This is a genomic window from Stutzerimonas stutzeri (assembly GCF_024448695.1).
In the GTDB taxonomy this organism is placed as follows: Bacteria; Pseudomonadota; Gammaproteobacteria; order Pseudomonadales; family Pseudomonadaceae; genus Stutzerimonas; species Stutzerimonas stutzeri_T.
On the sequence record NZ_JAMOHY010000001.1, the window covers coordinates 1 to 55,488 of the forward strand.

Consider the following 55,488-nt stretch of genomic DNA (forward strand, 5'->3'; position numbering starts at 1 on the left):
GAAATCGGCACTTCCGCCGTGCACCTCAATACGCAGCCGTAAACACCGAGGCAGGACCCGGCGTAGGGTGGAAGACTGCGAAGCATCTTCCACGCGCCCCTATCGAGCCAAACCGAGTGCGTGAAAGGCTTCGACCATCCCAACTGCAGAACATCTGCCAGTCCGGCGCTCAGTAACGAAAAACGCCAGCATCACGCTGGCGTTTTCGTTCAGCCTGCAAAAACCGATCAGCTGCGTGCGCGCTCGGCGTCACGCAGCGCCTTGACCTGATCGTGATTGCGCTGCACACCCTGGAACTGGCGCTGGATCACCACGCGGATCTCCGCTGGCAGGTCCTTGTCGAGCGCCTTGCGGTAGCTCTTCAGTGCAACGTCCTCACCGCGCTCGCACTCGTTGAGGATGGCTTCGTCATCCTTTCCGGTAATCATCGATTTCAGATCGACCCAGCGCCGATGCAGATCGCCAGCCATGCTGCCGCTGGTTTCCGGGTCGCCGCCCAGCGAGCGCACCAGTTGCTGCAGTTCAGCCGCCGCGGTCGCGCAGTCTTGTGCGCGCTGGACCATGGTGGTTTTCAGCTGCGGGTTCTTGAGATCTTCGGCACATTCGCGAAAACCTTTCTCACCGTCCTTGCTGGTTTCGATGAGATCGTTGAGTACGGAAATCGTGTCTTGGGTATCCATGAATGGAGTCCTCTCAGGGCTTGATGAAAAGGCCGGATGAACACGGCCAACCTGATAAGTCGACTACGCCGCTTCGGCAAAGGTTCAGGCGACCTGCCCGATGGGGCGTCTGCCTAGAGAGGAAACGCCAGGATAAAACGGGTGCCGGCGGCATCGCTTTCGACCCGGACTTCGCCACCATGCAGCTGCATGATCGAACGCACGATAGCCAGCCCCAGCCCACCGGAATCACCCGGCTGCGCGCGTGAAGGATCGCAGCGATAGAAGCGGTCGAACAGCCGGGGCAAGTGTTCGACCGCTATTGCTTCGCCCTGATTGGTCACGCAAACCATGACCCGGTTACCGATGCATTCACTGCTGACACTGACCGCTGTACCCGCCTCGCCATAGCGCAGGGCATTGGCAATCAGGTTGGCCAGCGCCCGGCGCAGCAGATCGGGATCGGCCTGCACGTTGCCGCTGGCGTTGTTCTGCAGCCGCATGTCGCGCTCTTCGGCAAGCCCCTCGAAATAGTCACCGAGTTGCTCCACTGCCTCGGCCAGGTCAATCGTTTGCAGCTTGACCGCTGCGCCCGCCTGCTCGTTCCGGGCGAGAAAGAGCATGTTATTGATCATCCGCGCCAACCGTTCGTATTCCTCCTGATTGGAGGCCAGCAGGCTCTGGTAGTCCTCCAGTGAACGAACCCGACGCAAGGTCTGCTGGGTCTGCCCCATTAAATTGCCAAGCGGAGTCCGCATTTCATGGGCAAGGTCTTCGGAGAAACGCGACAACTGGGCAAAACCGGCTTCCAGGCGTTCCAGCATCTGGTTCAGTGCATCGCTCAACGCCTGCAGCTCACTCAGCTCGGCAGCTTCGTCGATACGCAGATGCAGATGCTGGACGTCGATGGCCAGCGCACGCCGGGTTAACTGACGCACCGGCCTCAGACCGCGCTGGCTCACCAGCCAGCCCAGCAGAAACGCCAGCAGCGCACCGGCGCCCAGCGCCAGCCAGAGTTTCAGGCGGTAGGCGCCCAGCATCTGCTCGCGCTCGCTCAGCAGCTTGCCAGCGATCAGGGTCAGGCCCTCCCGCGTGCCCTCGATACTCACCCAGGCAAGACGCGCTTGATCGGCAAGATCATCGAGTTGTGGTTGTTCGCCAGCCGGCAACCGGGGGATCGCCAGCTGAACCGGGTTGATCTCGATCAGCGGCTGTCCGTTTGCCCCCAGCACCCACAGGAGGTTGTCACGATTGCCGAGCATATTGGCGTACAGCTGTGGCCGCTCACGCAGCGCATCGATGCTGGCGCTGTCATCAAGCAGCGCGCGCATGCGTTCCAGTCGTCCGAGCAGTGCCTGGTCGTCACGCCAGGCGATTTCGCGCTCAAGCGAGTGATACAGGTAAAAGCCGAGGGCGCCCAGCAACAGGGTGACGACCAGCGCAAACATCAGCGCCAGCCGCAGGCTCAACGAACGCGGCAAGAGGCTCATTCCGGCACTTCCAGCAGGTAACCCATGCCACGCACGGTGTGGATCAGCTTGGGCTGGTAGGGGTCGTCCACCTTTGCGCGCAAACGGCGAATGGCGACATCGACGACGTTGGTGTCGCTGTCGAAGTTCATCTGCCAGACCTGGGAAGCGATCTGCGCACGCGACAGCACCTCCCCCTCGCGACTGAGCAGCAGGTGCAACAGGGCGAACTCCTTGTTGGTGAGGGTCAGACGCTCGCCCCGCCGGGTAACGCGACGGCGCAACAGGTCCAGTTCCAGGTCGGCGACCTTGAAATGCTCGACCTCACGCGGCGGGCCGCGCCGTAGCAGGGTGCGCACCCGCGCCAGCAGCTCGGCATAGGAGAACGGCTTGACCAGATAGTCGTCAGCACCCAGTTCGAGCCCCTTGACCCGGTCTTCCACGGCATCACGGGCGGTCAGGAACAACACCGGCGTCTGCGTTTTGCGCCGCACGATCTGCAGCAACTGCCAACCGTCGATGCCCGGCAGCATGACGTCGAGGATGATCAGGTCGAACTCGCTTTCCTGGATCAGGTGCTGGCCATCGAGCCCATTGAGTGCGACTTCCACCAGATAGCCCGACTCGCTGAGCCCCTTGCGCAGGTAATCCGCCGTTTTGAATTCATCTTCCACCACCAGTATGCGCATCGGCTTCCCCCGGTCAGGTGCATAGCCTATGGCCTGTCACCGCGTTTATTCCATTACAAACACGTAATGCGCAAGCAATGGGTTTGACGGGGCCGCACCCGCAGGATGGCGCCACCTGCTCCACAGAGCCCCTTGAGGAAAAATAATGCGCATTGTCCCCTTCTCGCTGATCGGCCTGGCACTTATCAGCAGCCAGGTCATGGCAACCACGCCGCAGCCCATCAGCCAGCAGAACGTCTCGCTGCAACTGGCCAACGCGCTGCTGGATGCAACACTCGCAGCCTGCCATGCCGAAGGCCGCACCGCAGTGGCCGCAGTGGTCGATCGTGGCGGCAATCTGGTTGCGCTGCAGCGCGACGATAACGTCGGCCCGCACAACACCCTCGCCGCGCAGCGCAAGGCCTACACCGCACTGTCGAGCAAGACCGCGACCCGCCAGTTTTCCGAGAACGCACGGGGCAACCCCGAAGCGGCCAACCTCAACACCCTGCCGGAACTGCTGCTGCTCGGCGGCGGCGTGCCGCTGAAGCTGGGTGATGAGGTCATCGGTGCAATCGGCGTGGCCGGCGCCGGCGGCGCGCAGACCGACGAAGCCTGCGCCATCGCAGCTATTGAACAACTGCTTCCTACAACCCACTGAAACCCACGGAGAAACCCATGAAAACTTTACGCAACCTGAGCGCAGGCGTGCTGCTGAGCGCCCTCTCCGGCCTGACCCTGGCCGCCGGCAACCCGTTGAGCGTGCATGTGCTGAATCTGGAAAACGGCCTGCCGTCGCCGGATGTCCAGGTCACCCTGGAGAAGCAGAACGGCAACCAATGGACCGCGCTGAATGAAGGCGTGACCAACGAGCAGGGCCGCATCACCGCGCTGTATCCGAAGGGCAAGGACCTGGAGGCGGGTGTTTATCGCGTCACCTTCAAGACCGGTGACTGGTTTGCCGCCAATCAGGGCGAAACCTTCTTCCCTGAAGTGCCGGTAATCTTCCAGGCTGACGGCGAAGTGGAGCACTACCACATCCCGCTGTTGCTCAGCCCCTACGGCTTTTCGACCTACCGCGGCAACTAAGCCACCTCAGCGCACCTCCCAATAACCGGGTGCGTTGTAGACCGCTTTCAGGTAGTCGATAAAGAAGCGCACCTTGGCCGGCAGATAGCGCTGCTGCGGATAGACCGCCTGAATGTCGTAGGCCGGCAGCGCAAACTCATCCAGCACCGTCACCAGCTCGCCGCGCTTGAGCTCGGCCTGGATTTCCCAGGTCGAGCGCCAGCCGATCCCCAGCCCCTGCTTGACCCAGTCGAATAGCAACTCGCCATCGTTGCAGTCGAGGTTGCCCGCCACCCGCACCGCCACCTGCTTGCCATCGCGCAGAAACGTCCAGCCGCGCTGTTGGCCGCCCTGCAGGTTGAAGGCGAGGCAATTGTGCCGCGTCAGATCTTCCAGCACGCGGGGCACGCCCTGACGCTCAAAGTAATCCGGCGCACCGCACACGACCCGGCGATTGGGAAACAGTTTGACCGCCACATAGTTGGGGTCGGTCACCTCGCCGATGCGGATACCCATGTCATAACCGTGGCGCACCAGATCAACCACGCTGTCGGTGAAGTTGAACGACAGCTGCAGATCGGGGAAGCGCGCCTGGAAGGCAGGCGCGTGCGGGCCGATATGCCGGCGACCGAATGCTGCGGGTGCCGAGATGACCAGATGCCCGCGCACCGAAGTGCGGTCCTGGCTGATGCTGGCGTCTGCCTCGTCGAAATCCTTGAGCAACCCGCGCGCACGCTCCAGGTACTGCTCGCCCAGGTCGGTCAGCGCCAAGCCCCGCGTAGAGCGGTGCATCAGCTTGACGCCCAGATGACGCTCCAGCGCATCGAGCCGGCGCCCCATCACGACCGGTGTTACGCCTTCCTTCAATGCGGCAGCCGCGAAGCTGCCGGCTTCGGCAACCAGTACGAAGCTGTGTACGGCTGTATAACGGCCCATTCGATACTCCTGATATCGACAGAACTGAAGTTTCGGCCAATTCCACCTTTTGTTCCAGCCCTGCATGCTTGGGCCACGTATAAAAACTATCGAGTTAAATGTAGGAGGAATGATCCATGGCCCGAATGAGAGCAATCGATGCTGCCGTCGCGGTATTGCGCAAGGAAGGCATCGACACCGCCTTCGGCATCCCCGGTGCCGCGATCAACCCACTGTATTCCGCGCTGCGTGAAGACGGCGGCATCCGCCACATCCTCGCCCGCCACGTCGAAGGTGCCTCGCACATGGCCGAGGGTTACACCCGCACCAAGGCCGGCAACATCGGCGTGTGTATCGGCACCTCCGGCCCCGCCGGCACCGACATGATCACCGGCCTCTACTCGGCCTGGGCCGACTCCATCCCGATTCTTTGCATCACCGGCCAGGCGCCGCGTGCACGGCTGTACAAGGAAGACTTCCAGGCCGTGGATATCGAATCCATCGCCAAGCCGGTCACCAAGTGGGCCGTCACCGTGCGCGAGCCGGCACTGGTGCCGCGCGTGTTCCAGCAGGCCTTCCACGTGATGCGCTCCGGTCGTCCCGGCCCGGTATTGATCGACCTGCCGTTCGACGTGCAGATGGCCGAGATCGAATTCGATGTAGAAACCTACGAGCCGCTCTCCGTCTACAAGCCCACGGCCAGCCGTAAGCAGATCGAGAAAGCCATCGACATGCTCTGCGCTGCCGAACGCCCACTGATCGTCGCCGGTGGCGGTATCTATAACGCCGGCGCAGAAGCGCTGCTGGTGGAATTTGCCGAGACCGTCGGCGTGCCGGTGATCCCGACGCTGATGGGCTGGGGTTCGATTCCCGATGACCATCCGCTGATGGCCGGCATGTGCGGCTTGCAGACCAGCCATCGCTACGGCAACGCCAACATGCTGGCTTCGGACTTCGTGCTCGGCATCGGCAACCGCTGGGCCAACCGTCACACCGGCTCGGTCGAGGTCTATACCAAGGACCGCAAATTCGTACACGTGGATATCGAGCCGACCCAGATTGGCCGGGTGTTCTCGCCGGACTTCGGCATCACCTCCGACGCCGGCGCCGCGCTGAAGCTGTTCGTCGAAGTCGCCAGGGAACGCAAGGCCGCCGGCAAACTGCCGGATCGCAACGCCTGGGCCGCCGACTGCCAGGAGCGCAAGCGCACGATGCTGCGCAAGACCCACTTCGACAGCGTGCCGATGAAGCCGCAGCGCGTGTACCAGTGCATGAACAATGCCTTCGGTCGCGATGCCTGCTACGTCAGCACCATCGGTCTGTCGCAGATCGCTGCCGCGCAGTTCCTGCACGTGTACAAGCCGCGCCACTGGATCAACTGCGGCCAGGCCGGCCCGCTCGGCTGGACCATTCCGGCAGCGCTGGGCGTGGTCGCGGCGGACCCGACCCGCAAAGTCGTGGCGCTTTCGGGCGACTACGATTTCCAGTTCATGATCGAGGAGCTGGCGGTGGGTGCGCAGTTCAAGCTGCCCTACATCCACATCCTGGTGAACAACGCCTACCTGGGCCTGATTCGGCAGTCGCAGCGCGGTTTCGAGATGGATTACTGCGTGCAGCTGGGCTTCGAGAACATCAATGCCGACCAGAGCGGCATGGAAGGTTACGGCGTCGACCACGTCGCGGTCGTCGAAGGCCTGGGCTGCAAGGCGATCCGCGTGTTCAAGCAGGAAGACCTGCGCCCGGCCATCGAACAGGCCCAGGCCTGGATGGCCGAGCATCAGGTGCCGGTGGTAATCGAAGTGATCCTGGAGCGTGTGACCAACATCGCCATGGGCACCGAGATCGACGCCATCAACGAGTTCGAAGCGCTGGCCGAAGGCCGGGAAGATGCACCGACGGCGGTCGCGCTGCTGGATTGAGGCAACCGTAACCAAACGCGTGGAAGACGCTTCGCGGTCTTCCACCCTACGTAGGGTGGATATCGCGAAGCATATCCACCGCAACGCTACACCGCAGCACCGCAGCACCGCAGCACCCGCAGGGTGGATGTCGCGCAGCACATCCACCGAAATGATCCCTACAGATCACAAGGAGTAACCCATGCCACGTTTTGCCGCCAACCTCTCCATGCTCTTCACCGAGCTGGACTTCATGGACCGTTTCGCCGCCGCAGCCAAGGCCGGCTTCAGCGGTGTCGAGTACCTGTTCCCCTACGACTTCTCCGCCGAAGAGATCAAAGCCCAGCTGGACGCCAACAACCTGACCCAGGTGCTGTTCAATCTGCCGGCCGGTGACTGGGCCGGTGGCGACCGTGGCATCGCCTGCGATCCGGAGCGCGTCGAGGAATTCCGTGCCGGGGTCGACAAGGCCATCGAATACGCCAAGGTGCTGGGCAATACCCAGGTCAACTGCCTGGCCGGCATCGCCCCCAAGGGCGCTGACATTGGCAAGCTGGAGATGACCCTTATCGAGAACCTGCGCTACGCGGCGAAGAAGCTCGAAGAGGCCGGCATCCGCCTGGTGATGGAAATGATCAACACCCGCGACATCCCGCGTTTCTTCCTCAACAACACCTCGCAAGCGCTGGAGATTCGCGACAAGGTCGGCAGCACCAACCTGTATCTGCAATACGACATCTATCACATGCAGATCATGGAAGGTGACCTGGCCCGCACCATGGAAAACAACCTGGCGGTGATCAACCACATACAGCTGGCCGACAACCCAGGCCGCAACGAGCCGGGCACCGGCGAGATCAACTACCGTTTCCTGCTCGAGCACCTGGACCACATCGGCTATCAGGGCTGGATCGGCTGCGAATACAAGCCAGCCACCACTACCGAAGCCGGCCTTGGCTGGATGAAGGCGCATAACGCGATCTGAACCGACGCGAACCAGACGAATTAAGAGGAGAAAAGAACATGGCTAAAATCGGATTTATTGGCACCGGCATCATGGGCCTGCCCATGGCTCAGAACCTGCAGAAAGCCGGTCACGACATCTTCCTGTCCGAGCACCACGACAAGGCGCCGGCCGTACTGGTAGAGGCCGGCGCAGTCGCCCTGGCTACGCCCAAGGACGTGGCTCAGGAAGCCGAATTCATCATCGTCATGGTGCCGGATACCCCTCAGGTCGAAGACGTGCTGTTCCGCGAGAACGGCATCGCTGAAGGCGTCGGCGCGAACAAGATCGTGATCGACATGAGCTCGATCTCGCCTTCCGCCACCAAGCAGTTCGCCGAGAAGATCAACGCCACTGGCGCGCAGTACCTCGATGCCCCGGTTTCCGGCGGTGAAGTCGGCGCCAAGGCCGGCAGCCTGTCGATCATGGTCGGCGGCAGCGAAGAGAGCTTCGCCCGCGCCCTGCCGTTGTTCGAGGTAATGGGCAAGAACATCACCCGCGTCGGCGGCAATGGTGACGGCCAGACCGCCAAGGTCGCCAACCAGATCATCGTCGCACTGAACATTCAGGCAGTGGCCGAAGCCCTGCTGTTCGCCGCGAAGAACGGCGCCGATCCAGCCAAGGTGCGTGAAGCGTTGATGGGCGGCTTTGCCGGTTCGAAGATCCTCGAAGTGCACGGTGAGCGCATGATCAAGGGCACCTTCGATCCGGGCTTCCGCATCAACCTGCACCAGAAGGACCTCAACCTGGCCCTGACCGGTGCCCGCGAGCTGGGCCTGAACCTGCCCAACACCGCCAATGCGCAGCAGGTGTTCAGCACCTGCGCGTCGATTGGCGGCAGCGGCTGGGACCATTCGGCACTGATCAAGGGTCTGGAACACATGTCCAACTTCTCGATCCGCAAGAAGTAAAAGCTTCGAGCCAGCTGGCTGAACCTAGCCTGCGGTAGCCACCTTCACGGGACAGACAGACAGATCGGGTGGTGGCTCACCGCAACGCCAGGCGCCAGCAACGCTCAAAGGGTTGACCGCGAGACAGGCAGAACTGGAATCATCACGTCCCCCACGACTTGGGTTCTGCATATCTGGCGGTTCAACCGCCGTCTTCGGGCGGCGCCCCTTTCGACCCGTCCGGCAGAAGGAGTCACGGCCCGATTGCCGGGCAGGTCGATTCCAGACCTTAGCGCTTGCGCCAGCGAGAATTAAGGTCTGGAATCGGCGCCATTCCTCATACAAGGAGCCTCACATGATCCGCGACCCCGAATCCCTGTTGCGCGAACTGTTCACCGCCGCCATCGATGCCGCCCATCCGCGCCAGGTGCTGGTCGATCATCTACCCGCTGACCGCAGTGGCCGTGCCATCGTCATTGGTGCGGGCAAGGCAGCGGCAGCCATGGCCGAGGCCATCGAAGCAGCATGGGAAGGCGAGATTTCCGGGCTGGTGGTCACGCGCTACGGTCACGGTGCCGACTGCCGCAAGATCGAAGTGGTGGAAGCTGCGCACCCGGTGCCGGACGATGCCGGCGAGCGTGTCGCCCGCCGCGTACTGGAAATGGTGAGCAACCTCGACGAAAGCGACCGGGTGATCTTTCTCTTGTCCGGCGGCGGCTCCTCGCTGCTGGCCTTGCCCGCCGAAGGCATCAGCCTCGCCGACAAGCAGGCGATCAACAAGGCGTTGCTGCGCTCCGGTGCCCACATCGGCGAGATGAACTGCGTACGCAAACACCTCTCCGCGATCAAGGGCGGTCGTCTGGCCAAGGCCTGCTGGCCTGCCAGCGTCTACACCTATGCCATCTCGGACGTGCCCGGCGATGAAGCGACGGTGATCGCCTCCGGCCCGACCGTAGCGGACCCTACCACCAGCGCCCAGGCCCTGGAAATTCTCGCTCGCTACAACATCGATATCCCGACCAACGTACGCCAGTGGTTGGAAGACCCGCGCTCGGAAACCGTGAAGGCGGACGATCCCTGCCTGTCACGCAGCCATTTCCAACTGATTGCCAAGCCCCAGCAGTCGCTGGAAGCGGCGGCAGTCAAGGCCCGCGCCGCCGGCATACCGGCGCTGATCCTCGGCGATCTGGAAGGCGAAGCGCGGGAAGTGGCCAAGGTGCTTGCCGGCATCACCCGTCAGGTGGCGCTGCATGGCCAGCCATTACCGGCGCCCTGCGTGCTCATTTCCGGCGGCGAAACCACGGTGACGGTGCGCGGCAATGGTCGCGGTGGGCGCAACGCCGAATTCCTGCTGAGCCTGACCGAAAATCTCAAGGGCCTGCCCGGCGTCTATGCCCTGGCCGGAGACACCGACGGCATTGACGGTTCGGAAGACAATGCCGGCGCGCTGATGACCCCGGACAGCTACGCCCGCGCCGAATCACTGGGCCTGAGCGCCGCCGACGAACTGGCCAACAACAATGGCTACGGCTATTTCCAGGCGCTCGATGCGCTGCTGATGACCGGCCCGACACGCACCAACGTCAACGACTTCCGCGCGATTCTGATAGTGCCGCCAACTGCCTGACACACGACCTAACGACCGATAATTTGCCAACAGAGGCTGCCATGACACCCGACAAGAAGGTCAAGATTCTCGCCACTCTGGGACCCGCCACCCGCAGCATCGACGACGTGCGCGCGCTGGTGGAGGCCGGGGTGAACCTGTTTCGCCTCAACTTCAGCCACGGCGAGCACGCCGATCACGCCGAGCGCTTTGCCTGGATTCGCGAAGTCGAGCGCCAGCTCAACCAGCCCATCGGCATCCTCATGGATCTGCAGGGGCCGAAGCTGCGCGTTGGGCGTTTCGCCGAAGGCAAGGTGCAGCTGGTGCGCGGACAGACCCTGCGCCTGGATCTGGACCCGACACCGGGTGACAGTACGCGGGTCAACCTGCCGCACCCGGAAATCATCGACGCACTGCAACCGGGCATGAGCCTGCTGGTGGATGACGGACGCCTGCACCTGACAGTGATCGACAAGCAGGCCGACGCCATCGAAACGCGCGTAGTGGCTGGCGGCGAATTGTCCGACCGCAAAGGCGTCAACGTGCCCGAGGCCGTACTGGAACTGAGTCCGCTGACCGAGAAGGACCGCCGCGACCTGAGCTTCGGCCTGGAGCTGGGCGTGGACTGGGTAGCGCTGTCATTCGTGCAGCGCCCGCAGGACATCCACGAAGCACGCGAGCTGATCGGCGACCGCGCCTTCCTGATGGCCAAGATCGAGAAACCTTCCGCCGTGCAGCATTTGCGCGAAATTGCCCGTTTGTGCGACGCGATCATGGTCGCTCGCGGTGACCTGGGCGTTGAGGTGCCAGCGGAAAACGTACCGCGCATTCAAAAGAACATCGTCCGCACCTGCCGTCAGCTGGGGCGTCCTGTGGTAGTGGCGACACAGATGCTCGAATCCATGCGTTTCTCCCCTGCCCCGACCCGCGCCGAAGTCACCGACGTGGCCAACGCCGTGGCCGAAGGTGCGGACGCGGTGATGCTTTCGGCGGAAACCGCATCGGGTGACTACCCGCTCGAAGCGGTGAGCATGATGAGCAAGATCATCCGCCAGGTCGAAAGCGGCCCGGATTTTCAGGCCCAGCTCGACGTGAACCGTCCGAGCGCCGAGGCGACCCTGTCCGATGCGATCAGCTGCGCGATCCGCCGGATCAGCGGGATCTTGCCGGTGGCCGTACTGGTCAACTACACCGAATCCGGACGTTCCAGCCTGCGTGCTTCCCGCGAGCGACCGAGCACGCCGATTCTCAGCCTGACGCCGAGCATCGCCACGGCACGCAAGCTGACGGTGGCCTGGGGCGTCTACTCGGTACTCGATGCACCGATGCGCGACATGGAGCAGGTCTGCGCCAACGCGCTGGAGCTGGCCCGCGCGCAGGGAATGGCCGGCACTGGCGACACCGTCATAGTGACCGCCGGCGTACCGCTGGGCCAGCCGGGAAGCACCAATTCGCTACGCATCGAAACGCTGAACTGAGACCCCATCGGGCGCTCCGGCGAGCATCCATGACGGCGAGCTTCGGCTCGCCGTTCCTCGTTTACCCGACCCATCTCGCGTTCTGAAACGCAGCCACTCCACCTCTTGCTACAGCCGTACATGCCCACTCTTGAGCCATCACGTCATACCCTTGCCGTTCTGAACGGCTTCAGCCAGGTATTCCTGCAGGCACACCCTGGCTGTGGGCTGCTCGTCCTGCTTGCCATTGCCCTGCATGACCCCGCTCTGCTGATTGGGGCCACGGTTGGCGCGCTGGTTGGCACCTTCAGCGCTGTCGCGCTGGGTTATCGCACCCCCGATATCGACATCGGGCTGTACGGCTACAATGGGATTTTGCTGGGCTTGCTGCTGGTGCTGCTGCTGGAGCTGTCGGCGCTCACGCTTGGGCTGATCGCCCTCAGCTCGCTGATGGCCAATCTGCTGCAGGTGCATCTGCTGACCGCCATGCGCGAACGCAACTGGCTGCCAGGCTTTACCTTGCCCTTCGTCCTCTTCGGCTGGCTCGCTTTGATGCTGGCCGGGGCGCTCGACCTGATCACACAGGCACGGCTGGATGCACCGCTGACGCCGGATGCTCCGGGGCTGCTCCTGGCAGTCGCATCCGGTATCGGGCAAATAATATTCCTCGGCCAACCACTGACTGGGCTGATAGTACTGTTGGCCGTAGGGCTGGCTGACCGCAGGGCCGCTGTCTGGATGCTGTGCGGCTCGGTCGTCGGAATGGTCATAAGCATGACAATAGGCGCTCCGGAACAGCAGGTACTGGCCGGATTGGCCGGCTACAACCCGGCACTCGCTGCACTGGCCGTCAGCCAGGTGCAGCGCTCGCTGGCGGCCCCTCTGTTGGCGATCATCGCTGCAGCGCTGCTCAGGTTGGTATTCGACCAGCTGGGCCTGCCGCCACTGACCATGCCTTTCATCATGGCCTGCTGGCTGGTAGCGCTGGGTGCGCGCTGGCGATCCAGCAGAACTGAACACGCCTAACCCTGAGTGGCACGGGGATCCTGATCGTGCGGATAGCAACGCTCTTCCTCGACCTCTCCCTTCTCGTTGTGAATCATCACCGAGGCAGTGCGCAGCTTCATGTAATCCCGGGTCTCGTTGAGGATTTCCTCCCTGGTCAGGGTCTCGATCAGGGCGCGCCTATCGCCCTGCTCACGCAATACCCAGCGATCAACTTCGTGTGTGATCTGGTAGTTCCCCATAATTGCCCTCCAATGCCGAATCAAGAGTAGGTCCTGGAGTGACCGACAGCTCCGCAGCTCGCTGCATCCTGTTATAAACGGACGCAACAGTGACGGTAAATATCACCCCAAAAGGTTATTAGGACCCTGAAAGTCAGGGTCCTATTTACCTGACAACTTTCCACGCCCTTGATTTCAGTCAATTACAGGCTGGAACGATTATTGAAGGGAATGGAGCAGCCTGTCCGCAGGCTCGCCTGCTGCGAGCCACACCAGAGACGGCCCTATAACGAACGGAGTGATCCATGCTTTGCGCTGAACAACGTGCCCTGATCAAAGCCACCGTACCCCTGCTGGAAAGCGGTGGCGAAGCCCTGACAACTCACTTCTATCGCCTGATGCTGGCCGAACATCCTGAGGTTCGCCCGCTTTTCAACCAGGCCCACCAAGCCAGTGGCGACCAGCCACGCGCGCTGGCCAATGGCGTGCTGATGTACGCCAAGCATATTGACCAGCTGGAGCAGCTTGGCGGGCTGGTATCGAAAATCGTCAACAAGCATGTCGCCCTGCAAGTACTGCCGGAGCATTACCCGATTGTCGGCTCCTGCCTGCTGCGCGCCATCCGCGAAGTGCTCGGCAGCAAAATCGCCACCGACGAAGTGATCGCCGCCTGGGCTATGGCCTATCAGCAACTGGCCGATATTCTCATCGGCACCGAAGAGCAGATCTACAGCAGTGCCGCAGATGCGCCGGGCGGCTGGCGTGGCGCACGAACGTTCCGCATCGCCCGCAAGGTGGTCGAGAGCGACGAGATCACCTCCTTCTACCTGCAACCCGAAGACGGCGGCCCGCTGCTGGCCCACAAGCCGGGCCAGTACATCGGTCTGCGCCTGCATATTGGTGGCGAGGAAGTGCGCCGCAACTACTCCCTGTCCGCCGCCAGCAATGGCTGCGAATACCGCATCAGCGTGAAGCGCGAGGATGGCGGCTTGGCGTCCAATACGCTGCATGCCATGCCCGAGGGCGAAAACCTGGAGCTGTTTGCACCCGCCGGTGATTTCATTCTGGAGCCAAGCGACAAGCCGCTGGTGCTCATCAGCGGTGGCGTCGGCATCACCCCGACTCTGGCCATGCTTGAAGAAGCACTGCAGACCTCACGCCCGGTGCACTTCATCCACTGCGCGCGCAATGCCGGCGCACATGCATTCCGCGAGCTGGTAGATGGGCTGGCCGAGCGTCATGTACAGCTCAAGCGTTTCTACTGCTACGACGAGCACGAAGGTGAACATGCCCAGCCGGACGCCGTGGGTCTGATGACAGCCGAACGCCTGGACAGCTGGCTGCCGGACAACAGGGACCTGGATGCTTATTTCCTCGGCCCCAAAGCCTTTATGGTGGCAATCCGGCGCCAGCTGCAGGGTCTAGGTGTTCCAGAGCATCAGCTGCGTCACGAGTTCTTTGGACCGGCCTCGGCACTGCAATAAATCGACGCGAGCCTGTGCTGAGCAGGCTCGCATCCATACAAACAAAATGCATTAAACAAACAACCACTACTTATAACGAAGTACCGTTTCGTTGCGCCTTCATTTCGCCATAGTCTTACTGTTTTCATTGAAAACCATTCGTCTGCCACCTGCCTTTAAAGGGAAACTCCTTGCACCCACCCGACTCTGAATCCCTGAAGGCTGATGACGTTATTCAGCCCGCACGATTCTCTATTCCCTTTCAGGAGAAATGAAGATGACCAACAAGAATCCCGGCAACTTTGCTAACGACCGCGAAAAAGCCTCCGAAGCAGGCAAGAAAGGTGGGCAGAACAGCGGCGGCAATTTCGCCAATGATCGCGAAAAGGCTTCCGAAGCCGGTCGCAAGGGCGGTCAAAACAGCCACGGCGGTGGTCGCAGCAGCAATAGCTGAAGCGAAAAAAAGAGGGCAAGGATAAATTTCCTTGCCCTCTTTTTATTTGTCATGGTTTTCAACTACATACTAGGTGACGACCAAACCTTTAATAGTCTTCTGCATTCTTACGCTGACTATCAGGCATGCCCCTAACTCCTTACGCCCTACGAAACCTTAAATGGCAATGCGCAAAAAGAATGGTCGAACCCACTAACAGCTCATTTCAATTTCGTCTGAAACTTTCAAAATGTTCCAACTGCATCTCACTGAGTCCAACCAGCACTGAGCAATCCTCTATTCTTTCGTGCTTTTTCGCACCTGGATCTGATTCACTGATCGCTCCGCTACAAAGCCGGTTTCGACCGCTCGCCTTGGCCTGGTACATGCGTTTGTCGGCCTGCTCAAGGAGCTGCTGTCCGCTTTCGGGTCTATCTGCACAACGTTCTGCCAGACCAATGCTGGCTGTAAGCGGCAAACCATCCGGGCGCAATCCGAAGCCTTTTTGAACCATCCGACCAAGCGCCAGGCGCGCCTGCTCAATATCGGTGTCAGGCATGATCACCACGAACTCTTCGCCGCCCCAGCGCACCAGACTGTCAGTACTGCGCAGGTTGGTCAGAAGATGTCGGGTGCAATCACGCAGCACCTGATCACCGGCATCGTGACCGAAGGTATCGTTGATCGACTTGAAGTGATCGAGATCGACGAAAGCCACAGCCAGGCCGCTGTCGTGACGTCGCGCGGTATCCCACTGCAGCTGCATGATTTCCTGGCCGCTGCCACGCGAGAAAACCCCTGTCAGCGGGTCGCGAATGGCCTGGCGCACCAGCGCAATCATGAACGCTAACTGGCTCAGACTTGCCAGGGCCGTAACGCCGGCAATAAGGATCAGCAGCCAGAAGGCACCAGCGAACGAAGGCCAGTTCAAGGTCGACCAGCTCAGATAGCCCGCCAGGGCCTGGGCCAGCAAAAGAATGAAGGCCAGCACCAGATTTTCGACCAGGGTCAGCGGGAATATCGCCAGACCAGCCATCAGCACGAAAGGCAGAAATGCATAGCCCGTAGCCACCACGGCAGAAAACTGGGTCAGCTGATACCCGCCCAGCAGGGTATGCGACGCGATATAGAACACCGTGGGGATCGCAAACAGAATGGCAATCGCCCGGTAGGCATCGAAGAGGTTACCGCTGGGTCGATAGAACAGCAGCAGGCAGGCAAAAGCCCCACAGGCAAGCAGACGAAATGCCGCCAGCCCCAGCCATAACGGATAGCTGAACACCATGAGGTCAATGATGCCCCACACCGGTGTCAGCACAGCGAAGAGAAAGGCGAACAGACGGACGCGATTGACGATCAGTGTCGCGCGGCGCTGCGTCAGCAGCATCGAGTGGCGATGCGGAATCAACAGCTGCTTGAGCTCGTTGGGCTTGAGCTCACTGGGCAGCAATGTAGCCAAACGACTTAAAAGAAGATCAATCAACGACGGCATTTTTTATTGTCACCCGGGCGGGATGGTTGGCGGACTTTTCAGCCTTGTGTCAGTCGCGCTGAATAGTAGCATTCTGACACCAGTTCATTTCATTGACTGAGCGCAACCATCCGTATCATCTGATTCACTGGATTAGCCGATAAACGGCTCGAATCCCCCTACCCTTAATAGGGCTAAGCCAGTGTTAACGACTGCCATCCATATTTCAGAAGCAGCTCGTCCTGATGATTTGTAACCAATAAATTCATAGCCTGTTAACGACGGTCGATCTGCTCCTGCAAATTGGCGATCTGGCTTTGCAGCGTGTTGAAGCTGCGCGTCATCTGTGCCCGGAACGAATCGAACTCGGCGGTTTGCACGCCCGGCGCGGTGGCGGGACGATTATCCAGTTCGCTACGCAGAACCAGCACATCCTGCTCCAGCCGGCTGATGGCTTGAGCGGGATCGCTCTGGCGCTTCAGAGCGGCAATTTCCTTGTTGATACCCTCGATGCGAGCGGGCACTTTGCCCAGACCGTCGAGCGAACCTTTCAAGCCCTTAAGTTCGCTACTCAAGCTGGCTTGCTGGCTGTTCAGCGCGTCAAGAGTCTGCGTGAACGTGGCCACCGCCGCCTGCTGTTTGCGCATTTCGACCGCCACCGCCTCGACACGCCCGGCCTGCTCTTCCAGACGCTGATCATGATTACCCTGCCTGCCCACCAGGCTTTGCTGCTGCGTGGTGATGGCGCGCTGCTGCTCCAGCAACTCGATGGCCTGCTTCTCAAGCTGCTTGATGCGCAACTTCAACGCTTCGCCTTCGGTGGTGACATTGGACTCGGTGGCCACCATTTTTCCGGAAATATCCTGCAGTCGGCCCGCCGCATCTTCACTGATGCGCGCAAAACTCTCCTGAGTAGCCACCAGTTGCGTCTCCAGCCGCTCGAGCTGTCCCTTACCCCACCAGCTCAATGCCAGCACCGCGCCGAAAAGCAGCACAACCATTATCCATAACGGCGCGACGCTGGCGTTGCGGCGTTTCTGGCGTGTTCGTTCATGTTCCAGACCGCTCTCGGCTGGCTTGTGCAGAGGTTCGAACTCCGGCTCCGGATAGGGCTTGTCCCTGTCGGCGGTCAGGCTGGGGACATGGTCCAGTTCGTCGTGGGCATCGTTGCGCATGGGATACCTTTGAGGGCGCGTAGCAAAAGACAGCGCGCAGTATAACGATTTAAGCGATAGCGCTTCAGAGCGCACCATGATCAGGCAGGTTCGCGGCATTCGACCCAAGCTCGTGCGGCGACCTGCCCCAGGCCGCCCCGTCACTGCGTCGCGGTTTTCGCTCAAAGCGAGACATGGCGGGGCTTGCATCGTCCAGTACGCAGATTGGTACGCCTGTTGCTTTGACACTCGTGGCAGCCTGGATGGCATCACCGACAGGGATGTCGGGCCTGAACAACGCCTCAGAGGAGCGGATCAACATGGAGTTCAACAAGGCTGTACTTGACTGCATGCGAACCCTGCGTCGCCGGCTTCGCGAAGAACAGCATCTTGATATCCGCCTCAGTCAGCCTGACGCCATTTCGGCCATGCTGGCAGCCTGCCTATGTTCCGCCGACGAACTGACCCGGGAGCTTGGCAAGCAATTGGCTGCCTACAGTGAGCAACCGCCACCAGTACCCCGCACGCCGATCTCGCCGAGCGGCGAAATTCGTCAGGCCTCGATACGCATCTATCGCGGCCAGCGGGTCATGTCCTGAGCCGCCTCAGACAACCAGCCACTCAGGAGCAGCGCGGGTAAGTTGCCGGGTAAGTTCGGCAAGCAACTCACCTCCGTTGCGCCAGTGATGCCAATAAAGCGGCACATCTATGGGCTGGCCATGAAACACATCCACCAGTGCCCCACTTGCCAATTCGGCGCGCACCTGCAACTCGGGCACCAGGCCCCAACCAAGATCGCTGTGCAGCAGACGCACAAAGCCTTCGGATGAAGGGCAGAGGTGGTGACTGAAGGCTCCGTTCAGGCCGAGCGCAGCCAGATAGCGATGCTGCAGCTGATCATCCGGACCGAAGACGATTGCCGGGACGTGCAGCAGTGCCTCCACCGGCACATTGCCGCTCAGGTGACGCTCGATAAATGCCGGGCTGGCGAGGGCTCGATAACGCATCGCACCGAGAAACTGGCTGCGCGCACCCGCCAGGGGCCGCTCCACGGCGCACACGCAGGCGGCCACCTCACCGACACGCATGCGCTTGAGACCCACTGCCTGATCTTCCAGTACATGGTCGAGCACCACCCCGTGCGCGGCACAGAATGGCGCCACCGCTGGCGCCCACCAGGTGGCAAGGCTGTCCGCATTGAGCGCAATGCGCAGCCGCTCGGGCAAACGATTGGCGTCCATTTCCGGCACCTGTGCCTGAAGGTCACGTTCCAGCAATCTCACCTGCTGCACATGATTGAGCAGCCGTCGGCCAACTTCGGTCGGCTGCGGCGGCGCCGCACGCAGCAGGACTGGCTGGCCCAACCGCGCCTCCAGCAGTTTGATCCGCTGGGATACGGCTGATTGCGATAACCCCAGCGCTTGGGCAGCCCGCTCGAACCCTGCCTGCTCGACTACCGCAGCCAAGGCCGCCAGCAACTTGTAATCAAGCATCGATTTTCCTTATGCATCATTATCAACTTTCGTTTTTCTTATACGCTTCGGATGCCGAAACTGCCAACCTTCCTTTGGCACAAACGGGTACAGGCCATGTGGCAGAGTTATTTCAATGGATTGCTGGTGACGGCAGGCCTGATCATCGCCATCGGCGCGCAGAATGCCTTTGTCCTCGCCCAGAGCCTGCGCCGCGAACATCACCTGCCGGTCGCTGCGCTGTGCATCCTGTGCGACATTCTATTGGTGGCGGTCGGCGTTTTCGGCCTGGCGGCAGTACTGGCAGCCAATCCCCTGCTGCTGGCAATCACCCGCTGGGGTGGCGTGGCCTTCCTGACCTTCTACGGCGTCATCGCCCTGCGTCGCGCTGCGAGACCGCAGGCGCTGCGCGAAGATACGCCAAGCAACCCACGTTCGCTGCGCAGCGTGCTGCTCGCGGCGCTGGCCGTTACGCTGCTCAACCCGCATGTCTATCTCGATACGGTCCTGCTGATCGGCTCGGTCGGCGCCCAGCAGCCAGAACCCGGCGCCTATACCCTGGGCGCAGCCAGCGCATCGACGCTGTGGTTCCTGCTACTGGCGCTTGGAGGTGCCTGGCTGGCTCCATGGCTGGCGCGCCCCCTTACCTGGCGCCTGATCGACCTTGGCGTCGCAGGCATGATGTTCGCCATTGCCACACAACTGATCCTCACTGCCTGAGGAACAGCAGACTTTTCTCGTGGTCCACGCAGAGGGCTCACACCCGCAACCCCCTGGGCATTGCATGAATTACAGGCTCTGGCGCCTGCTTTCCCACACGGTTGCCGCGTGGTTTTGCCGCAGGGCGGGTGCTATGATCCTCGATTCGCGGGCATGCAGTGGAATACTTCAGCCCGCCACACGGCCGCCCGTGAACGGCCAAGAGATTACCCACGCATGGAGCCAGCAAGGGGAAGAACAGATTCAGACGGACGGCCAGCCTTACAGTTTCGCCGTTTTCCGCCGCGCGCTGGCATCAGCGCAGACTGTCGCCCCTCAATCTGGCCGCATGCATTCTCGACACCTGATCAGGAGATACATCATGGCTTTCGAATTGCCGCCGCTTCCGTTTGAAAAGAATGCCCTCGAACCGCACATTTCCGCCGAGACGTTCGAGTACCACCACGGCAAGCACCATCAGGCTTACGTGACCAACCTGAACAACCTGGTTCCAGGCACCGAGTTCGAAGGCAAGGACCTGGAAACCATCATCAAGACCTCTTCCGGTGGCATCTTCAACAACGCCGCTCAGGTCTGGAACCACACCTTCTTCTGGAACTGCATGGCACCGAACGCCGGTGGCCAGCCGACCGGCGCCCTGGCTGATGCCATCAACGCCGCCTTTGGCGACTTCGACAAGTTCAAGGAAGAGTTCACCAAAACCGCCATCGGCACCTTCGGCTCCGGCTGGGCCTGGCTGGTGAAGAAGTCCGACGGCAGCGTCGGCCTGGCCAGCACCATCGGTGCCGGCAACCCGATGACCGCCGGTGACAAGCCGCTGCTGACCTGCGACGTCTGGGAACACGCCTACTACATCGACTACCGCAACGCCCGTCCGAAGTTCGTCGAGGCGTTCTGGAACGTCGTCAACTGGGACTTCGTCGCGAAGAACTTCGCCGACTGAAGCCCCATGCTGCCACGGGGAGTCGGCCTGGCAGGCCGTTGAAAAATGTAGCCGAGGCAGGCAAGACAAGGCAAAAACAGGCGAGGAAGCGGAGCTTAGTGGCCTAAGTGAGCATTCCGAGCCTGTTTTTAACGCCGTATTGCCAACGCAGGTAGTTTTTCAACAGCCTGCTGGCCATCCCTCGTGACGCATGCACCGGAATGCCCGCCTCCTTGTGAGTCGGGCATTTTTCGTTTCTGGTACTCGTACGGAGTCTACTTCCATGTCCAAAACCGCACTCGTCATTGGCGCCTCCCGCGGCCTCGGCCTCGGGCTGGCCAAACAACTGCACGGCGAAGGCTGGCAGGTGATCGCCACGGTCCGCGACCCACAACGCGCCGAGGCGCTCGCCGCTCTGGCTGATGTTCGTCTCGAAATACTGGATATCGACGATGCGGCAAGCGTCGATGCGCTGGCTCAGCGCCTGACCGACACCCAGCTGGACCTGCTCTATATCAATGCCGGCATTTCCGGCTCACGAGACGCCTCGGCCAGTGATGCAAGCAGAGAAGACGTCGGCGCACTCTTCATGACCAATGCCGTGGCGCCGATCCGCCTGGCCGAGCGTCTGTTACCACTGATGGAACCACGCAAGGGCGTGATCACCTTCATGAGCTCGATCATGGGCAGCGTTGAACTCGGCCCGGGAATGGGCATGTCGCTGTACGGCGCCAGCAAGGCAGCGCTCAATCACCTGACTCGTACCTTTGCCGCAGAACTCGGCGAGGATGCCGGGATGACAGTGCTTTCCATGCATCCAGGCTGGGTAAGAACCGAGATGGGCGGCGACCAGGCACCCCTGGATGTCGAAACCAGTTGCCGCTCGATTGTCGAGCAGGTAACGAGCGCAGCCGGCCAGCGCGGACATCGCTTTATCGATTACCAGGGCCAACCACTACCTTGGTAATCCACTCCTAAAAGCAGCGTCCAGAAACGACGATGCGGGTGGTGCCCTCCGGCAGCCACCCGCATCAACAGCGATCAGAACGCAGAGAAAATCAGGCCTTAGGCAATGTCACGCCGCGCTGGCCCTGATATTTACCGCCCCGGTCGCGGTAAGACACTTCGCATTCCTCGTCAGATTCGAGGAACAGCATCTGCGCCACCCCCTCGTTGGCGTAGATCTTCGCCGGCAGGGTCGTGGTATTGGAGAACTCCAGCGTCACGTGGCCTTCCCATTCAGGCTCCAGCGGCGTGACGTTGACGATAATGCCGCAGCGAGCATAGGTGCTCTTGCCCAGGCAGATGGTCAGCACGTTGCGCGGAATACGGAAGTACTCAACCGTGCGCGCCAGGGCGAAGGAGTTCGGCGGGATGATGCAAACGTCGCTCTTGACGTCAACGAAGCTCTTCTCGTCGAAGTTCTTCGGATCGACCGTCGCCGAATTGATATTGGTGAATACCTTGAATTCATCGGCGCAGCGCACGTCGTAGCCATAGCTCGAGACGCCGTAGGAAATCAGCCGTTCGCTGCCCTCGGTGCGTACCTGACGCTCGACGAAGGGCTCGATCATGCCGTGCTCCTGAGCCATGCGACGAATCCACTTGTCCGATTTGATGCTCATGGCGAGACCCTGACTGGTTGGAGTTATATAAGAAGGCGTGCATCTTACCGACCACGCAAGCCGCGTTCAAAGCCTCTTGCACGACACCACGCGGAACGCTCCGAAGTCTTTTTCAAGAAACTGAAAATAAAGCTCGCATTGCGACGCAAATAGGGTATCTTTCATTGGCTGCTGCTGCATGTGTCACCGTGAATCGCTACATGTTTAGATTTCGATCCGATCATTGCTACGACTCCTTTAACTCCTTGCACACAGTCACCGTTCGGGGTATTTGCCCGATCACATCAATCTACATAGTTCAAGGAGACATCAAATGTCTAATCGCCAAACCGGTACCGTTAAGTGGTTCAACGATGAAAAAGGCTTCGGCTTCATCACTCCGCAATCCGGTGACGACCTCTTCGTTCACTTCCGTGCCATCCAGGGTGACGGCTTCAAGAGCCTGAAAGAAGGCCAAGCTGTTTCCTTCGTCGCTACTCGCGGCCAGAAGGGCATGCAAGCTGAGGAAGTTCAGGTTATCTAACCTGAGTCTTCTCTGAAAAAGCCCCGCTTCGGCGGGGCTTTTTTGTGCCTGCAATCTGGCGGATGAAAGCCATGCAGCCTTTCGCTCCCAGCGCAGATGTCTGTTGAGGTGCGGGGCGGAAGCTTCGCGTTAACCGCCCCGCGCACGATCAGTCGTCTGATACCACGATGTTCGGCATCGACTGGGCAATGATCTGCCCGCTCTGGGAGATGCGGGCACCAACGGTACGAGCCACTTCCTGATAGATCATGGCGATCTGGCTGTCCGGATCGGCAATGGTTGTCGGCTTTCCGGCATCAGCCTGGCTGCGAATGGCCATCGACAAGGGCAGCGACGCCAGCAGATCGACGTTGTACTCGCCTGCCAGCTTCTCACCGCCACCCTCACCAAACAGATGTTCGGCATGACCGCAGTTCGAGCAAATATGGATGGCCATGTTCTCGACGACGCCCAGCACCGGGATATTCACTTTGCGGAACATCTCCACACCCTTCTTGGCATCCAGCAGTGCCAGGTCCTGTGGCGTGGTGACGATTACCGAGCCGGTGACCGGCACCTTCTGCGCCAGGGTCAACTGGATATCGCCGGTTCCTGGCGGCATATCCACCACAAGGTAGTCGAGATCCTTCCAGGCGGTCTGGGTAATCAGCTGCAACAGGGCTCCGGAGACCATCGGGCCTCGCCAGACCATGGGTGTCTTGTCATCGGCGAGAAACGCCATGGACATCAGCTGCACGCCATGCGCTTCCAGCGGCACGAACCATTTCTGATCGAGGATCTGCGGCTTGGTCCCCTCGGGAATCCCGAACATGATGCCCTGGCTCGGCCCGTAGATATCGGCGTCCAGCACCCCGACCCGCGCCCCTTCACGCGCCAGTGCCAGCGCCAGATTGGCCGCCGTGGTGGACTTGCCCACCCCGCCCTTGCCGGACGCCACGGCGATAATGTTCTTCACATTGGCCAGCGACGGCACCTGATCCTGCGCCTTGTGCGGCTTGATCACACAATCGACCTGCACGTCTGCGCGGCTCACGCCCTCCAGCTGCTCAATGGCCATGGCCAGCATCTGTGCCCAGCCGCTACGAAACAGCTCCGCAGCGTAGCCTAGTTCGAGCTTTACACTGACGCGATCACCCTGCACTTCGACAGAACGCACGCATCCCGCACTGACCGGATCCTGATTAAGATGCGGATCGGTGTACTGACGCAGTATGGCTTCCACAGCTTCACGGGTGACGGACATGACAACTCCCACAAGAAAGACCGAGTAAAACAGACGGCCATATTAACAGCAGCGATAACGCCGGCGCCCACCCTTGCGACACCCTGCCTCTCATTCGGACAACCGCCCCGAGCGGTGGCCTGCATGTGGTCGCATCCTTTATAGTTGCGGACTTCTCGTTTTGCCGGTGCAGCCATTCCCATGTCCGAAGCTCGTCAGATTCTCGTTACCAGCGCCCTGCCGTATGCCAATGGTTCGATTCACCTCGGCCACATGCTGGAATACATCCAGACGGACATGTGGGTGCGCTTCCAGAAACTGCGCGGCAACCAGTGCATCTATGTCTGCGCCGATGATGCACACGGCTCGGCCATCATGCTGCGCGCTGAGAAGGAAGGGATCACGCCCGAGCAACTGATCGCCAATGTGCAGGCTGAGCACAGCCAGGATTTCGCTGACTTCCTTGTGGACTTCGACAATTTCCACTCGACCCATTCCGAGGAAAACCGCGAACTGTCGGAGCTGATCTACACTCGCCTGCGCGATGCCGGGCATATCGCCACCCGCTCGGTAACCCAGTATTTCGACCCGGACAAGGGCATGTTCCTGGCTGATCGCTTCATCAAGGGCACCTGCCCCAAGTGCGCTGCGGAAGACCAGTACGGCGATAACTGCGAAAAATGCGGCGCGACCTATGAGCCTACCGAGCTGAAAGATCCACGCTCGGCCATCTCCGGCGCCACACCGGTGCTGCGCGACTCCAAGCACTTCTTCTTCAAACTCCCCGAGTTCGAGGCCATGCTCAAGGAGTGGACACGTAGCGGCGCCTTACAGGATTCGGTGGCGAACAAGATCGCTGAATGGCTCGATGGCGGCCTGCACGAGTGGGACATCTCCCGCGATGCGCCCTACTTCGGCTTCGAGATCCCCGATGAGCCCGGCAAATACTTCTATGTATGGCTGGACGCGCCGATCGGCTACATGGCGAGCTTCAAGAACCTCTGCGCACGCCGCCCGGAACTGAACTTCGATACCTTCTGGAACAAGAACTCCAGTACCGAGCTGTACCACTTCATCGGCAAAGACATCATCAACTTCCACACCCTGTTCTGGCCGGCAATGCTGGAAGGGGCCGGTTTTCGCAAGCCGACCGCAGTCAATGTGCACGGCTACCTGACGGTCAATGGCCAGAAAATGTCCAAGTCACGTGGCACCTTCATCAAGGCGCGCACTTACCTCGACCACCTGAACCCCGAATACCTGCGCTATTACTACGCGGCCAAACTCGGTCGTGGCGTCGATGACCTTGACCTCAACCTCGAAGACTTCGTGCAGAAGGTCAATTCGGACCTGGTCGGCAAGGTGGTCAACATCGCCAGCCGTTGCGCCGGCTTCATTCACAAGGGCAACGCCGGAGTAATGGTTGCGGACAACGCCGCGCCGGAGCTGACCGACGCCTTCCGCACCGCTGCCCCGTCGATTGCCGAAGCTTATGAGAACCGCGATTTCGCCCGCGCCATGCGCGAAATCATGGGCCTGGCCGACCGCGCCAACGCCTGGATCGCTGACAAGGCGCCCTGGGCGCTGAACAAGCAGGAAGGCGCGCAGGCCGAGGTCCAGGCAATCTGCGCTACCGGCATCAACCTGTTCCGCCAGTTGGTGATCTTTCTCAAGCCGGTGCTGCCGAACCTCGCCGCCGATGCCGAGCGTTTCCTGAATGTCGAGCCGCTGGTGTGGGATGACCAACAGACTCTGCTGACCAATCATCAGCTGAACGCCTTCACACCGCTGCTGACCCGGATCGAGCCGGCGAAGATCGAAGCGATGATCGAGTCGTCCAAGGAAGACCTGGCCTCCACCGAAGCCGCTGCCCAGCCCACCGGAACTCCGGCTGGAGGCAATGGGGAGCTGACCAAGGAACCGCTGGCCACTGAAATCACCTTCGACCAGTTTGCCGCCGTCGATCTGCGCATCGCTCTGATCGAAAAGTGCGAGTTCGTCGAGGGCGCAGACAAGCTGCTGCGCCTGACGCTGGATATCGGCGATGCCAAGCGCAACGTCTTCTCCGGCATCAAGAGCGCCTACCCGGACCCGAGCAAACTGGAAGGGCGGCTGACGCTTTACGTGGCCAACCTCGCGGCGCGCAAGATGAAGTTCGGCGTGTCCGAAGGCATGGTGCTGGCAGCCGGTCCTGGTGGCGAGGAAATCTACCTGCTCGCTCCGGACAGTGGCGCCAAGCCCGGTCAACGGGTGAAGTGACGGCTCAGCAGCATGACTGACACCAGTGATCCCTCTCGCTGCCCACTGTGCGGGCAGTCCAACCAATGCGGCCAATGCGAGCCGCAGGCTGACGAGCAGCCTTGCTGGTGCTTCAGCGCCACCATCGATCCCCATGCTCGCCAGCAGATTCCCAGCGAGGCACGGAACAAGGCCTGCCTCTGTGTGCGCTGCGCTCGCGGCGAGCACTCTCCCGACAACTGATGCGCCTGGACCGTTTTATCGCCAATCTGCCCGACTGCAGCCATCGCCAGGCACGCCTGCTGGTCGCGTCAGGTCGGGTTGAAGTGAACGGCCAACCGGTGCGTGACGGCACCTGCGACATTCGCGTGTTCGATCAGGTGGCGCTGGACGGTCAGACGCTGCAGGCTGGCAAGACCGCGCGCTTCTTCATGCTGCACAAGCCGACCGGCTGCGTCAGCGCCACATCCGACCCTCAACACCCAACGGTACTTGACCTGCTCGACGAGCCGGACAAGGCCGACCTGCATATCGCCGGACGGCTGGACTTCAACACCACAGGATTACTGATCATCACCAACGACGGCCTCTGGTCCCGCCGCCTGACGCAACCCAAAAGCCTGCTGGGCAAAACCTATCGGGTAGAAACCGAAGACCCGATTGATCCCCTCTGCATCGAACGCTTCGCTCAGGGACTCTACTTCCGCTTCGAAAACCTCACCACGCTGCCCGCCGAACTCGAACTGCTCGGCCCGCACGAAGCCCGACTGACGCTGCATGAGGGCCGCTACCATCAGGTCAAGCGCATGTTCGGCCACTTCAACAACAAGGTCACCCGCCTGCACCGCGAACGCATGGGTCCGCTGGTTCTGAATGATGATCTCCAACCCGGCCATTACCGCCACCTCTCGCAGGAAGAAACCGCTCTGATCTGAGCCTTTGGCTGGAAACCGCTTCAATTCGAGTCAGCCTTCTGGTACAAAGCCTCCTGCGCGGGCGTCGTATAATGGTAATACCCTAGCTTCCCAAGCTAGAGCCGTGGGTTCGATTCCCATCGCCCGCTCCAGATTCGAAAAACAAGGCCCTGCTATTGCAGGGCTTTTTCGTTTCCGGCGTCTGACACAGCCATTCACAAGCGATAGCCACCGCCCTCACATGCCACCAGGCAAGGTAGTCAGGAAGCACAATTCTTCGAGCGCGGTTCCACTTGGCGTTATATAAATGCTTATATGACGAAAATTATTCTGGCCTCGAAACGGCATGCACATTTCATTGATAAGACGGGCAAGCGCCGTCCTGGCGCTTTCCTGTGGCTTGGCCCAAGCAGGTGAGGTGACGATTTCCGCTGCATCCAGCCTGACCAATGTCTTTCAGGACATTGCCCGCAGCTACGAAACTGAATATGTAGACGCCCGAGTTATGCTGAACTTCGGCGGCTCCGGGGGCTTGTTGCAGCAAATCGCCAAGGGCGCGCCGGTGGATGTGTTTGCCTCTGCCGACCAGGAAACGATGGACATTGCAGCCATGCAGAACCTGCTCGCAGCGGACACCCGTCAGGATTTCGCCCGCAATACGCTGGTGCTGATCGTGCCCAGCGACAGCCCGATCAGGCTTGGACAACTGGCCGATCTGCAGCAGTCCAGCGTTGAGCGGGTCGCCATGGGCAATCCGGCGAGCGTGCCCGCAGGCCGGTACAGCCGGCAGGCGCTGACGGCGGCCAACCTCTGGGACAACCTGCAAGACAAGGTGATCAATACCCAGAGCGTGCGCCAATCACTGGATTACGTGGCCCGAGGCGAAGTCGCAGCGGCATTGGTCTATGCAACCGACGCTCGCCTCATGAAAGACAAGGTGAAGCTTGCCTTCACCGTACCGCTGGAAGCGGACATCAGCTACCCGATTGCCCAGGTCCGCGACAGCGCCAACAGCGATGAAGCCAAACGTTTCATTAATTATCTACAGTCGCCTGTCGGGCAGGACATCCTTGCCCGACATGGTTTTCTGAAACCCTGAGCTCGGCCTGAGAACATCATGGAACCAGTCTGGACTGCGCTCGCCCTCTCGCTCAAGGTCGCCGGCTTTGCCACAGCGATCACTCTGGTGCTGGGGACGGCAACAGGTTTTCTGCTGGCGCGCCTGCGCTTTCCGGGGCGCGACCTGCTCGACAGCCTGCTGACCCTGCCAATGGTGCTGCCGCCCACCGTGCTTGGCTATTACCTGCTGGTGCTGCTGGGCCGGCGCAGCACGTTCGGCGCCTGGCTGCATGACAGTTTCGGCATCAATCTCATCTTCACCTGGCAAGGGGCCGTGATTGCCGCCTCCATCGTCGCCTTTCCCCTGGTGTTCAAACCGGCGCGGGCGGCATTTGAGGGCGTCGACGGTCAACTGGAAAATGCCGCCCGCGTGCTGGGCATTTCAGAGCTGGCAATCTTCTTTCGGGTGACACTGCCCCTGGCCTGGCGTGGCATTCTCGCGGGTGTACTGCTGGCATTCGCTCGCGCACTGGGCGAGTTCGGCGCCACCCTGATGGTCGCGGGCAGCATCCCCGGCAAGACACAGACGCTGTCGATTGCCGTATACGAGGCTGTCCAGGCCGGACAGGACGATGTGGCCAACACTCTGGTGCTGATTACCTCACTGGTCTGCGTGACCGTACTGCTGATTGCCGGACGCCTGGCGCCCGGACGTATCGCCAATCGTTGACGGAGCCTGCACGTGCTGCTTGATCTCGACATTGCTAAAACCCTGAGCTCGGGCAAGCGTATCTTCCAGCTCCAGCTGGGCTTCCAGACGACCAGTCAGCGAGTGGTCGTGCTTGGGCCGTCCGGTTCAGGCAAGAGCCTGTTGCTGAAAGCCATCGCTGGGCTGATACGGCCTGATCGCGGGCATATCCGCCTGGATGGCACGCCCCTGTTCGATGCGACGGCGAAGATCAACCTGGCGCCACAGCAGCGCAAGATGGCCTACCTGTTTCAGGACTACGCGCTGTTTCCGCACCTGAGCGTGCGGCAGAACATCGGTTTCGGCCTGACGCATGGCCTGTTCAATCCCCGCTCAAGCGAGCACAACGACACGGTCGAGCACTGGCTGGAAACGTTCGACCTCCACCCGGTCGCAGACCAGCTGCCCGAAGATCTGTCCGGCGGCCAACGCCAGCGCACCGCGCTGGCCAGAGCACTGGTCGCGAAACCGAACGCATTGTTGCTGGATGAACCCTTCTCTGCCCTGGATTCCGCGCTGCGCAGCCACATGCGCCGCGAACTGGATGAGCTGCAACGGCGCCTGAAGGTGCCCATGCTGCTGATCACCCATGATCAGGAGGACGCCGAGGTATTGGGTGATCAGGTGTTGCACATGCGTGATGGCCGCATCGAAACCTTGAACGGGAGTTGATCCGATATGCCTTGTGACAATCCCGGAAACGATACATCAATGGAGAAAAAGGATCGGGCCATCGAGCTGCACGGCTCGGTCTGGCTCACTGTCGATGGCGAGCGGTTCGGCGGCGAGCAACGTATCGCCCTGCTCGCCAGGATCGCCGAATGCGGATCCATCACCCAGGCTGCCAAGGCTATCGGAATGAGCTACAAGGCTGCGTGGGATGCCATCGACGCCATGAACAATCTGGCCGGCGAGCCGCTGATGGAGCGTGTAGCCGGCGGCAAGGGCGGTGGCGGTTCACGCCTGACCCGACGCGGCGAGCAACTGGTGGAGAACTTTCGCCTGATAGAGCGAGAACACCTGCGTTTCGTCGAGCAACTGAGCCGGCAAGCCACAGGCATTGCCGATGACTATCTCCTGATCCGCAGGATGGGCATGAAGACCAGCGCACGCAATCAGTTCCACGGCAAGGTGGCCCGGGTGAAAACCGGGGCAGTCAATGATGAAATCGAGCTGGAAATTGCCGGCGGGCAGAAAATTGTCGCCATCGTCACCCATGAAAGCACCACGGAACTTGGCCTGCAGCCCGGCACCGAGGCCTTGGCGCTGATCAAGTCGTCGTCAGTGATCCTCGTCAGCGATGACAACGGCGCGCGCTTTTCTGCGCGCAACCGCCTGACAGGCGTCCTTTCACGAGTACACCCCGGCGCGGTGAACACCGAGGTGGTACTGGAGCTGTCTGGCGGCGCTGCGCTGGCCGCCATCATCACCAACGAAAGCTGTCACACGCTGGGCCTGGCAGAAGGTAAGACCATCACGGCGATCTTCAAGGCCTCCAGCGTGATTGTCGGCGTGCCGCTCTAGAAAGCCAGACGCACTCCCACCGTCAGGTTGCGCCCCGGCAGCAACACGTCATCCTTGATGAAGGACGTGTGCTGGCGAGCTTTTTCGTCCAGCAGGTTGTTGCCCTTGAGATAGATCAGGTAGTCGCTCTGCTTCAGCGAACCGGCATAGCTGAGGCCGGCGCCGAGCATGTTGTAGCCGCCGGTTTCCGTCTCGTAATCGGCCAGATCGCCCTGACGCTGCACTCGGTAGAACTCCAGCTGCCCATTGAGCGCGGGCGTGAAACTCTGATCAAGGCGTACGCCCAGACGGTCTGCCGGAATACGCGGCAGGTCGCCACCGCCATCACGCAGTTTGCCGCGCACATGGTCGCCGAACAGCGTAAAGGCGGTTGCATCGGTGGCCTGGAAGCGGACTTCACCCTCTGCGCCGGTGAGTACGGCGTCCTGCTGGCGATACTCTATTTCACGATAGCCACCACCGATGTCGTGCCCGGTGTCGGCGGCGAAGATGAAGTCATCCACCTGATTGCGGAACAGGCTGAAGTTGAAGGTGGTGCGTCCGGCGAACTTGCGCAAGGTCAGCTCGGCATTGTGGGACGTTTCCTCGTCCAGCTCGATATTGCCCAACTCGACCGTACGACTCGCCGCATGCGGGCCGTAGGCATAGAGCTCTTCTGCAGTGGGCAGGCGCTGGGAGCGCGAAAGCGAGAAACCCAGCGAGTACTGCGGCGCAAAGGTCCAGACTGCACCGGCAGATACCGAGGTTCCCTTGTGATCGGTGTTGCGCTGACCGTCGGCGTCGATATCCTGCCATTCGTGGCGTAATCCCAACTCGTAACGCCAGGCGCCTGCGGTGTATTCCTCCAGCAGAAACACACCATGGTTGCGGGTCAGTGTCGGCGGTACATAGGCCTCTTCACCGGCAGCTTCGAAGTCACGGCGCAAGGTTTGCGCTCCCACCACGCCACGCCAACCAAACAATGGCTGATGAGTCAGCTCCAGGCGTGCATCAGTGGCGTCGTTATCGAACCGGGTACCCACTTCGCCGCCTTCGATTTCCTCATGCTGGTAGTTGCTGTGACCAACACGCAGGCGTGCCAGCTCGAAGCCGGGAAGCGGGTCGCCCAGCTCACCGCGAAGGTCCCAGCGCTTCTGCTGCATATCGACATAAGGCACTGCACCATGCTCTTCATCATGGTCATGGCTGTGCCCATGACCACCGCAGTGCCAGTCACGACCGTGGGTATGGCAGTCGGCATGCTCGTGGGCCAGCAGCCCGTAGCGATTGTTCTGCTCCGTGTAGGCAGCACCGAGATAACCACGCTCACCAATGAAACTGGCGCCCAGGGTAAAGCTGTCAGTGTCGTTGTAGGAGCCTTCCTGCCTGTTCGGAGAACCGGGAATCTCGTACTCGTCGGCCTGACGCTTGGCGCCCTCGGCACGCACCGCAAAATTACCGCTGCCGGCGGTAATGCCGAATACACCGGCGTCTTCATTGGCGACGCTGTTGGCACGCAGCTCCAGCTCGCCTTCATAGCCTTTCTCAGGTACGTAGGTCGGCACCTTGCGGTCGATGACATTGACCACGCCTCCAATGGCTCCGCCGCCATACAGCAGGGTCGCCGGCCCTTTCAGCACTTCGATTCGTTCGGCCAGCAACGGCTCGCTGACCACCGCATGATCCGGGCTGATGGTAGAGGCGTCGAGCAGCTCCACGCCGTCGCTCAGCACCTTCACCCGTGCCCCATCGAGACCACGAATGACCGGCCTCGCGGCACCGGCACCGAAACTGCTGGAGTGCACGCCAGGCAGGCCTTGCAGCGTTTCCCCCAGCGTCGCCTCTCGGCGCATCACCAGCTCCTGCCCTTCCATGACGGCCACCGGCATCGTCATCTCATGGCTTTGCTTGCCAAGACCGCTGGCGCTGACGACCACGGAATCAAGTTCGACCGGATCAGCGGCCCAGGCAGCCGGAACCAGAGCCAGGCTGACAGCCCAGGCAAGGGGGTGACGTTTCAGTTTCATGTGATTCTCCAAGGAAATGACAACTGCCTTGCAAGGCAGCCATGCAAGGCGGCGGAGAATCTATCATGTTATATCGTAACGTTTAAATATTTTAAGCAAGAACCGTTATTGCCCCACGCTGGAGCATGGAAGTCATCGGAACAGGTTGCGTGAATCGTCAAACAAAGCGGCAAGGTCCCGACAGAACCTTGCCGGAATTCAGACCGGAGCTTTAAAACTCCGGTCTGATCGGCATGTAGCCGTGAGGATCAACCCGCACGATATTCCGCATCAGCCGTCTCGAAGCGCTGCTGGATACTGGCGGCAGGCTCCTTACCCATCAGGCTGACGACGTAGATGGCGACGCTGGCGAAAAGGAAGCCGGGAATGATTTCGTACAGACCCAGACCAATGAATTCTTTCCAGACAACTACGGTAATCGCCCCTACCAGCATGCCCACCAGCGCGCCGTTGCGGGTCATGCGTTTCCACAGCAGCGAGATCAGCACAACCGGGCCGAAAGCTGCGCCAAAACCGGCCCAGGCATAGGACACCAGTCCCAGCACCTTGCTTTCCGGATTGGAGGCAATGCCGATGGCAATCAGTGCAATCAGCAGCACCATGCCGCGGCCAACCCAGACCAGCTCAACCTGGGAAGCACTCTTGCGCAGGAAGGCCTTGTAGAAATCCTGCGTAAGTGCGCTGGAACTGACCAGCAGCTGGGCACTGAGCGTGCTCATCACGGCAGCAAGAACGCCCGAAAGAATCACCCCCGCGACCCATGGATTGAAGAGGATTTTCACCAGTTCCAGAAATACCCGCTCGCCATTGTCCCTGACCGGACCGGCCAGCTCGGGATGGTCCGCAAAATAGGCAATGCCGAGAAAGCCTACGGCCACCGCGCCTGCCAGGGTCAGGATCATCCAGGTCATGCCGATACGGCGGGCGTTGGGAATGGTCTTGACCGAATCAGCCGCCATGAAGCGCACCAGGATATGCGGCTGGCCGAAGTACCCAAGCCCCCAGGCCAGCAGCGAAATGATTGCAACGAAGGACAAGCCGCGGAACATGTCGAAGTTTGCCGGGTTCTGCGCCTCGATGGTGGCCACCACGGTGCTCATGTCGCCCAGCGCGAGAATCACGAACAGCGGCGTAATCAGCAGCGCAAAGATCATCAGCGTCGCCTGTACGGTGTCGGTCCAGCTCACGGCCAGAAAGCCACCGATGAATACATAGAGAATGGTCGCCGCCGCGCCGACCCAGAGCGCCGTGCCGTATTCCATGCCGAAGGTCGATTCAAACAGGCGCGCACCCGCCACCACACCCGAGGCGCAGTAGATGGTGAAGAACACCAGGATCACCAGTGCCGAAAAAATCCGCAGCAGACGGCTGTTGTCTTCGAAACGGTGCGAGAAATAATCCGGCAGGGTCAGCGCGTTGTGATTGTGTTCGGTATGCACCCGCAGGCGACCGGCAACAAACAGCCAGTTCAACCAGGCGCCGACGATCAAGCCGATGGCAATCCAGCTTTCCGACAGGCCCGCGACGAAAATCGCACCGGGCAGCCCCATCAGCAGCCAGCCGCTCATGTCCGAGGCGCCAGCCGATAATGCCGTGACGAAACTGCCGAGACTGCGACCGCCCAGAATATAGTCATCGAAGTTTCGGGTGGCGCGATAGGCGATGAAGCCGATGAGAATCATCGCCGCAATATAGATCACGAAGGTGATCAGGGTCGGGTTGCTCATGTTCATTGAGGGGGGTTCCTTATGTTGCCCGGGCATCACGCATCCACTGGCCAAATGCGGGCAAAACCCTGGCAACGAATGATCAGATTGGCAAGCCGCTGAAAAACCACCTGTGTTTTTCAGCGGCCTGCTGCAAAGCATAGCGCCTCGACCGCTTTCTCGCCGTTAAGCCTTGAGTTTGAGCCATCACCTGCGCAACGGACCGGAAAGAATAGGGTCGGATAGGTATCGGCCACATGCAATTCGCACGCGGCTTCGAACGCCACCAGGAGGCTCTCCATGACCGTCAGCATCGACACCGCCACCGGCACCTGCTCCACCACTCGCGACGGCATCACCCATCGCAGCGCGATCATGGATGTCAGGATCGGTACCGACCCACAGGCACGGATGTCAGTCGCGCATATCGACAGCGTCAGCGTGCATTTACCCGAAGACCAGGCCGAGCACCTGATTGCAGCCGGCGCAGTGGATGAGCGTGAGAACCTCGTCACTGATGACTAGCAGGCCCTGAATACCCGCGCCCACCCGCGCGGGGACGATCCAACAAGCGGTAGCCGATCGAGCGAGATTGAAATCATTCGCACAAGACCTATCTAAGGGTCATGTATCGACATTGGGTGCCGCATGAACGACGAGAACAATCAGGACTTCGAGCAGAACGCCACAGGTCTTGTGCTGCCGGACCAGAATCTGCCGGACAAGCTATACATCATCCCGATCCACAACCGGCCTTTCTTTCCCGCTCAGGTGCTGCCGGTCATCGTCAATGAACAGCCCTGGGCGCAGACATTGGAGCTGGTCGGCAAGACGCCGCACCAGCGTCTGGCGCTGTTCTTCATGGATAACCCGGCGCAGGACGCAGCCAGCTTCGACCCCGACAGCCTGCCCGAACACGGCACCATGGTGCGCGTGCACCATGCCACGCGCGAGGGCGGCAAGCTGCAGTTCGTGGCCCAGGGCATGGCCCGTGTACGCATTCGCGGCTGGCTGCGGCGCAAGCCGCCGTACCTGGCGGAAGTCGATTACCCACAGAGCGACGATGATCCGCGTGACGAGGTCAAGGCCTACGGCATGGCGCTGATCAACGCCATCAAGGAACTGCTGCCGCTCAATCCTTTGTACAGCGAGGAACTGAAGAACTACCTCAACCGCTTCAGTCCCAACGATCCCTCCCCGCTGACCGACTTTGCCGCAGCGCTGACCACCGCACCCGGCAACGAACTGCAGGACGTGCTCGACAGCGTGCCCGTGCTCAAGCGCATGGAAAAAGTGCTGCCGCTGCTGCGCAAGGAAGTCGAGGTCGCCAAGCTGCAAAAGGAGCTGACCGGCGAGGTCAACCGCAAGATCGGTGAGCGCCAGCGTGAGTTCTTCCTCAAGGAACAGCTGAAGATCATCCAGCAAGAGTTGGGCATCACCAAGGATGACCGCAGCGCCGATGCTGATGAGTTCCGCTCACGCCTGGAGGGCAAGGTGGTGCCGCCGGCGGCGCAGAAACGCATCGACGATGAACTGACCAAGCTTTCGGTGCTGGAAACCGGATCGCCGGAGTACGCGGTCACGCGCAATTATCTGGACTGGGCCACTTCGATGCCCTGGGGCGTCTACGGCAAGGACAGGCTCGACCTGGCCCACGCGCGCAAAGTGCTCAACAGGCACCATGCGGGGCTCGATGACATCAAGAGCCGCATCCTCGAGTTTCTTGCCGTTGGCACATTCCGTGGCGAGATCTCCGGCTCGATCGTGCTGCTGGTCGGGCCACCGGGCGTGGGCAAGACCAGCATCGGCAAGTCCATAGCCGAATCCCTGGGCCGCCCGTTCTACCGTTTCAGTGTCGGAGGCATGCGCGACGAGGCGGAAATCAAGGGCCATCGGCGCACCTACATCGGTGCCCTGCCCGGCAAGCTGGTGCAGGCGCTCAAGGAAGTCGAGGTGATGAACCCGGTGATCATGCTCGATGAAGTGGACAAGCTCGGCAGCAGCCATCAGGGCGACCCGGCTTCGGCACTGCTGGAAACGCTGGACCCCGAACAGAATTTCGGCTTCCTCGACCACTATCTCGACCTGCGCGTGGACCTGTCCAAGGTGCTGTTCATCTGCACCGCCAACACTCTCTATTCGGTACCCGATGCGCTGCTCGATCGCATGGAAATCGTGCGGCTGTCCGGTTACATCACCGAGGAAAAGCTGCAGATCGCCAAGCGTCACCTATGGCCCCGCCAGTTGCAGCGAGCCGGTGTGCCGAAGAATCGCCTGACCATCAACGATGCGGCCCTGCGCGCCCTGATCGAGGGCTATGCCCGTGAAGCCGGGGTGCGCCAGCTCGACAAGCAGCTCGGCAAACTGGTGCGCAAGGCCGTGGTAAAGCTGCTCGATGAACCGGACAGCACGATAAAGATCGGCCCCAAAAGCATCGAGAGCTATCTGGGCCTTCCATTCTGGCACCCCGAGCAGCTGCTCAGCGGGATCGGCGTGGTTACCGGCCTGGCATGGAACAGCATGGGCGGCGCGACACTGCCCATCGAGGCAACCCGGATTCACACCCTCAACCGCGGCTTCAAGCTGACCGGCAAGCTGGGCGAGGTGATGAAGGAATCCGCCGAAATTGCCTACAGCTACGTGAACGCGCACCTGAAGGAGTTCAAGGGCGATCCGGCTTTCTTCGACCAGGCCTTCGTGCATATGCACGTGCCCGAAGGCGCGACACCCAAGGACGGCCCCAGCGCCGGCATCAGCATGGCCAGCGCCCTGCTGTCGCTGGCCCGCAACCAGGCGCCAAAGAAAGGTGTCGCAATGACCGGTGAGCTGACCCTGACCGGCCAGGTACTGGCGATTGGCGGCCTTCGCGAGAAGGTCATTGCCGCACGGCGCCTGAAGCTGTACGAGCTGATCATCCCCGAATCGAACCGCGGCGACTTCCAGGAACTGCCCGATTATCTGAAGGAAGGCCTCACGGTACATTTCGCCAAGCGTTTCAGTGACGTGATCAAGGTGCTGTTCTGACAGATCAACAGCTTACGCCTTTGCCTGATCCGAGCGGCGAAACTGAAACCACCGCGCTGAAACCGTAGGGCGGACATCTTTCCGCCTTGCGGACCATCGCCGAGCCGCATATTCCTGGCCCATTGAAATCCGCCCCACGGCCGCCCCGAATATCTGGGCCTGCGCGCCAAGGCCCGCTATCCTTGCCCTCTCGTATTTCAACCGGTGCCGACGATCATGCCTTTCGCCATCTCCCGTTGCCTGCTGCCTTTATCCGTGCTGATGCTGGGTGCCTGCGCGAGCACTCCACCCAGCAGCCTTTCGATCAGCGAAGACCGCCTCTGTCCGCTGTCGCTGCACGCAGGGCAAACGCTGATCGTCAGCCTGCCGAGCAATCCGGCTACAGGCTATCGCTGGAATCTGCGTGAAACATCCTCCGAGCTGTTGAAAAGCCTGGGACCGGAAGTCTTCAGCACACCGGACAGTGACCTGGTCGGTGGCGACGGCATTTCCACCTGGCGCTTCGAAGCCCGCAATACCGGACACGGACGGCTGCTGTTGACCTATCAACGTCCCTGGGAAACGGATGCCGAGCCTGCTGGCCTGTTCGACTGCCGAATCGAGGTTCAATAACCGGCAGAATACACTTGCAGGCATCGCCAATAGAACGAGGCTTGTACAGGTAGCGCGGGCGAGAACGGATGACCGCCTGGTCACACCATGAACAACCCCGGACTCGCATCCAATTGCACTTCCGATGGCGCTGAGTCTTTACGCCCTGCTCCAAAGTCTCGCCAAACGGAGCGGCTTTGCTGGCAAAAACAGGCCTGTCCCCATATTCTCGTCACCACATTCGCGAACGCATCGGCGGCGGGCTCAACAGGGGCGCGTACCCCTGATCGTTCAACCGTAGACGGACACCACAACCAGACAGGGCTGCAAAGCCCGATAGGATATCCACCCATGAAGTCATCCCTCACCCAATGGCTGTCCCTGGGCGCCCTTGCCCTGACCCTGGCGACTCCGTTCACGGCCAGCGCCGCTGAGCAGAAATCCGTGGCGGCAACCGCTATCGTCGAACATCCGGCGCTGGATTCCGTGCGTGATGGCGTTCGGGCGGCACTGGAGGCCGCGGGTTACAGCGGCGACAACCTCAAGTGGCAGTACCAGACCGCACAGGGCAACACTGCCACTGCCTCGCAGATCGCCCGCAAGTTCGTCGGCGACCGTCCCGATGCCATCGTCGCCATCGCCACCCCTTCAGCCCAGGCCGTGGTCGCCAGCAGCCGTTCGGTGCCTGTGGTTTTCGCCGCCGTTACCGACCCGGTCGCGGCGCAGCTGGTTCGCAACTGGGAGCCTTCCGGCAGCAACGTCACCGGTGTGTCCGACGAGCTGGAACTGGATCGCCAGATGGAACTGGTCAAACGCGTAGTACCCGATGCCACTCGCGTAGGTATGGTCTACAACCCCGGCGAAGCCAATTCCGTGGTGGTGGTCGAGCGCCTGCGCAAGCTGCTGCCGGAAATGGGCATGACCCTGGTCGAAGCCGCCGCACCGCGCTCGGTAGACGTAGGCTCGGCTGCCCGCAGCCTGGTGGGCAAGGTCGACGTGATCTACACCAACACCGACAACAACGTGGTTTCGGCCTACGAGTCGCTGGTCAAGGTCGGTATGGATACCAAGACTCCTCTGGTGGCCTCGGATACCGACAGCGTCAAGCGTGGCGCCATCGCGGCCATCGGCATCGACTACTACAAACACGGCGTGCAGGCCGGTGAACTGGTGGTGCGCCTGCTCAACGGCGAGAAGCCCGGCGACATCGCTCCGCAGAAAACCACCGAGCTGGGCCTGTTCCTCAACCGTTCCGCCGCCGCCGCCCAGGGTGTCACCCTGTCCCAGGAGCTGATCGACTCGGCTGCCGAAGTCATCGAATGATCTGACCTGCGCCGGCGCACTTCGCCCCGGCGCAGCCGTTCACCAAAGGCACATCATCCATGTCACTGTTTTCCCTGTTTGGCGCCCTTGAAGTAGGCCTGATCTTCGGTCTGGTCGCGCTTGGCGTATTTATCTCGTTTCGCCTGCTGCGTTTCCCCGACCTGACCGTCGATGGCAGTTTCCCGCTCGGCGGCGCCGTCTGCGCCGTGCTGATCGCCAACGGCACCGATCCTTTCCTGGCGACCCTGATCGCGACCGCCGCCGGTGCACTGGCCGGCATGGTCACGGCAGCGCTGAACGTACACCTCAAGATCATGGACCTGCTCGCCAGCATCCTGATGATGATCGCGCTGTACTCCATCAACCTGCGCATCATGGGCCGGCCGAACATTCCGCTGATCATGGAACCGACCATGTTCAGCATGCTGCAACCCGAATGGCTGGCCGATTATGTGGCCCGCCCACTAATCCTGCTGCTGGTGGTCATCGCCGCCAAGATCATGCTCGACATGTATTTCTCTACCCGCCAGGGCCTGGCTATCCGTGCCACTGGCTCCAACCCGCGCATGGCCCGCGCCCAGGGCGTAAACACGGGCGCCATGGCCATTCTCGGCATGGCGATCTCCAACGCCCTGGTGGCACTGGCCGGCGCCATGTTCGCCCAGACTCAGGGCGGTGCCGATATTTCCATGGGCATCGGCACCATCGTCATCGGCCTGGCGGCGGTGATCGTCGGTGAAAGCATCCTGCCGGCGCGACGCATCTTCTACCTGACCCTGGCCGTGATCCTCGGCGCCATCGTTTACCGCTTCTTCATCGCTCTGGCCCTGAACAGCGACTTCATCGGCCTGCAAGCCCAGGACCTGAACCTGATCACCGCCGTACTGGTCGTTATCGCCCTGGTTATCCCGCTGATCAAACAACGCCTGACCCGCAGGAGGCACGTCTGATGCTCAGCGCGCAGAACCTCAAGATCACCTTCAACCACGGCACGCCCATCGAGACACGGGCTTTGCAGGGCCTGTCCCTGGATATTCCCACCGGCCAGTTCGTCACCGTGATCGGTACCAATGGCGCAGGCAAATCGACCTTCCTCAACGCCGTTTCCGGCGACCTGTCCGTGGACAGCGGCAAACTGCTGATCGATGACGAGGATGTCACCCGCCTGCCGGTCTGGAGCCGCGCCAGCCGCGTGGCTCGTGTATTCCAAGACCCCATGGCCGGCACCTGCGAAGACCTGACCATCGAAGAAAACATGGCGCTGGCTCAGCAGCGCGGACAACGTCGCGGCTTGACCAAGGCCGTACAGACATCCATGCGCGAGGAATTCCGCCGCCACCTTTCCACCCTTGGTCTGGGCCTGGAAAACCGTCTTACCGACCGCATCGGCCTGCTCTCCGGTGGCCAGCGCCAGGCTGTCAGCCTGCTGATGGCAGCCTTGCAACCCTCACGCATCCTGCTGCTGGACGAACACACCGCAGCCCTTGACCCACGCACGGCGGATTTCGTCCTGCAACTCACCGCGCGCATCGTGGCGGAAAAGCAGCTCACCACCATGATGGTCACTCACAGCATGCGCCAGGCACTGGACATCGGCGACCGCACCGTGATGCTGCATCAGGGTCAGGTGGTGCTGGATGTGGCCGGTAACGAACGCAAGGGCCTGGACGTGCCGGATCTGCTGCACATGTTTGAGAAAGTACGCGGCGAGAAACTGGCGGATGATGCACTGCTGCTGGGGTAAAGCCCCTCCCGGACCCGCGTCACCTGGCCCTCAGGCACGCTTCCGGGCTAGCATCGGACCTTCTGTGCCGGCGAGACGCATCGCCGGCGACACCGACTTTCAGGAGGATTCATGAGCTTTACCGTTTACCTGTCCGGCGAAATCCACACCGACTGGCGCGACGAGATCAAGCGTGGCGCCGCAGCCGCGGAGCTGGACGTGGTCTTCACGTCTGCCGTGACCGACCATGAAGCCAGCGATGCCGCCGGCGATTGCCTGGGTGCCGAGCCGAATGCGTTCTGGCGCGACCACAAGTCCTCCAAGGTCAATGCGATCCGCACCAAGACCCTGATCCGGCAGGCCGATCTGGTGGTGGTGCGCTTTGGCGACAAGTACAAGCAATGGAACGCCGCGTTCGACGCCGGCTATTGCGCCGCACTGGACAAGCCTTACATCACCCTGCACGGCGAAGACATCGTTCATCCACTGAAGGAAGTCGATGCGGCGGCCATGGCCTGGGCAACCACTACCGAGCAGGTGGTGGAAATCCTGAAGCACGTGCTTCGTGACTGATCGCTAGCGATATCGGCAAGATCACCCCGCGAGCCGCTGCACTGCTACAAAGCAAAACGCCCTGCATCAGCAGGGCGTTTTTTGTTACCACGATTGTTTAGATCGCGCCTCGCTGACGCAGCAGATCGATCACCTGCTTGACGCCTTCGGCCACGCTGAGGGACTCGGTATCGATCACCAGATCCGCATTGCCCGGCACGTCATAAGGGAAGGACTCACCGGGAATGTTGTCGCCACCCGCGGCATACAAAGCTTGCGGGTCGCGCTGCTGGCAGGCCTGCGGCGAAGCCTGGACATAGACAGTGATCAAGCGGTCATCGCCCACCAATGCCTTGGCCTGTTCACGGCCTTCGGCGTCCGGAGCAACGAAGGCAGCCAGCGTCAGCAAACCAGCCTCGTTGAACTGGCGTGCCACATGAGCGGCGCGGCGCCAGTTCTCGGTACGACCGGCGCGATCCTGCGGCAACCCCTTGTTCAGGTCGTGGCGCAGGTTCTGCCCATCGAGCACGTAAACCGCCCGGCCCATGTCGAACAGCTTGCGCTCCACGGCATAGGCCAGAGTGCTCTTGCCAGCACCCGAGAGACCGGTGAACAGCACGGTAGCCGGCTGCTGACCAAAGCGCGTGGCGCGCTCCTCGGTGGAAACATGCGCCAGCGCGCCGTGGTGGCTGCCAGAACTGTGGGCGACCGGGTCGGCAATGATCATGCCCGCGCCAACAGTGCCGTTGGTGAGCCGGTCGATGATGATGAAAGCACCCGTGGTGCGGTTCTGCGCGTAGCCATCCAGCGCGATGGATGCATCAAGACTGACACGGACCTGGCCGATCTCGTTGAGTTGCAGGCTGCTCGCCGGGCCGTGCTCCAGAGTGTTCACATCCACCATATGAGCGATGCTGGCGATGGAACCCGGCACGTAGCTGGTGGCGCGCTTGATGTCGTATTTCTTGCCCGGCAGCATCGGCTCTTCGCCCATCCAGACCAGCATGGCATCAAAGCTGTCGGCGATACGCGGCTGATTATCGGCATGTACCAGCATGTCGCCACGGGAGACATCGATCTCGTCTTCCAGCGTCAGGGTGACGGCTTCACCAGGCGTGGCCTGCTCCAGCTCCCCATCGTAGGTCACGATGGATTTGATCCGGCTGGTCTTGCCGGACGGCAGCACGGCGATTTCATCACCCTTGCGCACGATGCCGCTGGCCAGGGTGCCGGCGAAACCGCGGAAGTTGAGGTTGGGCCGGTTGACGTACTGCACCGGAAAACGCAGGTCGTCGAAGTTGCGGTCGCCGGCAATCTCGACGCTTTCGAGAATTTCCATCAGCGACTGGCCCTGATACCAGGCTGCACGCTCGCTCTTGTTGACGACGTTGTCGCCCTTGAGCGCGGACATGGGCACGAAATGCAGGGAGCTCGGCTTAAGGTCGATGCGCTCGGCAAACGACAGGTAATCGGCCTTGATGCGCTCGAACACGCTCTGGTCGAAGCCCATCAGGTCCATCTTGTTGATGGCCACGACGATGTGCTTGATACCCAGCAATGAGGCAATAAAGCTGTGACGGCGGGTCTGGGTCTGCACACCGTAGCGGGCATCGACAAGGATGATCGCCAGATCGCAGGTGGAGGCGCCGGTCGCCATGTTGCGGGTGTACTGCTCATGGCCAGGGGTGTCGGCGATGATGAACTTGCGCTTGGCGGTGCTGAAGTAGCGGTAGGCAACATCGATGGTGATGCCCTGCTCGCGCTCGGCCTGCAGGCCATCGACCAGCAGCGCCAGGTCCACGTCATCACCTGTGGTGCCGACCTTCTTCGAGTCACGGGTGATGGCTTCCAGATGATCTTCGTAGATCATCTTGGAATCGTGCAGCAGGCGCCCGATCAGGGTGCTTTTGCCGTCATCGACGTTGCCGCAGGTAAGAAAGCGCAGCAACTCTTTGCGCTCGTGCTGGGCCAGGTACGCGAGGATGTCCTCGCTGATCAAATCAGACTGATGAGACATGGTGCGGAATCCTTAGAAGTAGCCCTGACGTTTCTTTTCTTCCATCGACCCGGCGCCATCATGGTCGATGACGCGGCCCTGGCGCTCGGAGGTGCGGGTCAGGAGCATTTCCTGGATGATTTCCGGCAGGCTCGCAGCGGTTGACTCCACCGCACCGGTCAGCGGGTAGCAGCCGAGGGTACGGAAGCGAACCATGCGCTTTTCGATGCGACCTTTCTCTTCATCACTGAGGTGTTCGAGAATGCGCTCGTCGTCGATCATGATCAGCGTGCCGTTCTTCTCGATGACGTCGCGCTCTGCGGCGAAGTACAGCGGCACGATCGGGATGCCTTCCAGATAGATGTACTGCCAGATATCCAGCTCGGTCCAGTTGGACAGCGGGAACACGCGGATCGACTCGCCCTTGGTCACCTTGCCGTTGTAGACGTTCCACAGCTCGGGGCGTTGATTCTTGGGGTCCCAGCGGTGCTTGCCGTCGCGGAAGGAGTAGACGCGCTCCTTGGCCCGCGACTTCTCCTCATCGCGACGCGCGCCACCGAAGGCCGCATCGAAACCGTATTTGTCCAGCGCCTGCTTGAGGCCCTCGGTTTTCATGATGTCAGTGTGCTTGGCGCTGCCGTGGGTGAAGGGGTTGATGTTCTGGGCGACGCCATCCGGGTTCACGTGGGTGATCAGGTCCAGGTCCATCTCGGCGACCATCTTGTCGCGGAAGCTGTACATTTCCTGGAATTTCCAGCGCGTGTCCACGTGCATCACCGGGAACGGCAGCTTGCCGGGATAGAACGCCTTGCGCGCCAAGTGCAGCATCACGGCCGAATCCTTGCCGATGGAATAGAGCATCACCGGGTTGTCGAACTCGGCGGCCACCTCGCGGATGATGTGGATGCTTTCCGCCTCCAGCTCTTTCAGATGCGTCAGTTTGTCGACCATGGCTACTCACGAATATGCAGATGGACGGCCAGCAGGCCATAAGAAGGGCGCAACTTTAACACGAGACAAGATTCTAATCAGGCCGCCCGTTAGAACGAAATGGACTAGATTTATGCCGGCAGAAACGCCCGATAACGGTGGATCGCCTGCATACGCGGACGCGCAGGAGCGGGCCATTCCCGCGAAATGCCGCCATGCCGAAGTGCGGGTTCATTCGCAGGCATGAACTGATCCAATAGGTGCCGTCATTCCCACGAAGTACACCGGGACGCTCGGTTAAGCCGGATTGGGGCAATCAATAAAAATGTGCTCGATGGCAAAACGACGGGCCAGGTAGTCACCCAGCGCCTGGACGCCGTAACGCTCGGTGGCGTGATGACCGGCGGCGAAGAAACTCAGGCCGTTTTCGCGTGCGCTATGCACGGTTGGTTCAGAGATTTCACCCGTCAGATAGGCGTCGACGCCCGCCGCAATCGCCTGATCGATATAACCCTGAGCGCCGCCTGTGCACCAGCCGACACGCCTGATCAGGCCGCCACCTTCAATCATCAACGGCTCGCGCTCCAGCTTTTCATGCACGAGACGTCCGAATTCAGCCGGCGTCAACGGCGTTGCCAGCGAGCCGACCAGCCCGACCGACCTTGGATTGTCCGGTTCCAACGCCCCTTCGATGGTCAGGCCAAGCAGGCGCGCCAACTGCACGTTATTGCCCACCTCCTCATGCAGGTCGAGCGGCAGGTGATAGGCAAGCAGGCTGATGTCGTGATTCAACAGCGTTTTCAGGCGACGCTGCTTCATCCCCACGATGCGCGGGTCCTCGTTTTTCCAGAAATAACCATGATGTACGAGCACCACATCGGCCTCGGCTTCTACCGCAGCATCGAGCAGGGCCTGACTGGCGGTCACACCACTGACGATGCGGCACACCTGGGGCCTGCCTTCAACCTGCAGGCCGTTGGGGCAGTAGTCGGGGATTTTCGAGACATTCAGGTAGCTGTTGCTCTCTTCAACCAGTGTGGCCAGTGCGATTGCCATGGAAAGGGTCCTGAATCGAGTGGGGGCGGGGTGAGGCAAAACGGCTGCCACAGCTAATCAGCACGCTGCATTTCGCCGCCAGCTTCGTATAATGCCGCCACATTAAAGGGGGCACTCGACCCCCGCAACCTATGCGGATTGCACAACAAGATGATCAATGCCCTGCGCTACCTGAGCTGGCCGTTGTTGGCTGGCCTGCTTCTCGCCCTGCTGATCATTCAGCGCTATCCGCACTGGGTGGGACTGGATACCGAGCCGGCGTACACCCTGCAACAGGCGCCATTGGCGGCTGGACCGCGTCAGGGACCGTACTCCTACGCGGGCGCAGTCAGCAGCGCGGCACCGGCGGTGGCCAACTTGTACACCACCAAGATCATCGACAAGCCCCAGCAGCCGCTGCCCAAGGACGACCCGCTGTTTCAGCGTTTCTTCGGGGACAACCTGCCCCGCCAGAGACGCATGGAGTCAAGCCTCGGTTCAGCGGTGATCATGAGCTCCGAAGGCTATCTGCTGACCAACAACCACGTGACCGCCAATGCTGAACAGATCGTGGTGGCGCTCAGGGATGGCCGTGAAACCCTGGCGAGAGTGATCGGCAACGACCCGGAAACAGACCTCGCCGTGCTGAAGATCGATCTTGAGAATCTTCCGGCCATCACCCTCGGGCACTCGGACAGCATTCGTGTCGGCGATGTCACGCTGGCGATCGGCAATCCGTTTGGGGTGGGCCAGACAGTCACCATGGGCATCATCAGCGCTACCGGACGCAACCAGCTGGGGCTCAACACCTATGAGGATTTCATACAGACCGATGCAGCGATCAATCGCGGCAATTCGGGCGGAGCGCTGGTGGATGCCGCCGGGCATCTGATCGGGATAAACACGGCGATCATTTCCGAATCCGGCGGTTCACAGGGAATCGGCTTCGCCATACCGGTCAAACTGGCGATGGAAGTAATGAAAGCCATAGTCGAGCATGGCCAGGTGATTCGCGGCTGGCTGGGTGTCGAAGTTCAGTCGTTGACTCAGGAACTGGCCGAATCCTTTGGTCAGGCGGGCCGCCCCGGTATCGTCGTCGCCGGTGTTTACCGCGACGGCCCGGCGGAGCGTGCCGGCCTGCGGCCCGGTGATCTGATTCTCAGCATCGACGGCGCACAGTCCAGCGACGGCCGCAGCTCGATGAACCAGGTCGCCCGAACCCGTCCCGGCGACCGGATCAAGATCGACATCCTGCGCAACGGCCAACCACTGACACTGACTGCCGAAGTGGGCATGCGGCCTCCGGTGGAGTCGAAACCCTAGCTGCAGCGGCCAGGGTGCAGAGCGCTGCCCATACCAGCCTACTTTTGCGTCGCCTGTGCAATGGCATCCAGCAGCGCCTGGTTCTGCTCCGGCGTACCTATGGTGATGCGCAGGTACTGGTCGATACGCGGCAGCTTGAAGTGGCGAACGATCACACCCGCCTCACGCAGCGCGGCAGCGAGTGCAGCAGCGTCGTGGCCGGGGTGACGGGCAAAAATGAAGTTGGCCGCCGACGGCAGCACTTCAAAACCCTGCGCCGTCATTGCAGCGACAACGTCCTCGCGACTGGCGATCACCTGCTGACAGGTTTGCTGGAAATAGAGGCGATCCTCAAATGCCGCGGCAGCGCCGGCAATCGCAATGCGGTCCAGCGGATAGGAGTTGAAGCTGTTCTTGATCCGCTCCAGGGCCTCGATCAGGTCCGGATGCCCGACCGCAAGCCCCACACGCAGACCGGCAAGGGAGCGCGATTTGGACAACGTCTGGGTCACCAGCAGATTCGGATAGCGATCAACCAGCGCAATCGCCGATTCGCCACCGAAATCGATATAGGCCTCGTCTACCAGCACCACCGACTCGGTATTGGCCTGCAGCAGACGCTCAATGGCTTGCAGGGTCAGCACACGGCCTGTGGGCGCATTGGGGTTGGGAAAGATGATGCCGCCGTTGGGTCGGCTGTAATCGGCCACTTCGATCTGGAACTCGTCATCCAGCGCGATGGTTTCGTATTCAATACCGTAAAGCCCGCAGTAGACCGGATAGAAACTGTAGGTCACATCGGGAAACAACAACGGCTTGCCATGCTGGAACAGCCCATGAAAGGCATGCGCCAGCACTTCATCGGAACCGTTACCGACAAACACCTGAGCCGGTTGCACACTGTAATAGTCGGCCACCGCCCGCTTGAGCCGCTCGCCGTTGGGGTCGGGATACAGGCGCAGCGTGTCGCCAATCTCAACCTGCATCGCTGCAAGCGCCTTGGGCGACGGCCCGTAGGGGTTCTCGTTGGTGTTGAGTTTGACCAGCTTGTTCAGCTTCGGCTGCTCACCTGGCACATAAGGCACCAGGGTCTTGACGAAGGGGCTCCAGTATTTGCTCACAGCCCTTCTCTCCTCGAATGTGATCGTTTGACCGGGGTGGAAACAGGACATGCGGTGGACAAGCAGCTGTCCACCTTACACAGCGTGCCGCTAGCGCTTGATCCGGTATTCCGCACTGCGCGCGTGGGCGGTCAGCGACTCGCCGCGGGCCAGCACAGACGCCACCTTGCCCAGCTCCGAAGCGCCTTGCGCCGAGCAGTAAATGATCGATGAACGCTTCTGGAAGTCATATACGCCCAGCGGCGAGGAGAAGCGTGCGGTGCCGGATGTCGGCAGCACGTGGTTGGGGCCGGCGCAGTAATCGCCCAGCGCTTCCGCCGTGTAGCGCCCCATGAAGATCGCACCGGCATGGCGGATCTGATCCAGATACTGCTCGGGATTTTCCACCGACAGCTCCAGGTGTTCCGGGGCAATGCGGTTGGCCACTTCGATGGCCTGCTGCATGTCGGCGACCTGAATCAGGGCACCGCGCCCTTCAAGGGAGGTGCGGGCGATTTCCTCGCGCTCCAGGGTCGGCAGCAGGCGCTGGATGCTTTCCGCCACCCTGTCGAGGAAGGCTGCGTCGGGGCTGACCAGGATCGACTGGGCATCCTCGTCGTGCTCGGCCTGCGAAAAGAGATCCATGGCGATCCAGTCCGGATCGGTCTGGCCGTCGCAGACCACGAGGATTTCCGATGGGCCGGCGATCATGTCGATGCCGACCTTGCCGAACACATGACGTTTGGCGGTGGCCACATAGATGTTGCCGGGACCGACGATCTTGTCGACTGGCGGCACGCTTTCGGTGCCATAGGCCAGCGCCGCGACAGCCTGGGCGCCACCAATGGTGAAGACCCGATCCACGCCGGCAATGCAGGCGGCGGCCAGCACCAGCTCGTTGATTTCGCCACGCGGGGTGGGCACCACCATGACCACTTCAGGCACGCCGGCAACCTTCGCCGGAATCGCGTTCATCAACACCGAGGACGGATAGGAGGCTTTGCCACCCGGCACGTAAAGACCTGCACGATCAAGCGGTGTGACCTTCTGCCCGAGCACCGTGCCATCGGCCTCGGTGTAGGTCCAGGACTCCTGCTTCTGCCTTTCGTGATAGGCACGCACACGCTCCGCAGCCACTTCCAGCGCCTGACGCTGCTCGGGAGTGATGCGTTCCAGCGCCAGTTCAAGGCGCTCGCGGGGCAGAATCAGATCGGCCATGGATGCCGCTTCAAGGCCGTCGAAACGCTGGGTCAACTCGACCAGCGCCGCATCGCCACGTTCGCGCACGGCCTGGATGATCTCCAGCACGCGCTGATTGACGCCATCATCGGACACGCTTTCCCAGCTCAGAAGATGATCCAGATGCCGGGCGAAATCGGCATCGGTGGCGTTGAGTCGGCGAATGGCGGTGGCAGCGGTCATAACGGGCCTCATGAGGGGATACGTCGAAGCTGTTGCAGGTGCCCTAGATTAACAAGCCAAGCGCACGGACACCCTGAAATTGAAGCTATGGCGCGGATAGCAGACCCGCGCAGACTCAGGCGTGATGCTCGATGGCGTGCTGCAGGGCATCGATCAACGCCTGAATGCGCCCATGCTGCATCTTCATCGAAGCCTTGTTGACTACCAGCCGCGAGCTGATATGGCAGATCAGCTCCTGCGGCTCCAGCCCATTGGCGCGCAGGGTGTTGCCGGTATCCACCACATCGATGATCTTGTCAGCCAGCCCCACCAGCGGCGCCAGCTCCATCGAGCCGTAAAGCTTGATGATGTCGACCTGGCGACCCTGCTCGGCGTAATACTGCTTGGCGACATTGACGAACTTGGTCGCAACGCGCAGACGCCCTTTCGGCTCCGGCGCGCCAACCCTGCCGGCAGTCATCAGCTTGCAGTTGGCAATTTTCAGGTCCAGCGGCTCGTACAAACCCTGCCCGCCGTACTCCATCAACACGTCCTTGCCGGCCACGCCCAAGTCTGCAGCACCATGCTCAACGTACGTCGGCACATCGGTGGCACGCACGATCAGCAAGCGCACATCGTCCTGACTGGTGGGAATGATCAGCTTGCGACTTTTTTCCGGATTCTCGGTCGGGACGATTCCCGCGGCCGCCAGCAAAGGCAGGGTGTCATCGAGAATACGGCCTTTGGACAGGGCGATGGTAAGCATTGCGTTATTCCTTGAGTGGCCCTAGCCCGCCACGCGGCGAATCTTCGCGCCCAGCAGCTGCAGTTTTTCCTCGATGCACTCGTAACCACGGTCGATGTGGTAGATGCGATCAATTAGCGTATCGCCTTCGGCCACCAGACCGGCAATCACCAGGCTCGCCGAAGCGCGCAGATCGGTCGCCATCACCGGCGCACCCTTGAGCCGGGGTACGCCGGTAACGATCGCCGTATTGCCCTCGACCAGAATCTGCGCGCCCATGCGGTTCATTTCGTAAACGTGCATGAAGCGGTTCTCGAATACCGTCTCGATCACCGTGCCGGTGCCCTCGGCAATGGCGTTCATGGCGATGAACTGGGCCTGCATGTCGGTGGGAAAGGCCGGATACGGCGCGGTGCGCAGGTTGACGGCCCGTGGGCGATTGCCCTTCATGTCCAGCGAGATCCAGTCCTTGCCGGTATCGATATGGGCACCGGCTTCTTCGAGCTTGTGCAGCACCGCTTCGAGCAGGCTGGCGTCAGTATCCTTGAGCTTCACTCGACCGCCGGTAGCCGCTGCCGCCACCAGGTAGGTGCCGGTCTCGATACGGTCGGGCATCACGCTGTAGCGTCCGCCGCCCAGGCGTTTGACGCCGTCAATGGTAATGGTGTCGGTGCCGGCGCCGGAAACCTTCGCGCCCATGGCGTTGAGGAAGTTGGCCAGGTCGACCACTTCCGGCTCGCGCGCGGCGTTTTCCAGCACGCTGCGACCGTTGGCCAGCGCAGCGGCCATCATGATGTTCTCGGTACCGGTGACACTGACGATATCGAAGAAGAAGTGCGCACCACGCAGCCCGCCGGCAGGCGCCTTGGCCTTGATATAGCCGCCCTCCACATCAATATGAGCGCCCATCGCCTCAAGCCCACGGATATGCAGATCCACCGGACGCGAGCCAATGGCACAGCCACCTGGCAGCGCCACTTCGGCCTCACCGAAGCGGGCGACCATGGGGCCCAGCACGAGGATCGAGGCGCGCATGGTCTTGACCAGCTCATAGGGCGCAATCAGCGTCTGGATGCTGCTGGCGTCAACTTCAACACTGAGCTTTTCATCGATGATCGGCTGCACGCCCATACGCCCGAACAGCTCGATCATGGTGGTGATGTCGTGCAGGTGAGGCAGGTTGCAGACGGTGACCGGCGTGTCGGCCAGCAGGGTCGCAGCCAGGATCGGCAGCGCAGAGTTCTTCGCGCCGGAAATGCGGATTTCGCCGTCGAGGCGGATACCGCCGGTAATCATCAGTTTGTCCATGAATGTTCCTGTAACCCGCAGGCTGAAAGCCCTGTCGAAAAGTGGGCGGCACGCAGCGATGAATGCTGCGGCTCTGCCTGGAATAACGTTTTCAGCCGCGGGCGAGCCAGTCGCTGCGGCTGAAGAATTTCATGGTCACGGCATGAATGCTGCCGTCGGCGATCCACGGATTGAGATGGGCATATATCTGTTGCTGGCGTTTGACCGGGCTCAGGCCTGCCAGCTCGTCACTGATCACGTTCAGCTGGAAATTGCAGCCTTCACCTTCGACTTCCACCTGGGCACTCGGAAGTTTCTCTTCCAGAAAACGCTTAACTTCTACAGCCTGCATGTTCAACCTCGATCAGCGCCGGATGCGCACAGCCGGACATCATACAAAAAAGCCAGAAGCCTGCGAACCCCGAGTCCCTGGGAGGCAGGCACGGTGCTCATTCCAGGGTTTCCGCCTCGGTGTCGCGCGGCAAGCGGTGCCGGTTATCGGCAGTCACTGCCGGGAATCTGGAAGAAGCGAAACGCACCACCAGAATCGCCACGGCCAGCAACAGAATGGCACCCGAAATATAGACCACACCCATGTCCGGGCGATGGTGATGCGACACATCGGAAATCAGCAGACGGGTCAGCGCTGTGATAGCCACATAAATCAGGAAGCGCACCGGCATGTGGTTGGTCTTGAAATAAATCCCGACCATCGCCCCCAGTTCGAGGTAGATGAACAGCAGCAGGATGTCATCGACGCTGATGTTGCCCTTTTCGATCATGCCGAGAAACGCCACCAGCCCCGCCCACGCCGTGATCGCACCGATGGCGAACAGCGCGAGGTAATGGAAGGTCTCAACAAACAGATTACCCAGCGACTCGGCCACTGCATGGACCTTGACGCGCATCGTTTCCGCCCGGCACAACAACATCAGACTGCTCCCTGCTCTTCTCTACCCACAAAAGTATCGGACAGCGAAAGGACCTCCAGCAGACCGGAGACCGCGGCGATTTCCCGCATATCCTCGGGCAAGCCGGTAATGGCCACCTCACGCCCCAGCGCCATTGCATCACGGGTGAAGGCCAGCAGCAGGGAAAGCCCGACACTGCTGGACTTTTCCACCGCTGAACAATCGATCAGCAAAGAACCGCTGGTTACGACACGAATCAGTGCCTGCCCTTCCCGCCGCAAAGCCGGGCCTGACTGGTAGTCAAGCACGCCAGAAAGCCGCAGAACGCTATCAGCACCGCACTCAACACGCCCCTCAGTCATCGCCCGCCGCCTGCTGGCCAGCTTCGGTGTCCCTGGCTCGTGCGACGACCTCACCCCAGCCATCGATGGTCTTGTCCAGGTCGCCATTGTTTCTTTGCATGGAGTCGGCGAACTGATCGCGAAACAGTTTGCCGATATTGATGCCGTTGATGATCACGTTGCGCACCAGCCATTCACCGTCGTGCTTGACCATGGTGTAGGACACCGGATAGATCTCGCCCTGACGACCGGTCACTTCCATGCCGACGCTGGTGCGTTCGGGGTCCTGCCTGCCACTGGGCGGCAGCACGCGGATCTGCTGGTTGTTGTATTCCAGCAAAGCGTTGCCATAGAACTGCATAAGGCTGCGCTTGAAGCTTTCCTGAAAGCGGTTCATCTGCTCGGCGTTGGCGTTGCGGGAGTATTTCACCGTCATGATGCTGCGGGAAATCCCCCCGGCATCCACTACAGGACCGAGGATGTTGTTGAGCGATGCGTAGAAGGCATTCGGATCCTGACGGTACTGATCCTTGTTGGCCTTGAGGTCGGCCAGCAGCTCATCGGTGGTCTGCTGGATCACTTCATGCGCGCTCGGAGCGGCCAAGGCCAGCATGGGCAGTGCCGCCAGCAATATCAGCAGACTGCGACGCAGGATGGTCATCATATTCAGGCTCCTCATTCTCTATTTACCGAATTGAGCAAAAACTTGCCGATCAGGTCTTCCAGCACCAGGGAAGACTGCGTATCTCGAATCGTATCGCCATCGCCCAGCGTCTCCTCTTCCCCGCCGACACTGATGCCGATGTACTTCTCACCCAGCAGACCAGCGGTGAGAATCGAGGCCGTGGAATCGAACGGCAGGATATCGATATCCTGCTGGATCTCCAGGGTGACGCGACCGGTGTAGCTTTCCCGATCGAGATCGATGGCCGTCACCTTGCCAATGGTCACGCCCGCCATGGTTACCTTGGATCTGACCGTAAGACCGGCAATATTGTCGAAATAGGCATAAAGCTTGTAGGTGTCGGCATTGCCCACGCTCAGCCCGCTGACGCGCAACGACAACAACAGCAAGGCCAGCACGCCCGCCAGAAGGAACAGGCCAACACCAATTTCCAGGGTGCGGATACGCATCAGAAATCTCCAAACATCAAGGCGGTCAGAATAAAGTCGAGGCCGAGCACCGCCAGCGAGGCGTAGACCACGGTTCGTGTGGTGGCGCGGCTGATCCCTTCGGAGGTCGGCTCGCAGTCGTAACCCTGGAACACCGCAATCCAGGTCACGACGACTGCGAATACCAGGCTTTTGATCACGCCATTGAGTACGTCCGAGGTAAAGCTGACGCTGTTCTGCATGTTGGCCCAGAACGAACCCTCATAAACGCCCAGCCAATCCACCGCCACCATGGCGCCACCCCAGATGCCCACGACATTGAAAATCACGGTCAGCAGCGGCAGCGAAATGAAGCCAGCCCAGAGACGCGGCGCGATGATGTACTTGAGCGGATCAACACCGATCATTTCCAGACTGGAGAGCTGCTCGGTGGACTTCATGTTACCGATCTCGGCAGCCAGTGCCGAACCGGCACGCCCGGCGAACAGCAACGCCGTCACGACCGGCCCCAGCTCACGCAGCAACGTCAGGGCAACCATCTGCCCCACCGCCTGCTCGGAACCGTAGCTGCTGAGAATGCTGTAACCCTGCAACGCCAGCACCATGCCGATGAACACTCCCGACACCACCACGATGGCCAGTGACAGAACGCCAACGGAGTAGAGCTGCCGGACCAGCAGGGCAAAGCGATTATCCAGCCCACTGCGGCCAAACAATGCATGAAACAGAAACAGTGTCGCGCGCCCTTGCGCCGCGATCACGCTCATCCCGGCCTCGCCGACCCGGCGGACTCTTTCGACTGGGGATACTTTACGCATCGGGGCCTCGCAACAGGTCCTCGGCATACGCCGGCGCGGGGAAATGGAAAGGCACCGGCCCGTCCGCCGCACCCAGCATGAACTGCTGAATGCGCGGATTGGTGGAGTCGCGCAGCTCGGCAGGAGTCCCTTGACCAAGTACCTGCCCGTCGCCGACCACATAGATGTAGTCGGCAATGCTGGAGGTTTCGGCCAGGTCATGGGAAACCACAATACTGGTAATGCCCAACGCATCGTTGAGCAGCCGGATCAGCTTCACCAGCACGCCCATGGCGATAGGATCCTGACCAGCAAAAGGTTCGTCATACATGAGAATCTGTGGATCCAGCGCAATCGCACGGGCCAGAGCCACGCGCCGCTTCATGCCACCGGACAGCTCGTCAGGCATCAGCTCGATGGCTCCGCGCAACCCCACCGCCTGTAGCTTCATCAGGACGATGTCACGGATCATTTCCTCAGGCAGCTTGGTATGAACGCGCAGCGGAAAGGCGACATTCTCGAAGACATCAAGGTCGGTGAACAGGGCGCCGCTCTGGAACAGCACGCCCATCTGCTTGCGCATGTCAAACAGCTCTCGCCGCGACAAGGTCGGCAGATTAGTGCCCGCCACCCAGACTTCACCACTGGCCGGCTTGAGCTGGGCAGCGATCAGGCGCAGAAGAGTCGTCTTGCCGCAGCCGGACGGTCCCATGATGGCCGTCACCTTGCCGCGCGGAATGGCAATATCGACATTATTGAAAATGCTCCGCTCGCCGCGCTTGAAGGTCAGATTCTTCAGCTCGACGGCGTAGGCGTTGGCAACGCTCATCGGTTCTCCTTGGATACAGCCTGCGACTCAGACGCTCCCCGGCTTTCCAGAGATACTAAACAGGCCATTGAAAACGTAAACGAGGCAGGCAAGACGGGGCAAAACAGCAGAAGAAGCGCAGTTCAGATGTTCTGAATCCGCATTACCGCTGCCTTCACCCTGCGGGCCGCGCTGAAGCGCATTAACCGCAGCGGCTTTCTGAGGCTGTTTTCTACTACGTGTCATTGCCAGCGCAGGTAATTTCCAACGGCCTGTTGCAGCCAGACTGCTTTCGGCGGCGCACTATAGCACCGCGCAGAAGGCCTCCCAAGCAACCGGATGTATCCACACATGAACGGGTGCGTTGCGCCTGTGCAAAATCACAGCAGAATACCAGTCGATTGCTGTCACAGCTTTTTCGGTGAGCAGCGCACGCTTTACCGTTATAAT

The 55,488-nt window shown here is 60.9% G+C and carries 56 protein-coding genes and 1 tRNA gene; 31 read left to right on the forward strand and 26 right to left on the reverse strand.

What is annotated here, in order from left to right; genetic code table 11:
* Positions 1 to 227: 227 nt before the first annotated feature.
* From NAV32_RS00005 to NAV32_RS00015, 3 genes are all read right to left on the reverse strand, one after another.
* Positions 228 to 680, reverse strand: a complete 453-nt coding sequence (locus NAV32_RS00005; protein ID WP_256050616.1) for a PA2169 family four-helix-bundle protein — start codon at positions 678 to 680, stop codon at positions 228 to 230.
* 113 nt (positions 681 to 793) lie between these two features.
* Entirely contained in the window at positions 794 to 2,149 is a 1,356-nt protein-coding gene (locus NAV32_RS00010) for a heavy metal sensor histidine kinase (protein WP_256050618.1), read from the reverse strand.
* Complete coding sequence (locus NAV32_RS00015; protein WP_256050620.1) at positions 2,146 to 2,817, reverse strand: heavy metal response regulator transcription factor; 672 nt, start codon at positions 2,815 to 2,817, stop codon at positions 2,146 to 2,148. Before NAV32_RS00015 ends, NAV32_RS00010 begins: the two co-directional genes overlap by 4 nt.
* A gap of 145 nt (positions 2,818 to 2,962) precedes the next feature.
* Between NAV32_RS00015 and NAV32_RS00020 the strand changes: the two genes are divergently transcribed.
* Together NAV32_RS00020 and uraH are read left to right on the forward strand one after the other, a co-directional pair.
* Positions 2,963 to 3,457 (forward strand): GlcG/HbpS family heme-binding protein, encoded by a 495-nt coding sequence (locus NAV32_RS00020; RefSeq protein ID WP_256050622.1) that lies wholly within the window; start codon positions 2,963 to 2,965, stop codon positions 3,455 to 3,457.
* Between the two features lie 17 nt (positions 3,458 to 3,474).
* The gene (uraH, locus tag NAV32_RS00025; protein ID WP_256050632.1) at positions 3,475 to 3,885 is read left to right on the forward strand and encodes a hydroxyisourate hydrolase; all 411 of its coding nucleotides are present in this window, start codon (positions 3,475 to 3,477) and stop codon (positions 3,883 to 3,885) included.
* 6 nt (positions 3,886 to 3,891) lie between these two features.
* On the opposite strand, the gene NAV32_RS00030 is transcribed toward uraH, so the two are convergent.
* A complete protein-coding gene (locus tag NAV32_RS00030; RefSeq protein WP_256050634.1) occupies positions 3,892 to 4,800 on the reverse strand; it encodes a LysR substrate-binding domain-containing protein in 909 nt (302 codons plus the stop codon).
* A gap of 116 nt (positions 4,801 to 4,916) precedes the next feature.
* Here NAV32_RS00030 and gcl point away from each other — a divergent pair, with 116 nt between their 5' ends.
* From gcl to NAV32_RS00060, 6 genes are all read left to right on the forward strand, one after another.
* Positions 4,917 to 6,698 carry a glyoxylate carboligase gene (gene gcl, locus NAV32_RS00035; RefSeq protein WP_256050636.1) on the forward strand — a complete coding sequence of 594 codons (1,782 nt, stop codon included), beginning with the start codon at positions 4,917 to 4,919 and terminating at the stop codon, positions 6,696 to 6,698.
* A 181-nt stretch (positions 6,699 to 6,879) separates the two neighbouring features.
* A complete protein-coding gene (gene hyi, locus NAV32_RS00040; protein WP_256050638.1) occupies positions 6,880 to 7,662 on the forward strand; it encodes a hydroxypyruvate isomerase in 783 nt (260 codons plus the stop codon).
* A 38-nt stretch (positions 7,663 to 7,700) separates the two neighbouring features.
* Positions 7,701 to 8,591 carry a 2-hydroxy-3-oxopropionate reductase gene (locus NAV32_RS00045; protein WP_256050640.1) on the forward strand — a complete coding sequence of 297 codons (891 nt, stop codon included), beginning with the start codon at positions 7,701 to 7,703 and terminating at the stop codon, positions 8,589 to 8,591.
* A 334-nt stretch (positions 8,592 to 8,925) separates the two neighbouring features.
* Positions 8,926 to 10,197, forward strand: coding sequence for a glycerate kinase type-2 family protein (locus NAV32_RS00050; RefSeq protein ID WP_256050642.1), 1,272 nt, complete (start codon positions 8,926 to 8,928; stop codon positions 10,195 to 10,197).
* Between the two features lie 41 nt (positions 10,198 to 10,238).
* The gene (gene pyk / locus NAV32_RS00055) at positions 10,239 to 11,654 is read left to right on the forward strand and encodes a pyruvate kinase (RefSeq protein ID WP_256050644.1); all 1,416 of its coding nucleotides are present in this window, start codon (positions 10,239 to 10,241) and stop codon (positions 11,652 to 11,654) included.
* A gap of 120 nt (positions 11,655 to 11,774) precedes the next feature.
* On the forward strand, positions 11,775 to 12,659 hold the full coding sequence (locus NAV32_RS00060; RefSeq protein ID WP_256050646.1) for an urea transporter: 885 nt from the start codon (positions 11,775 to 11,777) through the stop codon (positions 12,657 to 12,659).
* Here the strand turns inward: NAV32_RS00060 and NAV32_RS00065 are convergent.
* The gene (locus tag NAV32_RS00065; protein ID WP_256050648.1) at positions 12,656 to 12,880 is read right to left on the reverse strand and encodes a DUF2188 domain-containing protein; all 225 of its coding nucleotides are present in this window, start codon (positions 12,878 to 12,880) and stop codon (positions 12,656 to 12,658) included. The two genes, NAV32_RS00060 and NAV32_RS00065, sit on opposite strands and share 4 nt — an antisense overlap.
* A gap of 284 nt (positions 12,881 to 13,164) precedes the next feature.
* Between NAV32_RS00065 and hmpA the strand changes: the two genes are divergently transcribed.
* Entirely contained in the window at positions 13,165 to 14,343 is a 1,179-nt protein-coding gene (hmpA, locus tag NAV32_RS00070) for an NO-inducible flavohemoprotein (RefSeq protein WP_256050650.1), read from the forward strand.
* 256 nt (positions 14,344 to 14,599) lie between these two features.
* Positions 14,600 to 14,776, forward strand: a complete 177-nt coding sequence (locus tag NAV32_RS00075) for a general stress protein (protein WP_272890066.1) — start codon at positions 14,600 to 14,602, stop codon at positions 14,774 to 14,776.
* 205 nt (positions 14,777 to 14,981) lie between these two features.
* Here the strand turns inward: NAV32_RS00075 and NAV32_RS00080 are convergent, their stop codons facing one another.
* The gene (locus NAV32_RS00080) at positions 14,982 to 16,247 is read right to left on the reverse strand and encodes a GGDEF domain-containing protein (RefSeq protein ID WP_256050654.1); all 1,266 of its coding nucleotides are present in this window, start codon (positions 16,245 to 16,247) and stop codon (positions 14,982 to 14,984) included.
* A gap of 254 nt (positions 16,248 to 16,501) precedes the next feature.
* A complete protein-coding gene (locus NAV32_RS00085; RefSeq protein WP_256050656.1) occupies positions 16,502 to 17,401 on the reverse strand; it encodes an ATPase in 900 nt (299 codons plus the stop codon).
* A gap of 299 nt (positions 17,402 to 17,700) precedes the next feature.
* On the opposite strand from NAV32_RS00085, the gene NAV32_RS00090 reads away from it, so the two are divergent.
* Positions 17,701 to 17,979, forward strand: coding sequence for a hypothetical protein (locus NAV32_RS00090; RefSeq protein WP_256050658.1), 279 nt, complete (start codon positions 17,701 to 17,703; stop codon positions 17,977 to 17,979).
* Between the two features lie 6 nt (positions 17,980 to 17,985).
* Here the strand turns inward: NAV32_RS00090 and NAV32_RS00095 are convergent, their stop codons facing one another.
* Positions 17,986 to 18,873 (reverse strand): LysR family transcriptional regulator ArgP, encoded by an 888-nt coding sequence (locus NAV32_RS00095; protein WP_256050660.1) that lies wholly within the window; start codon positions 18,871 to 18,873, stop codon positions 17,986 to 17,988.
* 96 nt (positions 18,874 to 18,969) lie between these two features.
* Between NAV32_RS00095 and NAV32_RS00100 the strand changes: the two genes are divergently transcribed.
* The 3 genes from NAV32_RS00100 (at position 18,970) to NAV32_RS00110 (ending at position 21,461) form a co-directional block, all read left to right on the forward strand.
* The gene (locus tag NAV32_RS00100) at positions 18,970 to 19,572 is read left to right on the forward strand and encodes a LysE/ArgO family amino acid transporter (RefSeq protein ID WP_256050662.1); all 603 of its coding nucleotides are present in this window, start codon (positions 18,970 to 18,972) and stop codon (positions 19,570 to 19,572) included.
* A 361-nt stretch (positions 19,573 to 19,933) separates the two neighbouring features.
* The gene (locus tag NAV32_RS00105) at positions 19,934 to 20,515 is read left to right on the forward strand and encodes a superoxide dismutase (RefSeq protein WP_256050664.1); all 582 of its coding nucleotides are present in this window, start codon (positions 19,934 to 19,936) and stop codon (positions 20,513 to 20,515) included.
* A gap of 262 nt (positions 20,516 to 20,777) precedes the next feature.
* Positions 20,778 to 21,461: an SDR family oxidoreductase gene (locus tag NAV32_RS00110; RefSeq protein ID WP_256050666.1), complete on the forward strand. Its 684-nt coding sequence runs from the start codon at positions 20,778 to 20,780 to the stop codon at positions 21,459 to 21,461.
* Positions 21,462 to 21,552: 91 nt separating this feature from the next.
* Here NAV32_RS00110 and dcd read toward each other — a convergent pair whose 3' ends face one another.
* Complete coding sequence (gene dcd / locus NAV32_RS00115) at positions 21,553 to 22,119, reverse strand: dCTP deaminase (RefSeq protein ID WP_256050668.1); 567 nt, start codon at positions 22,117 to 22,119, stop codon at positions 21,553 to 21,555.
* 313 nt (positions 22,120 to 22,432) lie between these two features.
* On the opposite strand from dcd, the gene NAV32_RS00120 reads away from it, so the two are divergent.
* Positions 22,433 to 22,642, forward strand: coding sequence for a cold-shock protein (locus NAV32_RS00120; RefSeq protein WP_178078032.1), 210 nt, complete (start codon positions 22,433 to 22,435; stop codon positions 22,640 to 22,642).
* 148 nt (positions 22,643 to 22,790) lie between these two features.
* Here NAV32_RS00120 and apbC read toward each other — a convergent pair whose 3' ends face one another.
* A complete protein-coding gene (gene apbC, locus NAV32_RS00125; RefSeq protein ID WP_256050671.1) occupies positions 22,791 to 23,885 on the reverse strand; it encodes an iron-sulfur cluster carrier protein ApbC in 1,095 nt (364 codons plus the stop codon).
* A gap of 180 nt (positions 23,886 to 24,065) precedes the next feature.
* Here apbC and metG point away from each other — a divergent pair, with 180 nt between their 5' ends.
* The 8 genes from metG (at position 24,066) to NAV32_RS00165 (ending at position 30,347) form a co-directional block, all read left to right on the forward strand.
* On the forward strand, positions 24,066 to 26,123 hold the full coding sequence (gene metG / locus NAV32_RS00130) for a methionine--tRNA ligase (RefSeq protein ID WP_256050673.1): 2,058 nt from the start codon (positions 24,066 to 24,068) through the stop codon (positions 26,121 to 26,123).
* 12 nt (positions 26,124 to 26,135) lie between these two features.
* Complete coding sequence (locus NAV32_RS00135; RefSeq protein ID WP_256050675.1) at positions 26,136 to 26,345, forward strand: cysteine-rich CWC family protein; 210 nt, start codon at positions 26,136 to 26,138, stop codon at positions 26,343 to 26,345.
* Entirely contained in the window at positions 26,345 to 27,037 is a 693-nt protein-coding gene (locus tag NAV32_RS00140) for a pseudouridine synthase (RefSeq protein WP_256050677.1), read from the forward strand. The genes NAV32_RS00135 and NAV32_RS00140 overlap by 1 nt, the downstream gene beginning before the upstream one ends.
* A 57-nt stretch (positions 27,038 to 27,094) precedes the next feature.
* Positions 27,095 to 27,168: transfer RNA gene (locus NAV32_RS00145), tRNA-Gly, on the forward strand.
* A gap of 266 nt (positions 27,169 to 27,434) precedes the next feature.
* Entirely contained in the window at positions 27,435 to 28,115 is a 681-nt protein-coding gene (modA, locus tag NAV32_RS00150; RefSeq protein ID WP_256050679.1) for a molybdate ABC transporter substrate-binding protein, read from the forward strand.
* Positions 28,116 to 28,133: 18 nt separating this feature from the next.
* A complete protein-coding gene (gene modB, locus NAV32_RS00155) occupies positions 28,134 to 28,805 on the forward strand; it encodes a molybdate ABC transporter permease subunit (protein ID WP_256050681.1) in 672 nt (223 codons plus the stop codon).
* A 12-nt stretch (positions 28,806 to 28,817) separates the two neighbouring features.
* Positions 28,818 to 29,495, forward strand: a complete 678-nt coding sequence (locus NAV32_RS00160) for a sulfate/molybdate ABC transporter ATP-binding protein (protein WP_256050683.1) — start codon at positions 28,818 to 28,820, stop codon at positions 29,493 to 29,495.
* A 39-nt stretch (positions 29,496 to 29,534) separates the two neighbouring features.
* Positions 29,535 to 30,347, forward strand: a complete 813-nt coding sequence (locus NAV32_RS00165; protein ID WP_256050685.1) for a TOBE domain-containing protein — start codon at positions 29,535 to 29,537, stop codon at positions 30,345 to 30,347.
* Here the strand turns inward: NAV32_RS00165 and NAV32_RS00170 are convergent.
* Together NAV32_RS00170 and putP are read right to left on the reverse strand one after the other, a co-directional pair.
* Positions 30,344 to 32,353 (reverse strand): TonB-dependent receptor, encoded by a 2,010-nt coding sequence (locus tag NAV32_RS00170; protein ID WP_256050687.1) that lies wholly within the window; start codon positions 32,351 to 32,353, stop codon positions 30,344 to 30,346. The two genes, NAV32_RS00165 and NAV32_RS00170, sit on opposite strands and share 4 nt — an antisense overlap.
* A 248-nt stretch (positions 32,354 to 32,601) precedes the next feature.
* The gene (putP, locus tag NAV32_RS00175; protein WP_256050689.1) at positions 32,602 to 34,086 is read right to left on the reverse strand and encodes a sodium/proline symporter PutP; all 1,485 of its coding nucleotides are present in this window, start codon (positions 34,084 to 34,086) and stop codon (positions 32,602 to 32,604) included.
* A gap of 273 nt (positions 34,087 to 34,359) precedes the next feature.
* On the opposite strand from putP, the gene NAV32_RS00180 reads away from it, so the two are divergent.
* The 7 genes from NAV32_RS00180 (at position 34,360) to NAV32_RS00210 (ending at position 41,293) form a co-directional block, all read left to right on the forward strand.
* On the forward strand, positions 34,360 to 34,584 hold the full coding sequence (locus tag NAV32_RS00180; protein ID WP_256050691.1) for a DUF3203 family protein: 225 nt from the start codon (positions 34,360 to 34,362) through the stop codon (positions 34,582 to 34,584).
* A 123-nt stretch (positions 34,585 to 34,707) separates the two neighbouring features.
* Positions 34,708 to 37,083 carry an endopeptidase La gene (gene lon, locus NAV32_RS00185; protein ID WP_256050693.1) on the forward strand — a complete coding sequence of 792 codons (2,376 nt, stop codon included), beginning with the start codon at positions 34,708 to 34,710 and terminating at the stop codon, positions 37,081 to 37,083.
* 216 nt (positions 37,084 to 37,299) lie between these two features.
* On the forward strand, positions 37,300 to 37,695 hold the full coding sequence (locus NAV32_RS00190; RefSeq protein WP_256050695.1) for a protease inhibitor I42 family protein: 396 nt from the start codon (positions 37,300 to 37,302) through the stop codon (positions 37,693 to 37,695).
* 330 nt (positions 37,696 to 38,025) lie between these two features.
* On the forward strand, positions 38,026 to 38,997 hold the full coding sequence (locus tag NAV32_RS00195) for an ABC transporter substrate-binding protein (RefSeq protein WP_256050697.1): 972 nt from the start codon (positions 38,026 to 38,028) through the stop codon (positions 38,995 to 38,997).
* A 59-nt stretch (positions 38,998 to 39,056) separates the two neighbouring features.
* Entirely contained in the window at positions 39,057 to 39,947 is an 891-nt protein-coding gene (locus tag NAV32_RS00200) for an ABC transporter permease (protein ID WP_256050699.1), read from the forward strand.
* On the forward strand, positions 39,947 to 40,741 hold the full coding sequence (locus tag NAV32_RS00205; protein WP_256050701.1) for an ABC transporter ATP-binding protein: 795 nt from the start codon (positions 39,947 to 39,949) through the stop codon (positions 40,739 to 40,741). Before NAV32_RS00200 ends, NAV32_RS00205 begins: the two co-directional genes overlap by 1 nt.
* 111 nt (positions 40,742 to 40,852) lie before the next feature.
* Positions 40,853 to 41,293, forward strand: coding sequence for a YtoQ family protein (locus NAV32_RS00210; protein WP_256050703.1), 441 nt, complete (start codon positions 40,853 to 40,855; stop codon positions 41,291 to 41,293).
* A 97-nt stretch (positions 41,294 to 41,390) separates the two neighbouring features.
* On the opposite strand, the gene cysN is transcribed toward NAV32_RS00210, so the two are convergent.
* The 3 genes from cysN to NAV32_RS00225 form a co-directional block, all read right to left on the reverse strand.
* On the reverse strand, positions 41,391 to 43,289 hold the full coding sequence (cysN, locus tag NAV32_RS00215) for a sulfate adenylyltransferase subunit CysN (protein WP_256050704.1): 1,899 nt from the start codon (positions 43,287 to 43,289) through the stop codon (positions 41,391 to 41,393).
* 12 nt (positions 43,290 to 43,301) lie between these two features.
* Entirely contained in the window at positions 43,302 to 44,219 is a 918-nt protein-coding gene (cysD, locus tag NAV32_RS00220; protein ID WP_256050706.1) for a sulfate adenylyltransferase subunit CysD, read from the reverse strand.
* A gap of 276 nt (positions 44,220 to 44,495) precedes the next feature.
* On the reverse strand, positions 44,496 to 45,254 hold the full coding sequence (locus NAV32_RS00225; RefSeq protein ID WP_256050708.1) for a Nif3-like dinuclear metal center hexameric protein: 759 nt from the start codon (positions 45,252 to 45,254) through the stop codon (positions 44,496 to 44,498).
* A gap of 150 nt (positions 45,255 to 45,404) precedes the next feature.
* On the opposite strand from NAV32_RS00225, the gene algW reads away from it, so the two are divergent.
* Positions 45,405 to 46,556 carry a Do family serine endopeptidase AlgW gene (algW, locus tag NAV32_RS00230; RefSeq protein ID WP_256050710.1) on the forward strand — a complete coding sequence of 384 codons (1,152 nt, stop codon included), beginning with the start codon at positions 45,405 to 45,407 and terminating at the stop codon, positions 46,554 to 46,556.
* A 38-nt stretch (positions 46,557 to 46,594) separates the two neighbouring features.
* Here the strand turns inward: algW and hisC are convergent, their stop codons facing one another.
* From hisC to NAV32_RS00285, 11 genes are all read right to left on the reverse strand, one after another.
* Positions 46,595 to 47,656 carry a histidinol-phosphate transaminase gene (gene hisC, locus NAV32_RS00235; protein WP_256050712.1) on the reverse strand — a complete coding sequence of 354 codons (1,062 nt, stop codon included), beginning with the start codon at positions 47,654 to 47,656 and terminating at the stop codon, positions 46,595 to 46,597.
* A 90-nt stretch (positions 47,657 to 47,746) separates the two neighbouring features.
* Entirely contained in the window at positions 47,747 to 49,057 is a 1,311-nt protein-coding gene (gene hisD, locus NAV32_RS00240) for a histidinol dehydrogenase (protein WP_256050714.1), read from the reverse strand.
* Between the two features lie 115 nt (positions 49,058 to 49,172).
* Positions 49,173 to 49,802, reverse strand: a complete 630-nt coding sequence (hisG, locus tag NAV32_RS00245; RefSeq protein ID WP_256050716.1) for an ATP phosphoribosyltransferase — start codon at positions 49,800 to 49,802, stop codon at positions 49,173 to 49,175.
* Between the two features lie 21 nt (positions 49,803 to 49,823).
* Complete coding sequence (gene murA / locus NAV32_RS00250; RefSeq protein ID WP_256050718.1) at positions 49,824 to 51,089, reverse strand: UDP-N-acetylglucosamine 1-carboxyvinyltransferase; 1,266 nt, start codon at positions 51,087 to 51,089, stop codon at positions 49,824 to 49,826.
* Positions 51,090 to 51,180: 91 nt separating this feature from the next.
* Complete coding sequence (locus NAV32_RS00255; protein WP_256050720.1) at positions 51,181 to 51,420, reverse strand: BolA family protein; 240 nt, start codon at positions 51,418 to 51,420, stop codon at positions 51,181 to 51,183.
* Positions 51,421 to 51,517: 97 nt separating this feature from the next.
* A complete protein-coding gene (locus NAV32_RS00260) occupies positions 51,518 to 52,000 on the reverse strand; it encodes a phosphate-starvation-inducible protein PsiE (protein WP_256050722.1) in 483 nt (160 codons plus the stop codon).
* Positions 52,000 to 52,341: an STAS domain-containing protein gene (locus tag NAV32_RS00265; RefSeq protein WP_256050724.1), complete on the reverse strand. Its 342-nt coding sequence runs from the start codon at positions 52,339 to 52,341 to the stop codon at positions 52,000 to 52,002. The genes NAV32_RS00260 and NAV32_RS00265 overlap by 1 nt, the downstream gene beginning before the upstream one ends.
* Complete coding sequence (locus NAV32_RS00270; RefSeq protein WP_256050725.1) at positions 52,334 to 52,984, reverse strand: MlaC/ttg2D family ABC transporter substrate-binding protein; 651 nt, start codon at positions 52,982 to 52,984, stop codon at positions 52,334 to 52,336. Before NAV32_RS00270 ends, NAV32_RS00265 begins: the two co-directional genes overlap by 8 nt.
* Before the next feature lie 11 nt (positions 52,985 to 52,995).
* On the reverse strand, positions 52,996 to 53,454 hold the full coding sequence (gene mlaD / locus NAV32_RS00275; RefSeq protein WP_256050727.1) for an outer membrane lipid asymmetry maintenance protein MlaD: 459 nt from the start codon (positions 53,452 to 53,454) through the stop codon (positions 52,996 to 52,998).
* Complete coding sequence (gene mlaE / locus NAV32_RS00280) at positions 53,454 to 54,251, reverse strand: lipid asymmetry maintenance ABC transporter permease subunit MlaE (protein WP_256050729.1); 798 nt, start codon at positions 54,249 to 54,251, stop codon at positions 53,454 to 53,456. The genes mlaD and mlaE overlap by 1 nt, the downstream gene beginning before the upstream one ends.
* Entirely contained in the window at positions 54,244 to 55,059 is an 816-nt protein-coding gene (locus NAV32_RS00285) for an ABC transporter ATP-binding protein (protein ID WP_256050731.1), read from the reverse strand. Before NAV32_RS00285 ends, mlaE begins: the two co-directional genes overlap by 8 nt.
* Positions 55,060 to 55,488: the final 429 nt, after the last annotated feature.

Bases quoted from the DNA above. Each gene is read 5' to 3' on its own strand.
- NAV32_RS00265 (WP_256050724.1), bottom strand. From the start codon at position 52,341: ATGACTGAGGGGCGTGTTGAGTGCGGTGCTGATAGCGTTCTGCGGCTT.
- apbC (WP_256050671.1), bottom strand. From the start codon at position 23,885: ATGTCCGTCACCCGTGAAGCTGTGGAAGCCATACTGCGTCAGTACACC.
- NAV32_RS00200 (WP_256050699.1), top strand. From the start codon at position 39,057: ATGTCACTGTTTTCCCTGTTTGGCGCCCTTGAAGTAGGCCTGATCTTC.
- NAV32_RS00095 (WP_256050660.1), bottom strand. From the start codon at position 18,873: ATGCTTGATTACAAGTTGCTGGCGGCCTTGGCTGCGGTAGTCGAGCAG.
- NAV32_RS00030 (WP_256050634.1), bottom strand. From the start codon at position 4,800: ATGGGCCGTTATACAGCCGTACACAGCTTCGTACTGGTTGCCGAAGCC.
- NAV32_RS00010 (WP_256050618.1), bottom strand. From the start codon at position 2,149: ATGAGCCTCTTGCCGCGTTCGTTGAGCCTGCGGCTGGCGCTGATGTTT.
- cysN (WP_256050704.1), bottom strand. From the start codon at position 43,289: ATGTCTCATCAGTCTGATTTGATCAGCGAGGACATCCTCGCGTACCTG.
- metG (WP_256050673.1), top strand. From the start codon at position 24,066: ATGTCCGAAGCTCGTCAGATTCTCGTTACCAGCGCCCTGCCGTATGCC.
- lon (WP_256050693.1), top strand. From the start codon at position 34,708: ATGAACGACGAGAACAATCAGGACTTCGAGCAGAACGCCACAGGTCTT.
- NAV32_RS00165 (WP_256050685.1), top strand. From the start codon at position 29,535: ATGGAGAAAAAGGATCGGGCCATCGAGCTGCACGGCTCGGTCTGGCTC.
- hisD (WP_256050714.1), bottom strand. From the start codon at position 49,057: ATGACCGCTGCCACCGCCATTCGCCGACTCAACGCCACCGATGCCGAT.
- hisG (WP_256050716.1), bottom strand. From the start codon at position 49,802: ATGCTTACCATCGCCCTGTCCAAAGGCCGTATTCTCGATGACACCCTG.
- NAV32_RS00205 (WP_256050701.1), top strand. From the start codon at position 39,947: ATGCTCAGCGCGCAGAACCTCAAGATCACCTTCAACCACGGCACGCCC.
- NAV32_RS00045 (WP_256050640.1), top strand. From the start codon at position 7,701: ATGGCTAAAATCGGATTTATTGGCACCGGCATCATGGGCCTGCCCATG.
- NAV32_RS00195 (WP_256050697.1), top strand. From the start codon at position 38,026: ATGAAGTCATCCCTCACCCAATGGCTGTCCCTGGGCGCCCTTGCCCTG.
- NAV32_RS00260 (WP_256050722.1), bottom strand. From the start codon at position 52,000: ATGTTGTTGTGCCGGGCGGAAACGATGCGCGTCAAGGTCCATGCAGTG.
- NAV32_RS00080 (WP_256050654.1), bottom strand. From the start codon at position 16,247: ATGCCGTCGTTGATTGATCTTCTTTTAAGTCGTTTGGCTACATTGCTG.
- pyk (WP_256050644.1), top strand. From the start codon at position 10,239: ATGACACCCGACAAGAAGGTCAAGATTCTCGCCACTCTGGGACCCGCC.
- dcd (WP_256050668.1), bottom strand. From the start codon at position 22,119: ATGAGCATCAAATCGGACAAGTGGATTCGTCGCATGGCTCAGGAGCAC.
- murA (WP_256050718.1), bottom strand. From the start codon at position 51,089: ATGGACAAACTGATGATTACCGGCGGTATCCGCCTCGACGGCGAAATC.
- NAV32_RS00225 (WP_256050708.1), bottom strand. From the start codon at position 45,254: ATGGCAATCGCACTGGCCACACTGGTTGAAGAGAGCAACAGCTACCTG.
- NAV32_RS00100 (WP_256050662.1), top strand. From the start codon at position 18,970: ATGTGGCAGAGTTATTTCAATGGATTGCTGGTGACGGCAGGCCTGATC.
- hmpA (WP_256050650.1), top strand. From the start codon at position 13,165: ATGCTTTGCGCTGAACAACGTGCCCTGATCAAAGCCACCGTACCCCTG.
- NAV32_RS00065 (WP_256050648.1), bottom strand. From the start codon at position 12,880: ATGGGGAACTACCAGATCACACACGAAGTTGATCGCTGGGTATTGCGT.
- NAV32_RS00210 (WP_256050703.1), top strand. From the start codon at position 40,853: ATGAGCTTTACCGTTTACCTGTCCGGCGAAATCCACACCGACTGGCGC.
- mlaE (WP_256050729.1), bottom strand. From the start codon at position 54,251: ATGCGTAAAGTATCCCCAGTCGAAAGAGTCCGCCGGGTCGGCGAGGCC.
- NAV32_RS00015 (WP_256050620.1), bottom strand. From the start codon at position 2,817: ATGCGCATACTGGTGGTGGAAGATGAATTCAAAACGGCGGATTACCTG.
- NAV32_RS00085 (WP_256050656.1), bottom strand. From the start codon at position 17,401: ATGCGCAACGATGCCCACGACGAACTGGACCATGTCCCCAGCCTGACC.
- mlaD (WP_256050727.1), bottom strand. From the start codon at position 53,454: ATGCGTATCCGCACCCTGGAAATTGGTGTTGGCCTGTTCCTTCTGGCG.
- NAV32_RS00105 (WP_256050664.1), top strand. From the start codon at position 19,934: ATGGCTTTCGAATTGCCGCCGCTTCCGTTTGAAAAGAATGCCCTCGAA.
- NAV32_RS00170 (WP_256050687.1), bottom strand. From the start codon at position 32,353: ATGAAACTGAAACGTCACCCCCTTGCCTGGGCTGTCAGCCTGGCTCTG.
- NAV32_RS00140 (WP_256050677.1), top strand. From the start codon at position 26,345: ATGCGCCTGGACCGTTTTATCGCCAATCTGCCCGACTGCAGCCATCGC.
- gcl (WP_256050636.1), top strand. From the start codon at position 4,917: ATGGCCCGAATGAGAGCAATCGATGCTGCCGTCGCGGTATTGCGCAAG.
- NAV32_RS00120 (WP_178078032.1), top strand. From the start codon at position 22,433: ATGTCTAATCGCCAAACCGGTACCGTTAAGTGGTTCAACGATGAAAAA.
- NAV32_RS00050 (WP_256050642.1), top strand. From the start codon at position 8,926: ATGATCCGCGACCCCGAATCCCTGTTGCGCGAACTGTTCACCGCCGCC.
- NAV32_RS00075 (WP_272890066.1), top strand. From the start codon at position 14,600: ATGACCAACAAGAATCCCGGCAACTTTGCTAACGACCGCGAAAAAGCC.
- NAV32_RS00005 (WP_256050616.1), bottom strand. From the start codon at position 680: ATGGATACCCAAGACACGATTTCCGTACTCAACGATCTCATCGAAACC.
- algW (WP_256050710.1), top strand. From the start codon at position 45,405: ATGATCAATGCCCTGCGCTACCTGAGCTGGCCGTTGTTGGCTGGCCTG.
- NAV32_RS00190 (WP_256050695.1), top strand. From the start codon at position 37,300: ATGCCTTTCGCCATCTCCCGTTGCCTGCTGCCTTTATCCGTGCTGATG.
- hyi (WP_256050638.1), top strand. From the start codon at position 6,880: ATGCCACGTTTTGCCGCCAACCTCTCCATGCTCTTCACCGAGCTGGAC.
- uraH (WP_256050632.1), top strand. From the start codon at position 3,475: ATGAAAACTTTACGCAACCTGAGCGCAGGCGTGCTGCTGAGCGCCCTC.
- NAV32_RS00135 (WP_256050675.1), top strand. From the start codon at position 26,136: ATGACTGACACCAGTGATCCCTCTCGCTGCCCACTGTGCGGGCAGTCC.
- NAV32_RS00110 (WP_256050666.1), top strand. From the start codon at position 20,778: ATGTCCAAAACCGCACTCGTCATTGGCGCCTCCCGCGGCCTCGGCCTC.
- putP (WP_256050689.1), bottom strand. From the start codon at position 34,086: ATGAACATGAGCAACCCGACCCTGATCACCTTCGTGATCTATATTGCG.
- NAV32_RS00180 (WP_256050691.1), top strand. From the start codon at position 34,360: ATGACCGTCAGCATCGACACCGCCACCGGCACCTGCTCCACCACTCGC.
- NAV32_RS00090 (WP_256050658.1), top strand. From the start codon at position 17,701: ATGGAGTTCAACAAGGCTGTACTTGACTGCATGCGAACCCTGCGTCGC.
- NAV32_RS00255 (WP_256050720.1), bottom strand. From the start codon at position 51,420: ATGCAGGCTGTAGAAGTTAAGCGTTTTCTGGAAGAGAAACTTCCGAGT.
- NAV32_RS00270 (WP_256050725.1), bottom strand. From the start codon at position 52,984: ATGATGACCATCCTGCGTCGCAGTCTGCTGATATTGCTGGCGGCACTG.
- cysD (WP_256050706.1), bottom strand. From the start codon at position 44,219: ATGGTCGACAAACTGACGCATCTGAAAGAGCTGGAGGCGGAAAGCATC.
- modB (WP_256050681.1), top strand. From the start codon at position 28,134: ATGGAACCAGTCTGGACTGCGCTCGCCCTCTCGCTCAAGGTCGCCGGC.
- NAV32_RS00060 (WP_256050646.1), top strand. From the start codon at position 11,775: ATGCCCACTCTTGAGCCATCACGTCATACCCTTGCCGTTCTGAACGGC.
- NAV32_RS00285 (WP_256050731.1), bottom strand. From the start codon at position 55,059: ATGAGCGTTGCCAACGCCTACGCCGTCGAGCTGAAGAATCTGACCTTC.
- NAV32_RS00020 (WP_256050622.1), top strand. From the start codon at position 2,963: ATGCGCATTGTCCCCTTCTCGCTGATCGGCCTGGCACTTATCAGCAGC.